Here is a 57,671-nt window from a genome sequence, read left to right as displayed (position 1 = left end):
TTTTCTCCGCGTGGGCTGTAATATCGCTGAGTTTTTCGTTTAGCTGCTTGCTTAACCCGAGATGAAAGGATATGTCGTGCGGCTCAATACCGATGACATATCCTTTTATCCGGTCCCGCTCGTGGTAAAGGGCATTAAATAAATGTAAATTATGCGGCGAGAGGGTCAAATCCTGTTGTTCATGTAAGTCAGAGAGACAGAAAAGAGACACGTCTCCAGGTTTTTTTCCGGATATAACAGCATCTACGATTAAAACACAGGATGCTCCTTCAATTTTTTTCAGACAATAATCAATGTCTGATTCCCCAATGACATATTGGATAGCATCAAAATCCTGCTGGTGTTCCGCCAGTTTTTCAACCACACACATACCGATTCCGTCATCCCTCATTAAGTGATTGCCAATCCCTAAGATCACTGTTTTTTCCATTAAAACACCTTGATGGTTTTGACTTGTTTACCCTTGCTGAATACATGCGTAGCACAAGACATGCACGGATCAAATGACCTGAGGATTCTTCCGATTTCCGCCGGGTTATCAGGATCGTCAACAGGGGCACCTATTAACGCCTGTTCCGCCACCCCTCTGAAACCTTTATCGTCCCGGGGTGAAAAATCCCATGTTGAAGGGGTAATAATCTGATAGAATGACAGCTTCCTATCCTTAATTCTGAGCCAGTGACCTAGCGCTCCTCTTGTTGTATCAACCAGCCCTCTTCCGGACGCCCTCTCCGGACGCTCATATTTTTTCTGCATATCCACTCCGGGGACGACTTCCTTGAGTAAGGTTTTCATAATGTCTGCAATCTTTTTTGCTTCAAGAGCTCTTGCAATCGTCCGGTCCATAGCTGAGATGCCATTTACATAGGAACCGCTTAATATTAACCTGGCTAAAGGCCCGACTTCCATTGGCATTCCGTTGTACCTCGGGGATTTCACCCAGGAGTAAGCTTTCTGCTTATCCCTGTCCGGTTCAGGGGTTATTTCATCCGGCAAATACGTATTCTGCTTTGATTTAAACCAGGAATAATCTATTTTTTCCGTTATCTTATTTTCATCAAACGGTTCAGGCTGTTCCGATTCCGGAGTAGAGACGAGTGGGTCAACATACAACGTTCCCAATTCTTTATAGTTATTAAAAGATCCATAGGTTAACAGATTCCCGTATCCTCCCCCCATACGGAAATACTCCGGATAATACCTGGCTATATCGTAGACATCCGGGATCATTTTTTCTTCAATAAACGCTGTAATAGTCTGTAAAATTTCATCGAGCTGAACAATTTTTTCAGACGTGGCCTGAGTGGTTATACCGCCGATAAACACCCCGTGGTTATGCGGAGCTTTCCCTCCTAACACAGCGAGCATTTGATGAGCAGACCGGCTGATCGGAAGAGACTCAAAATAATGGCGTGAAAGGCGGTCGTTCACATTCTTAGGGAGCCTGAAATCATTATGGTCTGCTTGAAAAAGAACATTCTCGCCGATGAATACATAATCAGGAGCGGTGTACTGGTAGAAATGACGGATGTGATTCTGCAGAAATTCACAGCAATGAATAATATCTCTTAAATATCTCCCTTGCTCCAAAGGTTCAATAGCCATTGCATCTTCTAATGCTAAAGAAGAAGCCATAGAATGTGCCGCAGAGCAGATTCCGCAGATCCGCTGGGTAAAATACACCGCGTCAAACGGGCTTCTCCCAACAAGCATCTGTTCAAACCCCCGGAATAAATTGCCTGTCGTTTTAGCATCCACTATTTCGTTCCTTTCAACTGTCACTTCTATTTCCATAAAACCGCTGATCCGTGTTAAAGGATTAATGACAATTCGCTTACTCATCCTTCACCACCCTTGTCGTGTCAAAACTGATGAACGGGGCCATTGCATCAGGAAAGCCGAATTGGGAACAGCCGATGCAAGGAGTATCATCACCGATTGGCCAGTTTACATGGCCATTCCACTGCCTTGTAGGGCAGTCCGTACGAGTCACCGGTCCCCTGCAGCCTAATTTAAATAAGCACGTTTTATCCCCAAGTTTCTCCGCAAAAATGCCCCTGTCGAAAAAAGGCCTTCTAGGACAGCGGTCATGAATAAGTGTGCTGTAGAACATGAGCGGCCGGCCTAAGTTATCTGTTTCCGGCTCACCATACAGCAGCAAGTGGGCTAACGTTCCTAAAAACCAGTCGGGGTTAACGGGACACCCCGGCAATTTAATTATCTCCCGGTCAGTAAGAACTTGTTGCAGGCTGACCGATTCTGACGGATTCGGTTTAGCAGCCGAAACCCCGCCATGGGTGGCACACGCCCCAACGGCTAAAATATGTGACGCGCGTTCTCCAAGGGTGGTGGCGGCTTGAAGGCCGGTAAGCGGCTGACCATCCAGGCTGCCGATGACATTGTATAATCCGTTATTTTTTAAAGCGACAGCGCCTTCTACTGCCAAAATAAAATCTTCATCTAAGACAGCCATTAATTTCTCTGAAGCCTGCTCTCCTTCTGCAGCCATTAAACTGTTGCTGTAGCGGAGGTCAACCAGTGAATTCAGCGTATACTCAAACGAAGGATTCTGTCCGTTCAACAACGAAATAATATTGCCCGAACAACCGTTTAACTCCAGGTACACTAAATTTCTTTTGTTAATAAGCCCTTTCTTCAGGTTTTCATCTGCAGCATTTGTCAGCCTTGCTGCAATTGCTTCATTTGTCAGAGAGTCCGGAGGTAATACAGCCTTTTTCATTACGCCAGCCTCCCCACGATTGGCAATGTGGCCAGAATGGCCTCCTGCCCGGCATGGCACGAGGCAAATTCGGCCGTATAGTCTTTTCCCGCAACCAGTCCAAAATGGGTGGCCGCCGCCCACGCACGGTTATTTGTTACGTCATACACCACCCCGCCAACCGCTACATAGGCAGGTCTCCCATTTTTTCCATCATAATTTTCTAGTTCCTGGAGCGTCAGGGTAAGGTCCCCCGGAGGAGGCAAGGTCTGATTCGGTAAAGGGGTAACTGGAGGAACCCCGGGTTGAGCCGCTGTCCCAGGTTGTGCGGGCAAGGCCGGTGCCGGAACCGTTGAAAAATAATAACCGGCCATCATAGCTTGGTTTGCCAGCATCTCACTAAGGAAATGCATACTTGAAACGGTATCCCATAATCGCTGAAGGGTTTGAGAGTTATCAGAAGAGTCATCCATAACCGAAAGTGAATGGATATCCTGCCGGGCCTGAGTGACAAGATGGTTCATTTGGAGCCTGATCAAGGCAATGTTTTGCATAAATACCTCCCCTTAAAAAAGGTCTACATCATCCTATGCAAATTGGGCCAAAACATTAACAAATTCTCGGCAGCAACATTCCGGAAAGACGGGTAAGGCGTCTCGTTGTGTTAACAGGCGTTTTTAATTTCAGCTTGCCTGCTTTTTCAGATATGGAAGCCACAAGGCCAATAAGTGTGGCATTCTTACCGAATTCATGGGAGTGAAGTAATTGAAGCACTTTATCCGCTTCCTTTGAATCGACAATAATAACGGCTTTTCCTTCGTTCGCCAAATAGAGAGGGTCAAACCCTAAAATTTCACACGCTCCTTCTACCTCCTCGTGTACAGGTATAGAAGTCTCGTTTAACTCGATAGAAATGCTGAAATCTTCGCAGAGTTCCACCAGTCCTGTCGCGAGACCTCCCCGCGTCAAGTCACGCATCACCCGAATCCCTTCTGTTTGTTGGATTAGCTGGTTAAGGAGAGTGTTTAACGAGGCACAATCGCTTTTTATATCGGTTAATAAGCCTAGCTGCTGACGGGCACTCAAGATAGCAATTCCGTGATCTCCTATCGTTCCAGTGATAATGACGGCGTCTCCTTTTTTCACCGCAGCAGGATTAAGATCCTTTTCCCCGATGGCGCCTATACCGGTTGTATTAATAAATATTCCGTCAACACTCCCCCTTTCCACGACTTTCGTATCTCCGGCTATGATTGAAACTCCCGCAGTTTCAGCTTCAGCTGCCATACTTTTAACAATCTTCTTTAAGTCACTGACGGGAAACCCTTCCTCAATCATAAATCCTGCCGTTAGAACCTTTGGCACAGCTCCTGTTACCGCCAGGTCATTAACTGTTCCTGTTACCGCCAGCTTGCCTATATTTCCTCCAGGAAAAAAGAGCGGATCCACCACATAGCTGTCCGTCGTCACAGCCATTTTTCCAGAAAAACAGGGAATAACTGCGGCATCTAAGCGCGCCTGCTCACCGTGGCCAAATGATTGAATAAAAACCTCCTGTATAAGCTGGTGGGTTAATTCTCCTCCTTCACCATGAGCTAAACTGATCCGTCCAGCCATAATTACTCCTCCCTCATGAAGTGGTAGTGGGCTGCACAGGTCCCTTCCGATGAGACCATACACGGTCCAACCGGCTTAGAAGGCGTGCAGGCTTTATTAAACAGGATACATTCTTCCGGGGTAATAACGCCCCTGATAATGTCGCCGCAGCGGCATTTCGTTTTCCTTGGTTCTGCCGGTAAAACATTAAATTTCTTTTTTGCATCAAACCGGGCGTATTTCTCTTTTAAGACAAGCCCGCTTCCCCGGATCTCTCCTATTCCACGCCACTCTTCATCTGCACGGGTTAAATATGTGTCCATGTAGTGTTGTGCTGTAAAATTGCCTGCCTCTTTAACGACATAGGTGTAATCATTAATAATACCCGTTCTTCCTTCGTGGAGCTGGTTCAGTAATTTTAAGAGGCCGCTGAGAAGCTGTACAGGTTCAAACCCCGTGATCACTCCGGGTATCTGGTATTTGTCATTTAAAAAACGGTAGCTTTGTTTTCCTGTCACGATGGACACATGGCCCGGCAGCAAAAATCCGTCCAGCTTGACCTCTCCGGATTGAAGCAAGGCTCTTAACACGGGTGCCACTAACTTTGTCGTCATCCAAATAGAAAAATTAGTCAAATCTTTCTTTTCTGCCTCACGAACGGCGGCGACTAAAGCGGGAATGGTCGTTTCAAAACCAATCCCTAAAAAAATAACTTCTTTATCCGGATGGTCTTTGGCAATCTGTATGCTGTCAGAAGGTGAGTAAATAATTCTGATATCACTGCCGTTTGTTTTTGCTTGCAGCAAAGAAGAATCAGACCCCGGAACGCGCATCATATCGCCGAACGTACAAAGAATGACATTGTTTTTTTTAGATAAACAGATCATGGCATCTATCGCCTTTTGATCTGTTACACAGACCGGACATCCGGGCCCTGCTATTAACCTCACATAGTCTCTTAATCTCGTTTTTATGCCTGATTTAGCAAAGGCCATCGTGTGGGATCCGCAAACTTCCATCACTGACGGCATTCTTCCTTCTCTTTTAATAAAGGTCTCAGCTGAATTTGCGACTGCGTCTGCCAGCCGCCGGGTTAATTCAGGATGTGAAAAAATCTTTGTCTCTAGCATCCAGCAGCTCCCTCCACTCTTTTATACTGGCATTGGCATACTCTTCTTCAATAATAACCATCGCCTGTCCGGCGTGGATGAGAACATAATTATTTAAAGTGACCTCAGGAACGAACAGAATTCCTATGGTCATTTTTGCGCCCATGACATCGACTAACGCTTTTTCACCTTCGATTTTAATTACCTTTGCAGGCACTCCTACACACACCGTTTTTCACCTCTTTTTCTATGACTCAGTGACTTTAAAACATGAGCGGCAATGGTGAGCTGACCGAGAGATAATCCGCCGTCATGGATCGGGATTTGTTGATGTGTATACACGGTAAAGCCTTTTTTCCTAAGCTGCCTTTTTACTTCTTTTCTCAAGTAATTATTTTGGAAAGATCCTCCCGATAACACGACTGTCCTGTTCAACTCCGGCCTTTCAGCCATGACCGATAAAATTGTCTGGACACAGGAGGACACGATCGTCTCATGAAATCTGCAAATGATTTTCCGGGCAGCCACCCCCTGCCTTTTTTCCTGGATAATCTCATAAATCATTGGAGAAAAATCGAGCAGATGACCGTGATCTTGAGTAGCAATGACCCGAAACGGGTACGGTTCTTTTTCATGGGCAGTGAGAGCTGTGCCTTCTATGACATCTGCTAACTTAATCGCCGCTTCACCTTCATACGTCGCGATAGTACAAATCCCCAGTATGGCGCTCACCGCATCAAACAGTCTGCCGCAAGTACCTGCGAAAGGCGAGTTGATTCCGTTTGTGACCATCCGGCTGATCACGTCGAGATTGACTGTTTCCTCCGGAAACAGGTCAGCGGCCAGTTTTCTGCCTTCTTCCGGCCAGTAGTGAAGCAGCATACCGGCGGCCGTTCTCCACGGTTCCCTCACTGCTTTGTCACCGCCGGGGAGCGGGGTGTATGATAAGTGACCGAGACGTTCGACAGATTCAGCATTGCCGTACAGGAATTCGAATCCCCAGATATGGCCGTCTTCCCCATAGCCGGTGCCATCGAGTATAATTCCGAGACAAGGTTCCATCAGGCTGTTATCTTCCATGCAGGACACGTGATGGGCATGGTGATGCTGGACAGGGACTTTAATCCCCGGCAGTTTTTTCGCTAAAGCTGACGTTTCATAGAGTGGATGCTTATCGAAGGCGATACATTCCGGCTCACCTTTAAGCCAGTTCTTGTAATGGCAGAGAGTGTCTTCCAATGAATGAATCATTTCTTCATTTTCCACTTCTCCTATATGCGGACTCAAAAAAATATAATGCTCCTTTCCAATCGCAAACGTATTTTTCTGATCGCCTCCTAAAGCCAGAATGTTATTCACGTTGAGCTTGGATGTAAGCGGGTCCGGCACATAGCCTCTGGCCCTCCGGAGATATATTATCTCCTCTCCATCCCATTGAACGACTGAATCGTCTACAGGTCTCTCAATCGGCCGGTTGTGAGTCAATAGATAATCACACAAGTTATTCAGATCACTCTGACAGTCGTCTCTGTAAAAGATAGGCAGCCCCGATGTGTTGGCGCTCGTCATTACCAGACAAGGTAATTCTCCGGACAGGAGAAGGTGATGGAGCGGGGTATAAGGAAGCATGACGCCGAGGGTAGATAACCCCGGGGAAAGAATGTCTGGTAAAGAGCACCCTTCCTTTCTGCGCAGAATGACTATCGGCGTTTCAGGCCTTGAAAGCAGCTGTTCTTCATTTTTGGTTAAACTGCAAAATTCTCGTGCCGCATCCACGGATTTCACCATGACGGCCAATGGACGCTGCGGCCTCCTTTTTAGTTGCCTGAGCCGGTCAACAGCAGAAGCTTGAAAGGGATCGCAGGCGAGATGGTAGCCCCCTACCCCTTTTATTGCTGCTATCTTTCCTTTTTTTAAAAAATCGATAGTCTGTCTTATCGCATTTGAATTTTCACTAAGACGGTGCCCCGTGTAATTTAGAAGAGTAAGTTTTGGCCCGCACGCCGGGCAGCAGACGGGCTGGGCATGATGTCGGCGGTTCCCGGGATCTTCATACTCTTCCTTGCAGCTGAGGCACATTGGAAAACCTTTCATCGCTGTAAGCGGTCTGTCATACGGCAAGCCTTGAATAATCGTATAGCGGGGTCCGCACTGGGTGCAGTTAATAAACGGAAAGTTGTAACGTCTGTCCGCCGGGTCGTTCATTTCTGCTGTACACAGATCACATACCGCAGCATCCGCAGGCAGCCACGGGACAGCCTCCCCTTTGTTTTCGCTCGGGACAATCATAAATTCATCATGCCCTGAAGGAGCGGCTTCCTGAATGGTTATATTATCTACCTTTGCCAGTCGGGGCGGCGAGTGTCTAACCTCATCTGCCAAGTCTTTTAAACTGTTTTTATCTCCTTCAACATGAATCAGCAAGCCGTCCAGGTTATTTTGAACCGTCCCTTTGAGATTATATTTGTGTGCAAGACTATATATAAACGGCCGAAAGCCTACCCCTTGGACTCTTCCGGTAACCGTGATTTTTAACGCGCAAGGCATGTGTGATATACCTCTCTGATCCACCCGGTCCACTCTCCCATCCTGTCTCCAGTCAAAGCTGAAACGGGTTTAAACAACGCCTCAGGGTTAATAGATTTCAGATCCTCTGCTGCTTCCACCAGATTAAATGGAACATAAGGAAGCAGATCAATTTTATTAATAAGGGTCATATCCGTGCGCCGGAACATAATCGGGTATTTTGGAATTTTATCATTCCCTTCAGGCACACTTAAGACGACAACCTTAAAGTGCTGCCCTAAATCATAGCCTGACGGACACACTAAATTACCGATGTTTTCTATAAAAAGAATATCTGTCTTCTCCAAGTCAAATTCAGGCAGCTTTTTGGCAATCATCCTGGCATCCAGGTGGCAGCCTCCTACTGTATTTATCTGAACCGTGTCAACACCGAGGGCACGTAACCGGTCAGCATCCCGCTCCGTTGCCAGATCCCCTTCAATTACGCCAATCTTATATTCTCGGGCCAATGCTTTAACTGTTGCTTCCAGCAATGTTGTTTTTCCCGCACCAGGTGAGCTCATTATATTAATGACAAGCGTGCGGCTGTCCTGAAAAAGTTTTCTGTTAAAAGCGGCTGCTTTATTTTGATCCTTCAGCACCTCTTCTTTTAAATTAATTTCCATCCTCGTCACATCCTTCGTATGATTCAACTCTGAATGTTTCACCCGATAGAAGCTCGCTGGTCGGAAGCCGGCAGACAGGGCAGAAAGCAATCCGGTAATCAGGAACGAACTCTGTTCTGCATGAGCGGCACGCTGCTCTCGCTTCCTCCCGGATAACATGCAGTTCAGTCTGTTCATCAAAAAGGGCCTCAACCCGGGGCCGTAAATAAATAAACGCTTCCTCGAGCGCTTCAGGCAATACGTTAGATAAATCACCGACAATTACATCAATTTTACTCACCTTAATGATGCCTCTATCATGGGCATCTTCAGAAACAAGCTTAATCAACTCGGCCATCAGCGAAAGTTCATGCATTTCCAACACCTCAGTATTGGTTTATGTCTTCAGAAAAGACAATAGACCAGTTGTGGCGATTTTAAATAATGGGCTGTTTCTTAAGTGGGGTCAGCCCCCCCAGAAACTGGGGGGGCTGACCCCACTTCACACTTTCTTTTCACTTATTTAAGAAAATACTCATATTTGCTTCCTCTGAAGCACATTTAAAAAATGTACAATGAAAGTGCAATTTTTTTCATGTAAGTAAGTTTAGTTTGTAAGGGGGAGACAGAATGCCAGATCACATGAAACAAAGAGATTTACTTCTTTTTTACGCAGAGCTTTATAAGCCGCCGGGGGACGCGGTCTATGAAGTCATCAGCCATCCGGATTTCCGCTCTGAACTTGAACAAGCATCAGGAGCGGCTTTAAACGACGGCGGTGAACTTCCCTGCTTGACCAGCTTGAAAGAAGAATTCCGCTCGTTATTTTCCCGTTCTTCTCAAAACGGAATTTCTCTCATTGAATCATTTTACAAACCGTGGACAACTGATCAGACAGCCGCTCTTCCATTTGCTCAATCTAAAGGTATGATGATGGGCGACCCGGCGTGGCACATGCGATATTTACTTGAAGAAACAGGCCTTAACTCATCATATGACCCGATGTTTTACCCTGATCATGTCAGCGTGATTTTGGAATTAGCCGCTTTTTTACTCGAAGAACAGGAAACAGACAAATTCACACTATTAGTCAGCCAGCATTTGAATTGGCTTGACGATCTCGTCGAAGCTATCAGAAAACAAAACAAGGACTCATTTTACCTTAAATTGACAGAATTATTAAACAAGTTTGTGAATACATTCACAAATCATGACCAGTCTTTTGACCGGATTAAGGAGGGTTCTGTATGTTAAAACCTGTCTCACGCCGCTCATTTATTAAAGCTTCAGCAGCCACTGCTGCTGCAGTCTCCCTTACTTCATTTGATATGCAAAGCTGGATGACCTCAGCCTCTGCTGAAGAAAAAGCGGCCATCTCTACCATTCCTACTACATGTAACGGCTGTTCCAGCCAGTGCGGGATGATTGCCTACACAAAAAACGGACGTCTCTGGAAGCTGGAAGGGCATCCTGACCATCCGCGAAGCAGGGGCACCCTTTGTGCAAGAGGCCACGGCTACGCCACTCTCGTATATTCAAAAGACCGTCTTGAACAGCCTATGAAACGCATGGAAAACGGAGAGTATGAACCCATTTCCTGGGAACAGGCCTACAAAGAAATCGGCGCTAAACTTCAAAGCATTATTAAAGAACATGGACCTGAATCGGTCGCTCTCGTACAAGATCCGCGCCCTACAGGAAAGGTTTATGCCACCCGGTTTATTAAAGCTTTAGGGTCGCCAAACTACTACACCCACCATGTGGCTTGCAATAATTCACGTGATACAGGGTTCAATCACACAATCGGGGGCGTACCAAGTGCAGATATTGCCAACTCCTCTTATATTATGTTTATTGGCCGGAGCTATGGGGACGGGATCAGGCCTTCCTCTATGAGCGCACTCGCACAGGCGAAAGAAAACGGAGCAAAAGTGGTTATTGTCGACCCCCGTAAAAACAATACGGCGCCATTTGCAGACCAATGGCTGCCGATCAGGCCCGGAACCGATTTGGCGCTCGTATTAGCCATGTCCCATGTATTAATAGAAAAAGACTTATATGATGAAGGCTTTATTGAAGACCATGCAACTGGATTTGAAGAATTTAAAAAGGAAGTGGAACAGTATACCCCTGAATGGGCAGAAGAAGTGACCGGGATTGACGCCCAAACGATTGAAACGATTGCAACTGACATGGGTGAAGCAAAACCGAAAGCGGTCATTGAACAATCCTGGCGGGGCGCTTTCGGATGCAACTATAAAAACAGTACAGAAACAGGCAGGGCCGTCGCATTATTCAATGCCATGCTCGGCAATATCCAGCAGGAAGGCGGCTATATTTTTGGCGCAAGTGCCGGTCTCGGAGACTTGGATCCTAATCAGTTTCCAGCACCTCCGGAACCCGATGCCGTAAAAGACGGCGAAGAGGATTTCCCGTTGGCGCCACGCGGGCGGGGCGTCGCCAACATCGTTCCTCTGCGTGCAAAAGAAGGAAAGATGAAAGCCGCCTTTTACCATCATTCAAACGCGGCGCTCGGCTACGGAAATCCGGAATATTATAAAGAAGCTTTAAATGAGATGGATCTCATCGTGACAATTGACGTTCAAATGTCCGAAACAGCCTTGCTCTCCCATTATGTCCTCCCGGAACCGAGTTACATGGAAAGAGATGACGCAGTCGACGGCGTTGGAGGCGGAACAGCTACCGTGGTTCTCAGACAGAAAGCTGTAGACCGTGTCCATCCGAACACGAAACCTGCGGATGAGATTTTTACTGAGCTGGCAAAGGCCTCCGGGGTTGGGGAGTACTTTACTTTTACTCTTGAGGATTATAATAAGGCGGCAGTCGAACCGTTAGGCATTACGATGGACGAACTGAGAGAAAAAGGTTCCATTCCTCTCGAAGATAAAAAAGCTGACATTGGAACTGTGCCTGAATTCAATACCCCTTCCGGGAAGGTGGAATTCGCAAGTCAAACTTTCGAAGATGCCGGCTTTAATGCGGTGCCGACGTGGATCCCCCCTCTCGTTGAACCGAAAAACGGAAGCTATCGTTTAACGACAGGAAAGCAGGCGATTCACAGCCATACACAGACAGCTAATATACCGATGCTGATGCAGATTACGAAAGATTATGATCTTGAGCGACTGTGGATGAACCGCCAGGAAGCAAAAAAGAAAGGCATTCAGGACGGCGATCTTGTAGAGGTCTCGTCTGAGAGCGCGTCCAGCACGGTTAAAGTGAAACTGACTGACCGCCTCCACCCTGAAACTGTCTATATTCCGTCTCATTATGGTATTACTTCCAAGTACTTAACGACCGCCAAAGGAGTCGGCTTTAGCTATATGGAACATGTACCTTTCCATTTTCAGCCAATGAGCGGATGCAGTATGATTCACGAAGTGATTGTAGATGTCAGAAAGGTGGATGCTTAAATGGGACAATATCGAATGCTTGTGGACGTGACGAAGTGTATCGGCTGTTACAGCTGCCGGGTCGCTTGCCAGATGGAAAATGACCTGCCTTCCGACCAGTCTTATATTTCTTTTTGCGAAGTGGAAAAAGGAGAATACCCCAATGTGGAATGGGTGATGCACCGGTTCTCCTGTCTTCACTGTGAAGACGCGGTTTGCGAAAAAGTATGTCCGCAGAACGCGATCAGCTATTCTCAAACTGGCGCAGTGGTGGTGGATCAGGAGCAATGTATCGGGTGTGAATACTGTGAGAAAAACTGTCCGTTTGGCCGGGCGAAAGTTGAGCTCTGCCAGGATAAGGAGGGTAACAGTGTTTCCAGGGCTAATAAATGCACTCTATGTAATGGCAAGGTCCTTGAAGGTGTGACACCGGCATGTGCCTCCACCTGTTACACTAAAGCCATTGTTTTCGGTGAAAGCGACGAGATCCTTCAAAAGGCTGAACAGCGGCTGGCTGAGGTGAAAGACCGTTATCCGGATGCGAACATCTATAACCCGGAAGGTGTCGGGGGCACTCATACGATTTATCTTCTCGCGCATAAGCCTGAAGAGTATGATCTTGAATCGGATGCTGCCACGCCGGCTTCTGCGATTATCTGGAAAGATTACGCTCAGCCTCTCGGTAAATTGCTGCTTGGGGCGACCACTATGGCTGTAATCGGCGGAGCCATTTCCAACCGTCTCTTTAATAAAGGCGAACACCATGAAGGGGGAGAATAAAATGAGCAGCCAACAAAACCGGCGAATGGTTAAGCGCTTTTCAAAGACGGCCATCTTTGTTCACTGGCTGAATGCACTTGCTTTTTTCATGCTTTATTTGACAGGTCTGCCCCTGTATACGGAGTATTTCCATTGGCTCTATATCATTTTAGGCAGCGCTGAAAACGCCATGATTCTCCATCGAATCTTTGCTGTTGTATTTATGACTCCGCTTATCATTGCGCTTATTTTCGACCGTCAAAGCCTTGTTCACTGGTTAAAACAGATATTCACCTGGAAGAAGCATGATTTCAAATTCTTCATGCCGTTCGCTAAAGAGTTTTTCGGCCTTCATTCAGAGGTGCCAAAACAGGATTTTTACAACGCCGGGGAAAAATTGAATTCACTGCTGCAGCTTTCTATGGGATTTATTCTTGTCATCTCCGGAGTCATTCTCTGGTTTGACCAGTTCTTTTCTGCTTCAGCCGTGCAATGGGCGTTTGTTTTTCATAATATCGGGTTCGCCCTGGCTATAGCGGTCGTCGTAGGACATGTTTATTTAAGCGTAGGCCACCCGAATTCCCGTGTCTCTATGAAAGGAATAACAAAGGGGGACGTGCCGGTTGACTATGCCCGCGACCATCACGGCCGCTGGTACGATGAACTGAAAGAAAAGGAAAAACAAAAAAACAAAGGAGCTTAACAGAGATTAAAGATTAAGCCCCAAAAAAGCCCCCGGAGAGCATCTCTCCGGGGGCGAACTTACTTAAGTTAATTCTGGCCAGTAGGCTTTATTAGCTTCAATAAGGTCATCCAGAAGGTCTTTGGCGACTTGGGCGCTTGGAACAATTCTAGACAACGTAAGTGCCTGCCACAGTTTCTGATAGGACTTTTCGTTCCAGGCCTCTACAACGAGTTTTTCAACAGCCACCTGCTGCTCCATCAGCCCTTTCTGGAATCGTGGAATCTCGCCCTGGACGAGCGGTTCAGGTCCCTGGCTGCCGACGAGGCAAGGAACTTCGACCATGGCGGTTGGATCAAAATTGCTGATCGCGCCGTTGTTTTCTACTATGAGAAGCATGCGTTCTTTTGTATTAAAGGCAATCGCCCGGGCCAGATCTACTATATAAGACGCATGTTCATCTATATGGAGCTCTGTCCCTTCGGAGGTGCCGTTATCAATTATCTTTTGGCACTCTCCAAAGACGAATTTTTCACGGCCGTCCATGACTTCGTTCGCACGAGTATAATTCGGGTCGGATTTGGCGACTTCATGATCAGGGTAAAAATAATATTTTAAATACGTATTCGGCACGGTAGCCGGATCAAGAGCCTGAACATCTTTTGCTTTAGCGAATGTGCTGTTCCAGCTGGCGTCCGCGTGCTGGATTGATTCATCCACTGTTACATAACCATACTTCGATACGTGTTCGCGAATTTGCGGCAGCAGGTCGTTGCCTTCTTTGTCACGGATATCTGTCCACCAGCCGAAGTGATTGAGGCCGTAATACTTTACTTCCATTTCTTTTCGGGATGAAAGTCCGATCGCCGAAGCCATTAATTCTTCAATACCGATTGGCATATCGCAAATGTTCAAAATGTTTGAGTCCGGGCGAAGCTTACGCGTTGCCTCGGCAACGATCGCAGCCGGGTTGGAATAGTTGAGGAACCAGGCGTCAGGGGAGTACTGGTCCTTGAAATCAATCAGTTCCAATACGTCGCCAATCGACCGCATTCCGTATGCAATGCCGCCTGGACCACATGTTTCCTGGCCGACTACACCGTGTTTCAAAGGAATTTTTTCATCTTTTTCACGCATGGCGTATTTTCCGGTGCGGATGTGCGCCATGACGAAATCAATGTTGGAAAACGCCGTTTCCGGATCGGTTGTAGCCGTAAAAGTGATTTCCGGTGCTTTTTCTTTTAAAATAATGTCAGTGGCACCGGCAATAACGGCCTGCCGCTCTTCATCATTGTCGTAAAACTTGATTTCATTGATTGGCAATTTGTCCAGGTTATCAAGCAGCATGAGTACAATCCCCGGCGTGAAAGTACTCCCTCCGCCGGCAATTGTGATTGAAAATTTTTTCATAACTATCATCCTCCTAATTATAATTTACTGTTTCTTTTGTTCATCAATAAACGATTCGATCGAATCACGGACTTGAGGAACAGAGAGACCGACAATAACTTGTATGCTTTCATTATTTTTCACCAGACCGTGAGCTTGGCCATGTTCTTTAAAGTACTTATCATCTTCTACCTTCTCAGGATCAGCAACCGTTACACGAAGACGTGTCGCACAGTTTGTCACATCAACGATATTTTCTGCACCGCCGAGCCCTTTGAGGAAGGCAGCTGCCCGCTGGTCGTATTCACTGTCAAACTGCTGTTGCTGCTGAGTGCAGTCGTCTTCTTTCATTGCTTTATAATCTTTTTTCGTATAAAGCTTCGTTTCAGCGTTTTCTTCTTTTTCACGTCCTGGAAGAGCAAAGTCAAACTTCAGGATCAGGAAACGGAACAGGAAGTAATAAATGACCGTGAAGATGACCCCGATAACGACTTGGGCGAGATAGACGTCCCAATGGTTGCCCATGAGCGGAATCCAGTTGGTCGTAGCGATCTCAATTAAACCGCCGCCCTGGTTTCCAACAAGGCCGAACGCGCTCTGAATAGTCACCATTGTTGCACCCAGTACCGCATGCAAAGCGAACAGGAACGGTGCGATGAACAGGAAGGTAAATTCAAGCGGTTCTGTAATACCTGCTACTACAGCTGTTAATGTGGCTGCCAGCAAGAGAGCCCCGACTTGCTTTTTCTTCTCTGCTTTCGCTGTGCTGTAAATAGCAAGAGCAATACCGACTGAACCGAACATTTTAATATTCCCTTGCAGAAGGAAAGCTCCTCCGTCCCATTGTTCCCGGAGCGGTTCAGCTGAAGCTGAGAGCTCAGAAAGCTTAGAAACCCATGCTGCTGTAATACCACCGTCCACAACTGCCGGTCCAAACTGGAACGGCGTGTAAATGAAATGATGCAGGCCGGTTGGAATAAGAATACGCTCAAGGAAGTGGAACAGCCAGACGCCCACATACCCGGAAGCGATCATAAACCCTTGCAATGAAGCAATTCCTTCCTGAACAACAGGCCAGACCCATGCCGTTAAAAATGCCAGAGGGATCATTGCAAAGAATGAGATCATGACGATGAACGGTCCGCCCTGGAAAATACCGAGTGCATCCGGTAATTTCTTATCGTAATACCGGTTATGCAGCCAAATAGTAATTCCTGATATAACAATTGCACCAAGAATATTAGTATCGAGCGTCTCGATTCCTGCGATTTCGGTTAACCCGACTGCCTCGTCAATATTCTGAGTCATATCAACACCGAACGCCGGCCCCCAAATCCCAAGGATAGAATTAAGAAACGTGTTGAACATTAAGTAAGCCATAACAGCTGAAAGTGTCGCCCGTCCCGCTGCCTTTTTAGCCAGGGAGATCGGGAGACCGATCACGAAGACCAGTTCCATATGATTGAAAACTGTCCAACCCGTGTTTTCAATAAAGGTCCATAATTGATACCAAAGACTGTCGGGGTCCGCAAGCCCGCCCATAATCTGCTCATTTTTAAAGAGTGTTGCCAGCCCGACTACTATCCCGAAGAACGGGAAGAGCAGGACGGGAACAATCATCGCACTGCCAAATCTGCGTATTGAATTCATTTGGTACTCCACCACCTTGAAAAGATTAAAATAATGTCTGCGATCTATGATAACGATTTCATTTTAAAATGACAGAGCCCGGACAGCAATAGATGAGAGCAATCGAGGGAGGGGTTTGAGGAAAATGAATTTTGTTTCACAATGCGGGAAATTTCCCGCAATGCTCGGGAAAGGATTTCTTTAGAACTATTAAACAGTGATATAATTGTGCCGAGCATCTTTAATCGCTGGGAGGTGATTAGAAATGAGTCTGGAAGAATTGATTAATGAATTTTATGAGAAGTTGAACGACAATGATCTGCACGTTCTGAAATACATATTAAACAATAAAAAGACATGCTCTCAAATGGGAATTAATGATTTGGCTGAAGCTTGCCACTCATCGCGGTCCTCCATCCACAGAATGACAAAAAAGCTCAACTTCAGCGGCTACAGTGAATTCCGGGTTTTTTTAAAATGGGAGGAGCAGCCTGAACTTATGCGCGGCACTCACGTGGAAATTCTTGAAAACGACGTGACGACTACTTTTAAAAATTTAGCAGCTGTAGATTTTGATCCGATAAGTGAAAAACTGTACTCAGCTAACAGGATTTTCATATACGGCACAGGCACGGCACAATTAAGCTGTGTAATGGAAGCTCAGCGGCTGTTCGCCCTTATGAGTACGTTTATAACAGTGATTCATGATGAGACAGAGTTTGAAACCATGCTGAAAGCTATGCAGGAGGACGATGTCGTCATTATCTTATCTTTATCCGGCAGCACGCCTGCCCTGATGCCGATCGTCAAACAGCTGAACGCCCGTGGCATCGACTTTATTTCAATAACCAATTTGAAAAACAACAAACTTGCTCAAATGTCCCCATACAGCATTTATGCGGCAACTTCCGAAACATTTGCCGGTGACGGGACAGAAGTCGTTTCATTTATTCCGTTTTATATCGCTGTTGAAACGATGTTCCGTAAATATGCTGATTATGTGGAGAAGCAGTAAGTGAGGAAAAAGGAGTAGTTAGCAGATATTATGTAAGTATTGATACAGAAATGGTTTGATTTCCGCGGACGAACCGGCAAGGCCTTTAGAGATCACACCACCATACAGGAAATTCGAAAGTGTTCCCCAGGAGTTCCGCGTGTTTCTGTTATATCAGCAGCTGTTTTTTTTAACGGTGAACTTTAACAGATTGGTTTTAAAAAAGACAGTGGCGAACCACTGTCTTTTACGCCCAGCCTATAAACTCTTCTTTTTTTGCATCAGCTGTGCGTATTTCTTTTCAAGCTCTTTTTTCTCCTCTTCATTGGCAGGAACAGCCAGCTTCCCAAGTATTTCCGTTAACTTCAGGTCAAGAGTAAGAGAACTTACTTCATCTGCCGCCTGCTCTCCCGAATTAAAAGGTTTATTGATAGAGTCCCGGCCTTTCAGTTCAGCTTTACCGCCTTTAATTTCAATCACCTCATCGGCTAAATGCTTTATAAAATAACGGTCATGGGTGACAAACAAAATAGTGCCGGGATACTGGCTCAGTATTTCCTGGAGTGCCTCTTTAGCCTGGAGGTCTAAAAAATTTGTAGGTTCATCTAACAGAAGGACATTATAATCCCCCAGAAAAACCTTTGCGAGAGCAGCTTTCACCCGCTCACCACCACTTAATTTCCAGACAGGTTTAAATACTTCTTCTCTTTTAAACTGGAGCCTGGCCAAAACCGTACGTATAAACGTCTCAGAATACCGGCTTGACTCAAGAATATTTTCTAAAATCGTCTTTTCTTCTTCAAGGTTTTCTAGCTGCTGGTAGAAAAAGCCGAGCTTGACAGGTTTGGCAGCGCGGATGCCTTCAGTACCTCCCGCTATCAATTTAAGCAATGTGGATTTTCCGCTGCCGTTCCGCCCTGTAATGGCCACTTTGGAACCTGGTTTTACGGAAGCAGTAAAGCCGCTGAACAACACTCTGTGTCCTGCTTTGACCTCTAAGTTCTCAAAAGCCAGGACAGTTCGGCTGTGGATCGGCGGGAACTCAGCAATATCAAAAGTAACCGCCGATTCTTCCGAAGGCTTTTCTTTTTTCTCCAGCTGGTCAATCCGGGACTGAATCGCCTTCACCCCTTTATCAAGCTTCGTCTTCTTTTGGCCGACACTCCTTTTATGCAGCCTGGCCTCAGAATTGCCCATCCGTTTAGGCGCTTTCTTTAATGATTTAGAGTGCTCTGATTTTTCTTGTTTTGCAGCTAATAACCGTGCTTCTTCCTTTTTGTACTGTTTGTACTCAAACCAGTCACGGTCTATTTCAAGCTTTTTCTGATTTAAATAATCTGTATAGTTTCCTTCATACTCATTTACATTTCCATGCTCTACTTCCCATATAGACGTACACATGTTATCAAGAAGCGTACGGTCATGAGAGATAAGCACGAAAGCACCGGTAAAAACGTTCATTTCTTCTTCAAGCTGACTGACACCTTCCACATCCAAATGGCTCGTAGGTTCATCAGCAAAAATAATTCCGGCATTTGAAGCAAAGGCCGCTGCAATCTTTTTTCTCGTCTGCTCCCCGCCACTTAACCCCTCTTTATAATCCGGCACTCCCCATCGACTGGAACTTCCCATGCTCCTTTTTCCCTCTGTCACAACCTCAAGCTGGGGAATATATGCTGGTCGACTAAACTGGCGGATCTTCCCTTTATCAGCTTCAATTTCTCCGGCGAGTAGTTTTAATAACGTAGACTTTCCCGCTCCATTTTTTCCAACCACTCCTATACAGTTCCCTTTATAAACCTGAAGCTGTTTAACCTTTATAATTAACCGCTCACCATACTGTTTTTCTATATCAGCTGCTTCTAATAAAAGCATAAAAAAACCTCCCTTTAGAGCTAGAGAGGATAGGTGCATATACAGGTACGGACAAATAAACTTATCCCTAAAAAAGGAGAAGCCGCCTTTATTATTCCGTTAATGAAAGCTACCTGAAAAATGAACACACTAATCCTGTCTAGACGAATTAATTAACGTGAAATTAATGTCTGGGTAACAGAATTATTGCTTCATTGTATAAGGTACCTTCCTTCCATTAGAATTAGTTATATCATATGCGGGAGGCTCAGCTTTGTCAATATACAATGTTCCCTGCCGGAATGGCACCTCATATTAAAAAAAGAGGCTAAGACAAAACTAAAGACAAGTTTGTAAAGGACGAACAATAATTTTATAAGACATCTTATAAGGTAGGTTACTTTTAGTTTTACAATTATTAAATAGCCTCTGCTTTTTGATTGAAGAACAGAAGGCGGCGACGCCACTGGGGTATGCGCAGTCTGAAGATCCAATTCAACGAATCTCCAGGCTGAGTTGAATTTAGCTGAAGACAAGCCCCTGGGCAAGCGTCCGCCTGGCGGACTGAAATCACTCCAATTACTATTTATCAGAGTTAATTTTTTAATAAGTACAAAAGCGAAAAACCGAACAAAAATCATAAGATTTGTTCGGTTTTCTTTATGATTACTATTCTTTTGTCCCAGCCTCCTGTTCAATGTGCTCCAATCATACTTACTCAGAAACCGTTCCTTTTTCTTCAAATGACTTAAAGCTGATAATCTCTTCAGTTTGATTTCCTGATTTAGCCTTTACATTGACATGGCCAACATTAAGAACTCGTTTTTCTTCGTCTCTCCCACCATACTGTTCCTCTTTCTCCTCAATCTCTATTGAAACGGTAAAATCTTCCCCTGCCATCGTTACATTTTCGAGCTCAATTTCTTCGAGCGGCAGCAGATAAGAAGACTCTCCGAACTGGACATCGATTCCCGCCTGCGGCTGTGTTTCCTTAAGTTCTTTTACAGCGTCAGCAGGAATGCTGAGTTCAAGCGCTTCGTCACCTGATTGACGGTCGGAAGCAATCGTGAACGTCTCAACCTGTCTGCCGGATCTCCCTTGTTTTATTAACTCATTTTTATCCACGGTCGCGTTAACTTTATTTCGACCTTGTTCATCAGTCGTTCTTTCGACTCTGACTTTATGATTGTCGACAATCACCTCAGTGCTGTCTTTTCGCCCTGCTTTCGGCTTACGTTTAGACTCAGCCTCCGCAGTTACTGAACTGAAGATACTGTTTGCCAGCATGCGGTAGCTATGCTGAGTATGGGCTCTGAAAGCCAGTTCATTTGCAAATAATGTAAATGAAGCGTCCTCAGTTTCCTTAGTAATAGCCATGGTCTCTCCATTGGCCGCCTCGTATCCAGGCCACCACCCTGCAGAATAGAAATCGTCTGACTCCGCAAAAGTTACCAATACGTTGGCTCCTTCAGGAACCCCTGAGATCCATGAACCTGTTGCCACATACAGAAGCTGGTTTTCATCATAACCCGCAGTTACCTGATGGTCATTCACATCCGTTTTTACAAGCCCTTCGTGATTTGCCCGGGTGTAATCGAACGTGAACCCAGGAAGCATGCCGCTGTTTCTTACCGCGTTTAACGCATACACCCCGATCCCTACGTAGGATTTACCGGAAACTTGTTCGCTGTTAAATGAACTTCCATCACTGACAATGACGTCGGCCTCACTCTGATCCACAAGGTCATACCCGAGTTCCCTTAATGAAAATCTTAACTGGGCAGAACCCGTCGCCGCTACTTTAGGCTTAGAAAGCCGGCTCGTTTTAATAGCTGACGCGTTTCCAATCGCTTCTGTTTCAAAATAAAAATCATTCTCGTAAGATTTCAAATCTTTTGTTTCAACGATGAAATCACCTTTTGAAGCCCGTGCTTTATTTTCCTTAACGAGTTCTACATTTTTTCCTTCTTTAAGCAGGGCATTCACAAGCTTTATAGAATCATTCGTAGAGTTTCTTAAAATTTGTTTAGGAGACTTTCCGACCGTCCTTCCTGTCGGCACAGCCACTTCGTGTATGTCAGATGTAAGGCCTTCAAAGACATCTATATCCCGGACATCCACGGCATTAAAGCCTCTCAAAGCAGGGAAATTTACGACAATCGGATCATACATGGCGGGCCAGTCAGACACGTTATCGCCTTTATAAAGAACGGCATTGGCCAATCCCCGTTTTGCCTGATCCATTGGCACAACAAACGTTCCAGCCGGGTATGTCACACCTCCGGTCGTCACCGGTGCTGTCGTTTCTTCCACTTTAACGCCATTACGCAGCAAATACTCTATCATTTTATGTGCTTCAAGAATATTTTCCTGGTTACTTTCATCTGCAGGGATTACATAATAGTCCGGAAAGAAGCTGTCTTCTCCACCGCGGACCCGGCCGATCGATTCACCTGCCGCATTAACGAAATACTCATCTACTGCCCGGTTATCTTCGCCATTTACTCCCCGTTTAAAAATTTCAAGCTGTCCTTTGTATAAGTCATCCTTATTTTCAGTCACAAACAAGGCTGCTCCTAAGCCGGTGCCTTCCATGGCATACAAAGACTCCTGGCCTAACGTCGGAACTTCTATTGTATGACCAAGTGCCCCATGCAGCATCGTATACATCGGTGTATAGGCAGGTGTCATATCATCCCAGCCGCTTTCCCATGCGAGTCTTGCAATAAAATAAGATGTTAAAGGAGAATTCCCTATCCCGGCCCGTCCTAAAGAATGAGCCTGTCCAAGCATATTTCCTATAAGCAGGTCATACTCAAAGTTAGGGTTGTGCGGCGGGGTAGCCGGCTCGATTAAAAACCCGTTAACATAGCCATGCATATCAAGAAATGAAAGCGGAGTCCATTCAGCAATCAGCTTAGTGACAAGCTGGGTTTCGACTTGAGTCTGATTGGTATTGTCCCGATTCAAATCGAAGCCGTTTGCATTGGACCGGGTATTTGCTACTCTCCCGTCCGGGTTATTAGTAAACATGTACAGGAAAATCACATCATCAAGCACCTCATCAACGTTTAAGGTTACAGGTGCTTCTTCATTATTTTCATCCGCATTAATAAATGTGATTTCTTCCTGAAGAGCAAACTTTTTCAGCAGCTCTACCTGAGCGTCCACTCCTTCTACTTCATCCGGATGGATATTATTAAACCATATAGGAACCTGATATTCTCCCATCGTTCCATTCTCCAGCTTTTCCAGTAAACTTTCAGGGTCTTCCAGAGCCGCCGGCAACGTATCATTTAAGTATTTATCCACAGCTTCTTCATCTTTTGCCAAAATAACGAAATGCATATCGCGCCCTTCTACAGACTGTCCAATATTCTGATATTCCAAATAACGAGTGTTGTTTTCATCAGCCTCTGCCTCAGAAAAAACCTCGTCGATTGCCGGTTTCAGTTCCTCATAAAATAAAAACTCATCGTACACATTCAGCTTTACTTCGGTCGCTGCCTTTAACCCCGATGCGGAATCTATTAAGGCCAATTCATAGTCCCCTATAAACTGCTGATATTGCACCCGAATCGTTCTGTTTGCGAGATTCGTTGTATTATAAGGCAATCCAAACTCTAATTTTGCCGTTACTTTTGTTGTACCATCAACAAACGAAGGTTCTTCAATGACATTAATAAAAGGCTCTCCGTCATAAGTCGTTCCACCACTCCATTTTTTCCATTCCGAAAGACTCTTTCCGCCAAATTGAAATTCCAGTTGATCTAAATCTACCTCTCTCCCGAAATCAGCGTGTATTTCCACTGTCCGGGTTTCTGTCATGGAAAAAATCGATTGACTGACTTCCAAATCAATGACTTCTTCAGCGTGCACGGTGCCAGGGGCTGAAGCAGCCAGTGATGAAGGTAAAACAAATGCCAATAACATGACGACAGCTAACCATCCTGCAGAAAGTCTTTTCATAGACTCACCCACCCTCTCAAGTTATAATATTTTATCCTACCTCTCAAATATAGCAACCTTTCCCAATAAATCCACCATATTATGTAAACGTTTTTGAAGATGGTTCTTTTAAATATATAATTGAGAGATTAGTAGTCTAATAGACCTACTGTTAAAGTAAATACATTGTTGATGATTTTACTGACAGGAGGAGCAAAATCGCTGATTGAATTGTTTTTTCGCTGATAGAATTCGATTTTCGCTGATTGACCACTCTTTTTCGCCGATAGAATTCGATTTCCGCTGATTGACCACTCTTTTTCGCCGATAGAACCCGATTTTCGCTGATAGAACCACCCCTGACATAAAAATATAAAAAAGATGCCAGATCAGTTCTGGCATCTTCCATATCATTCATCTCTCCGGCCTACTCTGCACTGCCGGTTTTTACCCCGTAACTGCTTTTAAGAGGGAGAACCAGCTCCTCCCATATCCGCTGATCACGGCTGGAGTTCTTATGCGGACGTTTCAGCATTTTTTCCAAATAAGTTTCCTGGTCCCCAGTAAGATCGAATTGAGAGAGGTGCGCCAAAGCAAATTGGGCAAAATCCCCTACCATAAAGGTAAACATATAATCCGTTAAATCATCATTGACCTTATGGAGTCTTGCATTTTCCAGGACTAGCTGAGCGTAAACCGCCATTGTAAACAGCTCCCCTAAATGAAGCATGAAGTTATGGTCTTTTTGCTGCTGTTCAGTCGGCGGCGCTTTATAAAGCATTTCCCTGAATAAATCAGTCTGTTCCAGAAAAATAAGGACGTTAGGGAGACTGACGCCTTCATAACTCTTCCGGTAATACGGAAACGTCACGCTGGCAAGCTTCCCTGTTGTCTGATTAAACAGATTGGAATCATCCTTTGCCTCCCGGCGAACAGGGATGTCTTCAAACTCTTCTTCGTTGAAAAAGTAGTTTTCCATAAATTTTATCACGAGAGCCATGTTCACATGGGACGTCCCTTCAAGCCGCGGGATCATCCCAATATCCCTGATAGCCATTTCCATATACGTATCCTGTTCGAACCCTTTCGCAGCCACCACGTCAAGCAGCATGTCGATGACTTCCATTCCCTGTTTCGTCACTTTCATTTTCTGAATCGGATTAAACAAAAGGTAACGCCGGTCTTTTTCAGAAGAGGAACGGAAATAATCAACAGCGCGCAAGGCATAAAGTTTCATAGCGGTGATCCTGGCGTATGACTCCGTAAATAAATGTTTTACGTGGCTGAAATCAGTCACCTTCTGCCCGTACAATACCCTGTTGTCTGCATGATTCAGAGCCTCGTAGAAAGCATGCTGGCAAATGCCCGCTGACGCAAATCCAAGCTGGAATTTTCCGATATTGACCGTGGATAACGAGGCATCCCATGCATCCCGTCCTTTAGATAAAATATCATCTTCAGTAACCGGATAATCTTTGAGTGAGAACTCACCGACAAACGCAGGCCTTACTCCGGACGTATGAATTTTCTTCTGTAGCTTATAATGCTCATCTTCAGGATCGGCTGTGAAAAAAACAAAGCCATCTGTATCAGCCATCCGGCCAAAAACAGATACTAATGCTGCTTTATTGGCGTTTCCAATATAATATTTCGAGCCGGATGCTCTATAGCTGCCATTTTCCGCCGGGTACAGCTTCATCTGATTTGAATAAAGGTCTGCCCCATGCTTTTTTTCCGACATTCCGAAGGCAAATATCCCGCCCTCTTTTAACAGCCGGGCTGTCTTATTTTTTAACGTGTCATTCCCAGACATCCATATCGGACTGAGCCCAAGAAGGCTCACCTGGAAACAGTACTGATAAGAAAGGCCGTAAAACGCCGTCAGTTCACTGAAATCGCACATACGCGACAGATCAAACCTTGTATCTTCGTCCCCGTAGCCTGCAGGGGTCAACAGTGTAGCTAACACGTTTTCTTCGGCTAAAAAATGGATAAAATCCTCATACCATTCCGACGCCTGATCATCTTCTTTAATACCTTCGAGTCCTTTTTTCTCAAAAAATTGAACCGTCTTTTTCATTAAGTCCTGTGTTTTCTGGTCCGGTGCCTGTGTGCCTGCCTTTTCAGGATTTAAAAAAAGCAAAAAATCCCCTCCTGCCTAGTTTATGAATGAATAATCACTCATTATATATTCGCTGCCAGGCCGCTTAAATTCCTGCTTTTCTCTCAAATATCCTCTTACATGTCTTAACTCGCAGCAGGGACACGTTTCAGCCCGTACACGAATATAATGAACCAAACTAAGCCCATTTCCGGAAAGGAGGAAAAGGTCTTGCCTAAATACAAAAGGAAGCCTGTCGTTGTCGAAGCTGTTAAAATTACCAGGCCCATCTCAATAGAAACAGAAGGGAATACAGTGAAAGGACACACGGGAGACTATCTTATTACAGAATCAGATGGCCAGCAGTACCCTTACAATGCCCAGTTATTTGAGGAGGAATTCGAGCCCCTAAAAGACAGATTTAACTTTAAGGAGACGGTCTATAAATCTTTACGAATGGTAAAGAGGAAATCAAGAAAAATATTATTTGATAAATAGGCGGAGTGCGGGACAATCCCTCTGAAGCAAGGGGTCATTCCGGCGGATGATTGGTGTGGAGCCGGAATCCTGATGGCTGGTAGCTGGTGGGTCTCTATATTGCTGTTGCTTTAAAACGACGGTCCAGGAGACGAGTCTTTTTTCCGTCGGGGAGGTCGACTCGCACGAAGGTCGGCTAGTTCTGGACCAACTTTTAGGTTGATTCAGGGAAATGCTTTATCTTCTTTTCATTTCCGAGAGAAAAGACGATCATAATAATTCCCAAAATGACAAGAGCCACTTCAAAATAAATGGCTTCAGGCCCATCAGTCAGACGGTGCAAATTAAAAAGCCAATGGACAACGAAAATATCAAAACTTGCAAAGAAACCGGCAGCAAAAATGACCCCGTTGAAAAACGAGCAGGTGAAAAAACGGTAAGCCAAGTAGAAGATTAACAGAGTGACAGCCCCTGTAAACAATAACGCACCTATACGCTCAGCCATCGTCTCAGCCTCAAACCCGAAAGCCTGAACGTTACCTGTATGAAACCAGTAATCTATCAGAAAGATTCCGATAAGAAAACTTAAAACTCTGGAAAACATTCTGTGGGTCTCCCTCCTTTACATTATTTTTAGTCATGAAGAACAACCCTTTTATCCTGCATTATTACCTGCTACGAGGCTAAACAAACAAAAAGTGTAACTGCACAGGCGTGGAGTTACACTTTTTTTAATAGTTAATAGGGTAAAGAGATACTTTGGTGGGTGTTACTTGACTGTTACACTTGTAGCACCTACGTAGCGCCTACGTTCCTGTTACTCATGTAGCACCTACGTATCACCTACCTTCCTGTTACTCTTTTCTAACTCTCTTAAACTTTCGTTTCCTCTTGATTTCTTCCTGATACGTTTGTTGGTGCTACACCTGTAGCACCTACCTTCCTGTTACTCTTTTCTAAATCACTCATGCTCTCGTTTCCTCTTGATTTCTTCCTGATACGTTTGTTGGTGCTATACCCGTAGCACCTACCTTCCTGTTACTCTTTTCTAACTCTCTTATACTTTCGTTTCCTCTCGATTTCTTCCTGATACGTTTGTTGGTGCTACATCCGTTGCACCTACCTGACTGTTACTCTTTTCTAACTCTCTTATACTTTCGTTTCCTCTTGATTTCTTCCTGATACGTTTGTTGGTGCTACACCCGTAGCACCTACCTGACTGTTACTCTTTTCTATATCACTCATGCTCTCGTTTCCTCTTGATTTCTTCCTGATACGTTTGTTGGTGCTACACCCGTTGCACCTACCTGACTGTTACTCTTTTCTAAATCACTCATGCTCTCGTTTCCTCTTGATTTCTTCCTGATACGTTTGTTGGTGCTACACCCGTTGCACCTACCTGACTGTTACTCTTTTCTAAATCACTCATGCTCTCGTTTCCTCTTGATTTCTTCCTGATACGTTTGTTGGTGCTACACCCGTTGCACCTACCTGACTGTTACTCTTTTCTAAATCACTCATGCTCTCGTTTCCTCTTGATTTCTTCCTGATACGTTTGTTGGTGCTACACCCGTTGCACCTACCTGACTGTTACTCTTTTCTAAATCACTCATGCTCTCGTTTCCTCTCGATTTCTTCCTGATACGTTTGTTGGTGCTACACCCGTAGCACCCACTCAGCACCCACCTCCCTGTAACTCCTGTGACACCCGCCTTCTAATACTGCCCGAGCAGACCTTTTTGCATGGCGATTTTTTCGCAGCGGTGGAAGACGATCAGGCCCAGCACGAGGTAAATGGCTGAGTTAGCTGCTAAAATGCCGTAATCAGTCCAGGGGAGCTGGGTTAAAGTGAGATTTTCCATCATGACTGTCCGTACCATGTTGACGCCTTTGACGAACGGGGCAAAAACCAGAAATGGTGCTATAGATAAAGGAACGAAGACGAGTCCCATTAGGACAAATTGGAAAATCTGTAAGAAAGCCTGGATTTGTTTAACGATAATCGCCAGCCCCGCAATCATAAAACTGACGCCGACCATGCTTACCATCGTGACGAGTATAATAGGAATCGTAGTTACAGGGTTGAGGCTGAGCCACTGTCCGGATGTAAGCATAGCAGCAAACAGGAGAATGACCATAAGGACGGACTGTAAGGCAAACTGGCCGACAATGCGGGTGAGCATAATTTTCCACACGCCCATCGGAGACATGTACAGCTGTTCAAGCGTACCTCTCATCGCTTCAGTAATAACGGAAAAGCCGATAAAGTTCATCGTCATCATCGTTAAGCTCCAAAACACGACGCTGATAATTGAATATTGGACGTTCGCTTCAAAACTGGAGGGATCGCCAATGAAGACAATTCCGAAAAACGCACCGAGAAAAATAATGTAGAAAGTCAGTAATAAGGCGAGTGTATTAGGGAGGTACCGTTTCATTTCTATATACTCTTTGCGGAAATTTGATGTGAGTAAATTAAGCCATTGCATAATTGTTCTCTCCCTTCACGATTTCCATGAATACCTGTTCGAAATCGATCGACGTACGGTCGATGCTTTCAACAACCGTTCCTTCAGCTTTAAAAATATCGAACAAATCGTAAATGTCTTCGCTCCGCTCCAGATTCACTTCAACAACAGGCTGTCTGAAAGATCCTTTATACGTACTAAGCGGAAAGGATACGTCCAGCTTTTTTTGCTGTGAAGGGCTTAATTCTGAGCATAGTTTGATAGAATACGCTCTCGTTTCAAAGAGCTTAAGGAGATTTTCCACTTTTTCATCCACAACGACAGTCCCCTTATTAATGATGATCGTCCGGTCACACAGCTCCTGAACGACGGGCATGTCGTGCGAGCTGATAATGATCGTCCGCTGTTCTTCTTTAGCGACCGTTTTTATAATTTCACGGAGTTCGTAGCTGATCTCTACATCCAGTCCCAGCGTCGGTTCATCGAGCAAGATGGCTTGTGTCTCTGCCAGCAGTGCCACGGCAATGGCCAGTTTCTGCTGCATTCCCCTCGATAAGCCGTTAACAAGTTCATTTTCCTTCTCTTTAAGACGAAACTGGCCGATTAACTGGTCAACCCGGGCAGCAATTTCCTTACGGGACAGCCCGCGATTGCCTGCGAAATATTCCAGGTTTTCCCGAACGGTTAAGCGCCAGTAAAGGTTCCGGTTCCCCTCAAGGACAGCACTGATATGACGGAGCGCTTTTAGCCTCTTTTTCCGGATGTCCAGCCCATTAATATAGATCGCCCCTGAATTTGGCTGCAGCAGCCCGCAGATCATTTTAATTGTTGACGTTTTTCCAGCGCCGTTTGGCCCCAGGAGGCCAAGAACCTCCCCGCGGTGTACATCGAAGGAAATGTCTTTCACTGCGGTAACCGTTTCTTTCGTTTTTCTTTTTAAAAACGTTTTGTTAATGCCTTGAACTTCAATTATTTTATCCATACTCAGTCACCCGCTTAATCAATTATTTTCTTCTGTGCTCATTATAACCGGTGGTAAATCCTTCTCCCACTTCCTTCAGGTGGAATTCATCTCAGCCTGAAGGTGGAGATTTCCGCCATTTTGGGAAATACATTTGGACTGCCGCCTACTCACAAAATAAATACGCGGCATATACTAGGATTGAGGTCACCTCTTAAAGCACCTTTGAAGGGAGGATACAGAATGTCTTACTATAAGCCATATAACGATTTTGTGTTAATTGTTGTTCTGTTCATTCTTTTAGTTATTGTAGGGACAGCGTATATTAAATGGTAATCGTCCCCTCACGATGCCTCATTAAATAACCAGGAGCCAGCAGGCTCCTTTGTAAATGCCAGGCAAAAGCAGTCTCTGCTTTTGTCTTTTTATTTATACAATCATTCTATAAGGCGGTTTATTCACATAGGCTCCTGTAATGAATATCATATGGCAGATAAATGAATTCATTTCAGGAGGCAAACATCCATGAGAATCCCTGAAAAAACAGCTGCGAGGAAATTTTTAGAGGATACATTCCCTAAATGTACGGTTGCCTTACTGGGCGGGAGCGCTGCCAGAGGCGAACTGAATGATGGTTCGGACTTGGACATTCTTGTACTTGACCCTTCGAAGTCTGCGTCATTCAGGAAATGTTTCAATATGTCTGACTGGAAAATTGAAGCGTTTGTTTTTCACCCTGATTCATTCTTTTTTGCCTTAGAAGTAAGCCGGATGGAAGCGATCCCGACAATTCCGCGGATTGCTGCTGAATCGGTTATCCTTAAGGACGACGGCTCGGCTAAAGATATTCAGCAGTCAGCGGATGACTGTTTAAAAACTGGTCCTTATGAATGGGCTGAAGACAAGAAGGCATTTTTAAGGTTTATGATAAGTGATTTATTAGAGGATCTTGAAAAAGGCAAGGAAGACAGTGAAAAAATTTACACGGCATGTAAGCTTTTTGATACTGTCCCAGAATTTTTGCTGAGAACCGAAGGGCGGTGGCTCGGTTATGGCAAATGGGTGCACCGCTCACTTGTTGACTTTGATAATAATTTTGCAGCCAAATTTAAGGAGGCGTTTCAAAAATTTATAAAAACAGGAGACAACGTGCCTTTTATCACCTTAATCGATCGCATACTGGAGCCGCATGGCGGCAGACTCTTCGAAGGTTATACTGACAGGTTATAACTGTGTAAGGCACCATACTATAATCCCCTGATAAAACAGTTCAGTCTTTAATGGCAGGACTGTCTTTTATTATGTAAGCGCTTTAATTTAATATTCTGATAATTTGGAAAAGTATTGAAAATTTTAAATTTATTAGGCATTATTAAATATAGTTGTTTAAAAATTTAAAAAATAATGCAGGGGGTTTGCAGATGAAATTAATTGGAAAATTAGTCATTGGGATTATTGCCGGTATTTTAATTGGTCTGATGAATATTGGGGTGGTGACCCAATTTTTTGTCACGGTAAAAAATATTTTCGGCCAGTTCATCGGTTTCGTTATTCCATTTATTATCTTATTTTTTATTACCGCCGGAGTGTCAAAGTTAGGCAGCAAATCAGGTAAGATCGTCGGCGCCACTGTAGGCACAGCGTACCTTTCCACCCTTTTGGCCGGGATATTCGCATTTTTCATAGCTGTAACTGTGATTCCCTTTTTAAATGCGACAGAAAGCCCTGTTTCTGAAGGCTCAGGGGTCGAAGGGTTTTTCGCTTTAGAAATTGATCCGCTGATGGGCGTCATTACTGCTTTAGTTATGGCGTTTCTTTTCGGTATAGGCATTGCCAAAACGAACAGTAAAACGCTCATGAACATTTTTGAAGAAGGCAAAAATATTATTGATTTAGTGATTGCGAAAGTCATCATTCCATTTCTGCCAGTCTATATTGCGGGTATTTTTGTGGAACTCGCATCTGAAGGCGCTGTATTTGATACACTTCAAGTCTTTGGAACTGTGCTCCTCGTCGCGGTAATCGCCCACTGGCTATGGATAACCCTCCAATATGTAACCGCTGGAGTCATTACTAAAAGGAACCCTTTTGTGCTTATAAAAAATATGCTCCCGGCTTATTTCACAGGGTTGGGAACTATGAGCAGCGCAGCAACTATTCCGGTCACACTTAAACAGACGAAGAAAAATAATGTCAGAGAAGAAGTAGCCAATTTCGGCGTGCCTTTATGCGCGACGATCCACCTGTCAGGAAGTGTGATTACAATCGTCGCTTGTGCGGTCGCAGTGATGTCCGTATTAGGTGATTACACGGTTCCTTCATTCGGCCAGATGCTTCCTGTCATTGCAATGCTGGGCGTCATTATGATTGCAGCGCCAGGCGTGCCAGGCGGAGCCATCATGGCAGCGCTCGGTGTGTTAACGACGATGCTTGGTTTCAGTGAAGCAGCAATCGGATTGATGATTGCGTTATATATGGCCCAGGACAGCTTCGGGACTGCTGCAAATGTAACTGGGGACGGCGCAATCAACTTAATTATCAACCGTTTTGCCAAAAAAGACGGCGATTCTTCTGTCAGCTCTTCAGATGTTGCTTAAATTGCACACATGAAGGAAGATCCGCAACCGGCTAAGCCCGCTCCCCTGCTGTCTAAAAAATATCAGCCGCACCTCTGTATGCTGTATGTTACAAAAAACAAAGGACATACTAACAGCAGCAGGAAGGGAGTGGATAACCATGAATTTAGATATTGAATCGGTATATAATGAGATGCCTAACTTTCAAAGCCATGATGAAGCAAGACAATGGTTCAAAAACCATTTCCACGACAGAATTGCTTTAAGAGGCAGTGACATCGTCGATGGCAAAATGATTTATTTTTACCATCTCATTAAAAGTCCTCAGGGGTACCAGCAATATATGGAAAGTTTTTCACGGCCGGATGACCATGACATTACAAACGCCGAAACGTTTGAAAGCTACTCGACTATAGAAATCAGTGAAGACGGCGCCGTCAACTTCCTGCCTTAACAGCAGGAAGCGCGGCCGACTACTACATTCTAATTGGCCTAAAATTGTCGACACCCCCTCCTTGAATAAGGCAGGGGGTGTCTTTCTGTAAAATTCTAACTTGTCTGTTTTAACAACAATCAAAGAAGCGAAAGACGGTCTACTCCAGCGGGGAAAGCAAGAGCTGAAGATCCCCGGGGCAGCGTTTTTTGCTTTCAAGGAAGCTGAAGCCTTGGCCGCGGAAAGAGGCCGTCTGCAGCGGATCGGCATTAAAAGCTTTTTTCAAGTTCATCAACTAATGAGCCTACATAAGCGACCGCCTGCTGAATCGGTTCAGGCGTGGACATATTCACACCGGCTTGCTGCATTAACTGAAGCGGCTTCATCGTTCCTCCTGCTTTTAGAGCCGACAGCCAACGGTCAACGGCTGGCTGGCCTTCTTCCTGAATCATCTGGGCGGCGGCAGTGGACGCCGTCAGACCCGCCGAGTACGTATATGGATAGAGGCCCATATAATAGTGAGGCTGACGCATCCATGTCAGGCTCGCCCCTTCATCTATTTCTACAGAGTCGCCCCAGAAATCCGACAGCAGGTCTGATTTTTGCTCACATAAAATCTGCGCGGTGACAGGCGTGCCATTGTCCGCTAACTCGTAAATACGTCGCTGAAGTTCGCCTTCAAGAATATGAGTCACAAAATTATGGTAATACGTACCGAGCGACTGAAGAATGACCCACCTGCGCATCCGGTCGTCATTAGGCTGATCAAGGATATGACGGCTAAGCAGCATCTCGTTCATGGTGGACGGAGCCTCTATAAAGTACCTGGACGGCCGGGTATTCGAGATTTTCTGATAACGCCCGGCAAGTGCGAAATGCCCGGCATGGCCAAGTTCATGCGCCAAAGTAAAAGCATCTCTCATAGAATCATGCCATGTCAATAAAATATACGGGTGAACGCCGTAAGGACTCGAACAGAAAGCGCCCGATCTTTTGCCGACATTGTCAGCCCTGTCAACCCAGCGGTTGCGTACCCCCTGCTCCATAATTTCCATATATTCTGGCCCCATAATCTGAAGGGAATCAAGGATTAGGCTGCATGCTTCATCATATGTCATCGGCGGATCAAATTCAGGATCCAACGGAGCTTTTAAATCACAGAAACGCATCGTTTCGAGTCCGAGCATACGCTGCTTCAATTTTGCGAACCGGCGCATGTGCGGCGCTAATTCAGACTGAATGGTATCTAACTGGTTGTGATACATTTTTTGGGATACTTCCTGCTCGTGCAGAAGCATGTCTGTGACGGACTCATAGTTTCGAAGCCGGGCTTCTGTGACCTGCTTTTTTACTTCAGTTGCATACGTCGCAGCATACGTATGTTTGTATTGCTCAAGAGTTTCCGTAAATGACTCATAAGCTTTTCGCCGGACCTCTGTATCGGGCGACCCTTCATAAGCAGGGAAGGAGTTAAAAGTCAGCGGACACTCCATTCCACCCTTTACAGTAAATGAAGAGAAACGCATGTCAGAAGTTTTGCTTCTTTCATAAATCATAAAAGGGGCCTGATGGATTTCGCTGAACGCTGCGAGGACTTCTTCCGCTTCTGGAGAAAGCTTATGCGGTTTAGTTTCCAGCACATCCATCAGGTTTTTGCGGAACTCTTCCAACTCCGGCTTCTCCTGTATGTATTTGTCCACTGTTTCCTTATCCAATTCAAGAATTTCCGATTTTATAATTGACGTCTGGGCGCTAATTTCAGACAGCAGACCTCCTACCCGGGCAGAGTTAGACTGATTAACCGGGTCTGATCCATCTTCTGACTGGCGCAGATGGGCAAACGCAGTGACACGCATGACACGCTCGTTCAAAGCATCCTGCGCAAGCAGACAGTCGAGTAATGTTCCGGGACTTTCAGCGAGGCGCCCTTTATACCGGGTCACCGTTTCTATTTCCTTTCGCAGCCCCTCCATTTCCGTTTTCCAAGCATCCTCTGTTTCAAAAAGATCTTTCAGATTCCACGTCTGTTCGACTGGAATCTTCCCACGGCTTAATGTTTTCTTAGCACTCATCAAATTCCCCTTTCTAAAGTCAGTTTAAAATTTCAACGCGTGAATCCTAATTATATTTCGTAAAGCGAAACTATTTTTATATTCAGTATATAGGAAAAAACTGTTTATTTGAATATTTAAATAGTAATCCTTTTGTGATTTTTGAAGCCGGGCTAATCAGTGTTTTTCTTATCCTTGTTTAGTTCAGCTTTCGTTCAGGGAAAAGAGTCTGTACACATTTATTTCAACTGGAGGTTAGAACTATGCGCTATTCCCCTTTCAAATCGTCTCTAGCAGATAAAATACAAGATGCGAGACTCCACACGCTGGAAGCTACTCCAGAAACTGTGCACTGGGGTTATTTCGATAACTCTTTAGAACCTGCTCTTACAGTCAATTCCGGAGATTTTGTTTATGTAGAAACTGTCACACACCACGCCGGCGATGCGCCGGATTTACTAATGGACGAAGGAATTAAAAAGATTTACGAGGAGATTCCTGAAGAGACACGTAAACCCGGCCCCCACCTGATGACAGGGCCAATTAAAGTCGAAGGCGCCGAACCGGGAGATATGCTCGAAGTGCAGATTCTTGATTTGGAGCCAAGACTTCCATACGGGTCCAATCTGTCAGCTCCATGGGGCTTTTTATTTGATGAAGAAAAATATAATGGAAATGAACAAGTGACCATTTATGAGATAGACCAGAAAGGCAAATGGCTGACACCTAAATTTGCTTACACGTACCCTGGGCCTTATAACGTCAACGGCAAAATACTGGAGCCTGAGGAAACAGACAGAAAGCAGACGCTGCCAAACATGCAGATTCCGGCAAGGCTTCATATCGGAACGATAGCAGTGGCCCCAGCAGAGTCCGGGCCAGTCAGCACGATCCCCCCTTCGCATTTCGGAGGTAATATTGATAACTGGAGAATAGGCGCTGACACGACGATGTACTACCCTGTCCAAAATAAAGGTGCTCTCTTATCTCTCGGTGACTCCCACCTCGCTCAGGGTGACAGTGAGCTGAACGGAACAGGTGTGGAAGCCTCATTAAACTGTCTGATCAGGGTCAAAGTCAGAAAAGATTTCTCATTCTCTCTTCCGCTCCTTGAAACGAATAACCACTGGATGGTTCACGCGTTTAACCCTGACCTGAATGAAGCAGCAAAAATCGGCTCTCTCAGTACAATCGGGTTTTTACAGGATTTTTATAACCTCTCTGCAAGCGACGCGTATTCCTTTTTAGCTGTAGCAGCTGACTTTCACATTACCCAGGTTGTCAACGAAAATAAAGGCATCCACGTGTCTATTCCTAAAGATGCCTTCAGGCCGGAAGAATCATAAGGCGAAGGGATAGAAGTAAAGAGACACCTGCTTAAAATGGCAGGTGTCTCTTTTTTAATGTTATTGGTAATAGATTCATTTGGGAAGAAGAGGTAAGTTTAATTATACTGGCAGGAGGGGGTGCGTTTCGCTGATTGATTCCTTTTTTCGCTGATAGAACTCTTTTTTCGCTGATTGATTCCATTTTTCGCCGATTGACCCCCATCTTTCGCCGATAGAAACCCTTTTCCACGGATCGACTAAAGTTTTCAGCGTCCTTTCTAATAGCCTTTTTACTTTTTAATCTGAATCACAATTTTTCCCCGGGCATGGGTCGACTCACTCAAGGCATGCGCCTCCTGAAGAGACTTTTCATTAAAATCAAATGTCGTGCCTACTACAGGCTTCACTTTCTCTTGTTCATAAAGATCGGCGAGTTTTTGCAGCTGACCGCCATCAGGTTCAAGCCAGTGGAAATGAGCGTGGACATTGTGAGTGCCAGCTTCCTCTTCAGACGGCGGCTCCACAATGGAAACAAGCGTGCCGTCTTGTTTTAATACACGATAACTTTTTGACTGGACCTCTCCTCCAACGGCGTCAAGAACGAAATCAACATTAGAAAGAGTTTCACTGAAATCTTCATTCTTATAATCAATGACGTTATCAGCCCCAAGAGAATATAAGAAATCAGCGTTTTTCCCGCTTGCTGTTGTGGTCACATAGGCTCCCATGTTCTTGGCTATCTGTATCGCAAAATTCCCTACTCCGCCGGCCCCGGCATGAATAAGGACATGGCCGCCTTCTTTAATGCTCTTAAATTCAGTCAAACACTGCCATGCCGTTAATCCGGCAAGAGGAATGGCAGCCGCTTCCTCAAAACTCATTTCTTCAGGCATATGCGCAAGGAGATGAGAGTCTACAGCGGCATACTCTGCATAAGTCCCCTCCCGTGTCGTATCCGGCCGCGAAAAAACCCGGTCGCCAACCTTAAAATTTGTTACTCTGCTGCCTGTTTCTGTTACTACTCCTGCTGCGTCCCACCCCAATATAATTGGAAAATCAAACGGGAGCATTTCTTTTAAATACCCTTCTCTTACTTTCCAGTCGATCGGGTTAATGGATGTGGCATAAAGTTCAACCAGCACCTGGCTTTCATTTATTGAGGGTGTATCTATTTCCTTTTCCTTCAATTCCTGTCTGCTTCCATAATTGTCAATCATAATAGCTTTCATATGGATTCCTCCTTATTTTTCGATGAAGTGTTCAATTCTTTATCGTTTCACTGAGACGATTCCCTTAGAGACGGGTGGTTCAAACAAAAGGTGCTCAGCCATTCGTGTGTTCCTGACCATTAGAAAAGCTGACCACCTGTTTAAGTGATCAGCCGCATACATTCCATTAAGTTAGTCCACAGGTTTCATTTTTGCTGTAAAATGCCGCAGCACTTCCGGTTCGTAAGTAAAGGTCAATCCTTTTAGCGTGTGTGCACGGTCTTTAATGGCTATTAACCCTTTAGCAATGACGTCCATATGATTATACGTATACACGCGTCTTGGAATCGTCAGGCGAAGCAGTTCAAGCGGGCTGTCCAGCTGTTCTCCTGTTTCAGCGTCCCGTCCCATTAATAAGGAACCTATCTCAACACCGCGGACTCCTGCTTCCAAATAAAGCTCATTGGCCAGCACCTGTCCGGGAAACTGGCTGGAAGGAATATGGGGGAGAATTTTCTTAGCGTCTACAAAAATCGCATGCCCGCCTGGCGGTGTTTGAATTGGAATGCCTCCTTCTGAAAGCTTATGTCCGAGATATTCAACCTGATGGATCCGGTAGGCAAGATAATCTTCATCTGTCCCTTCTTCCAGCCCCCGGGCCAGTGCTTCCATATCCCGTCCTGCTAAACCGCCGTATGTAGGGAATCCTTCGAGAGGCACCACCATTGCCCTCGCCTTTTCAAACAGTTCTTTTCTGTCACTCCTGAAAGCTAAGAGGCCACCAATATTAACGAGCCCGTCTTTCTTTGCGCTCATTGTCAGTGCTTCTGTATATGAGAACATTTCTTTAATAATGTCGGTGATGGAATGGTTCTCGTACCCCGGCTCCCGTTTTTTAATGAAGTAAGCGTTTTCAGAAAAGCGCGCAGCATCCATAATTGTGGTGATCCCATACCTTTTTGCCATCCGGGAGACGTCTTTAATATTTTGCATCGATACAGGCTGTCCCCCCGCACTGTTGTTTGTAATGGTGATAATGATCATGCCGATATTTTCAGGTTTCTTCTCCTGAATCAGCTGTTCGAGTTTAACAAGGTCAAAGTCTCCTTTAAAATCATGAGGGGTTGTTGTGTCAAAAGCTTTTTCAGTGACCGCATCAATCGCTCTCCCGCCGGATAAATCCACATGGGCCCGGGTCGTGTCGAAATGCCAGTTACTTAACACATACTGGTCTTTTTTAATGATAAGGGGAAAAAGGACCTGTTCTGCTCCGCGCCCCTGGTGAGTTGGAATCACATAAGGGTAGCCGATGATATCTTCAACCGTTTCCTTTAGATGATAATAATTGCGGCTCCCGGCGTAGGATTCATCTCCTGACATCATTCCTGCCCACTGGTTATCACTCATCGCCCCGGTTCCGCTGTCCGTTAACAAATCAATATACACATCGTCCGATTTTAAAGAAAACGGGTTATATCCAGCTTCTTTTAATGCCGCTTCTCTTTCTTCCCTTGAAATCATTTTAATGGGTTCTACCATTTTAATTTTAAAAGGTTCTGCCTTCCGTTCCACAGCACGTTCACTCCAATCTGTTTTTAAGCAATTAGAGGCGGTATGTAAGTCAGCCTCTCTAAGAACCTTTCCACAAAAAAGGGAAAAATCCTTTACCGTAAACTTTAATTTTGGTTTTTTGTAACATATACATTTGGAATGCCCGCAACAAAAAGCACATCCCTTCTTGGAATGTGCTGTTAAGTGAGCTATTATTTTTTAACGCTGAATGGACATTTCCCTTCAATCGGTTCTGCATCGTCACCAATGAAAAATTGTTTCCATTCGTTGTGTTCCGGGTCCCCGTAATGGCTGATATCAGGATGTGTGGGCAGCTTGTCCCACTCTTCCACACGCTTTCTGACCTTTTCTCTGGACATGGCCCCGCCAGGCTCAGTTCCTTCAAGTCCTTTAAATATCCGCCGAGGCTGAAAACCAAGAATTAAACTGTTTCCAAGATCCCGAGTCTTTCTTTGTTTATATGCAGGCGCATTGCCAAAAACAAATATGGGCTCCTGCTGAAAATGATAATCCCATAGATAATGTTCCGGATCGTCCGGCTGATCATCAGGCCATGAAGAAGGATCTTTATGATGAAGGTACTGAAGAATCTCCCAAAAATAAGCCCGGTAATACTCAATGCTTTTTTCTTCCTTTTCCGGCTCCACGAATACAAATAGCCCATGCCGAGTCAGCTTAGGTTTATTGAATAACGTTAAAAAATCACTTAATGTGTCCGGGAGGGTGGACCAGTCATTATGAGAGATGTAGGAATAGCGGAGTTCTCCCTTATTTTCGGCTTTTTGGCCGAAGTAACAGGGAAAGTCTTTTTTCGTTACGATCTGGCTAAAAATAGAATATTCTTTCTTAAACCAGTCCGGGTGGCTGCCGGGTGAATGAATATCATTTTGCGTTAATAAAAGCGATTGCTTCGAAACCATTTGAAACCTCCTGTAAACTAAACACGTACTTGTAACCTCTTGTAATTTTCCCTTCAATTATTTTTATTAAACACCGCTCATAGGCTGACAGCAGAACATGTCGTATCTGCAGGACAAGGTCAGCTGTGATATGTAAGAAGCTTACTCTCACCATAAAGGAGTTTTTATCATGATAGGACAAGGTTTTCATACTCTCCATTCTAACTTAAAAGTGGCACTGTATCCTATACTTATTGATTTGACCAGCATAATTGCTGCGGTCCTTCTCGGCGGGTACCATGCAGTCAGCCAATTATCCCTGCAGCTGAGCGTGGCACCGGGCCTCCCGTCACTGGACAATGCATTTAGTGAGCAAATCAGCCTGTTTACGTTTCAGATTGACGGACAACTGCCGGCATTTTTTACTCCCGGATTGATGCTGATTGTTTTTCTGCTGTTATTCGTTATAGGTATTGCTGTTGAGGCAGGTTTTATCGGCTTACTCCATCGTGGGGTTACAAATAAAGAGACCTCGTTTAAATCTTTCCTTCAGTTTGGGAAGAAATTCTGGTTCCGCTATTTAGGGCTTATTTTGTTAATCTTATTGGCCAGCCTGCCGGTATGGGCGTTATCTATTGGACTGGGGCTGCCTGGTATCATCCTCAGTTTTATAGCCCTTGTCCTGCTTCGGGTGATGTTTATTTACTGGGAATTCACTTTAATTGTTGATGATCTGACGGTGATTGACGCTTTATCCAAGTCCTATAAATATTTTAAACGAGGCATCTCAGACACCTTGGCTGTCCTTTTTATTATGGGACTGACAAATACCATTTTCGGTCTTATACTCAGCCAGGTGCCTGTTTTGCCAGCATTAATAGTTGGAATCATCCTCTACGGCTACATCATGACTGCTCTCCTGTTTTCGTTGATGCACACCCTCCATCGTATCAAACGCCACAACCCTGAATTTTCCCAGTAAATGGGGGGGTCAGTCCCCCCATTTACTGGGAATTATCAACTGTTTTTCTGAAGTCGCCGGTGAATGGGACGTGTTTCGATAATATTGTCAATTCTTTTTCTGTTATTTTCCATGTGTGACTCTCCACATCTGCCCGCCTGATCACGGCAAAAGAATGTTTACTGATAGAATAAATTTTATATCCTTTCTGTTTACACCTTTTTAAAAAATCTGTATCCGTACCTGTTTCTCGGTCAGTAAACGGGACGTCTTGCACGACTTCTTTTCTCGCAATAATTGTTGCGCCTGCCACATGGTTGACGAACTTATGCTGATAATTAGCTCCTAACAGCCGCAGATGATTGCTTCCTTCAAAATAAATATAATAAGCCCGTTTCCCTGCAATAGAGATCTTCTCACTCTCGAATACTTTCACAGCTTCACTTAAATAGTCAGGTCCGTAGTAATCATCGTCATCCATCTTAGCCACAACATTGTAGACGGCTTTTTCTGCGCCGAAGTTTAAACAGGCTCCCAATGAGAAGCTTTCATCGAGCTGATAAACAGACACATTCCTGAAGCTCTCAGCATACTTTTTCCAATCTTCTATCTTCATTGTGTTTTTATTTAATATGATAATCAGCTCTTTTTCAGCGGCTTTCTGGTTCTGATAGTTTTTAAAGACATTTTCCATACACTCTCCCCTCATCGTGCACGTAATGGCAGAAATCATCCCGCACCCCCCTGAACAGTAATAACCTTTCTTTTAAAAAGTATGTTCTGCAGCCTGAAAATACGCCTTTCTCATTTTTTACATGGAATGAACAGACGCGGAATTCCGGCGTATAGTAACTATAAGGAATTTCTCCCAACAGGCGGGTGAAAGAAGGTCATAACTATGGAAGAGAACGACTGCTTTATTCAGCTTAAAAAGAAGATAACTGAGAGAACGGCTAAAGTGGGGGTTATTGGTTTGGGATACGCCGGCCTGCCTTTAGCAATGGAACTGATGAAAAAGGGGTACACCGTGACAGGGATTGATATTAACAGAGATAAATTGGAATCCTATCGCCATGGGAAGCCGACGATGTCAGGTGTGCCAAGTGAGGAAATGCTTGAGGCGGTTAAAAATGGAAAACTTATTTTTTCGGAGCATTTTGAGATTGTTAATCAGCTGGACAGTCTGGTCATCTGTGTGCCTACCCCTTTAACAGACTCCCAGGAGCCTGATGTCAGTATGATTAAGGAGACAGTAAAACATATAAGGAAGCATGACTGCAGAGGAAAGCTTCTTATTTTAGAAAGTACCTCTTACCCGGGAACGACAGAAGAATTGATAGAGCAAAAGCTCTCAGAAGATGGGCTCAGTGCCGGAAAGGATTACTTTCTATGTTTTTCACCGGAAAGGATTGATCCGGCAAACTCCCGGCATATCATAAAAAATACCCCGAAAATTATCGGGGGAATAACTGACAGGTGCACGGAATTAGCTATGTGCTTATACAAAGATGCAATAGACACTCTCGTTCCGGTCTCTTCACCCAAAATTGCCGAGATGGCTAAACTGCTGGAAAATACGTTCCGCAGCATTAATATCGGCTTTGTGAATGAGATGGCGCTGCTGGCTGAAAATTTGGAAGTGGATATTTGGGAAGCGATTGAAGCGGCAAGCACGAAACCGTTCGGATTTATGCCTTTTATGCCAGGCCCTGGACCTGGCGGGCATTGCATCCCTGTAGACCCTGTGTACTTATCGTGGAAAGGGAAAAGCGTGAACTTCCACAGCCGGTATATCGATTTAGCACAGGATATTAACAGGTCGATGCCTGCCCGGATTGTCAATAAAACGGAAGATGTGTTGAAGAAACACGCTACAGATCTTAATGGGGCCAATATTCTTATACTCGGAATGGCATACAAACCTGATACAAATGATTACAGGGAATCTCCAAGTCTTAAAATATATGAGTCACTGGAAAAGATGGGGGCCGCGGTATCCTTTAATGACCCTCATATTCCTCAGTTGAGTGATCTTAAAGGGCGCCTCCTCGTTTCGGAGGAACTTAACAGCCGGATGCTCAGTGACTTTAACTGCGTGCTGCTTTTGACAAATCATTCAGCGTACGATTACAAGTGGCTCGCTGAGCACGCCAAACTGATTATCGACACAAGAAACGCCTTTAAAGAAGCGGCCGCAGACAACATCATCACCGTATGGGGCAAACCATTTCACAAAGGGGTCTGACCCCTTTGTGAAAAATGAGCAATGGGGTCAGACCCCCCAGTTTTTTCCTAGACGCCTCTTTTATTTCCCCAGAGGAGGGTGTGCAGCTGCGGGAGGACTCTGACGTTGTTTAAGTCCTTATCAGCTGCGGTTTTGTCTGTCAGCCACTCATACTTATCAAGCAGCTTCTTTGTCAGGTTTTCATTATTTTCGGTGGCTGTATCGTCGTTGCCCACTTGCAAATAGAAAGGAACAGCGGGATACCTTAAATGCACATCTTTTGCGTAATTAAAATCTTTATCATCAAATATAACCACCTTCAAACTCATATTCGCGAGTCTGCCTGCGTCCATAAGCCGGGTGATGATGTCGTCCAGTACCTCAAAATTTGTTTTCATAAGTGAACTTGGCGGTTTTGGGGAAAGCGTCAGATCCTGAATACGGAGAAACCAGTCCTGCCAAACGCTCCCTTGTGTTTCCAGTGCCGCAGCAACGCCATTTGCCTCAAAAATATCAAGAAGCCCGTCTAAATTTTTCAAAAGAGCCGGGTTGCCTCCTGAAACAGTCACATGTGAAAAGTTTCCGGGAGCCAGGCAGTTCAGTCTTTCCCAAACCTCTTCCGGCGTCATTTGTATAATCTCATCTTTTGCGCTTCCATCCCATGTGAAAGCGGAGTCGCACCAGGAACAGGAATAATCACAGCCGGCAGTGCGGACAAACATCGTTTTCTGACCGACCACCATCCCCTCTCCTTGAATAGTCGGACCAAAAACCTCAAGCACAGGAAGTTTACTCACTTTCCATCCACTCCCGTCTCGCTTCTGCATAACTGGTCGGTGTTTCAAACAGGCGGACAAACTCAACCCGGGCCCCCTGATCTCTGCTCAACTCGTCGTTTGCCTGGATAGCTTCTGCCATTTTTTCATAAATCCAGACAACCATATTTTCAGCAGTGGTATTCATATTCGGCAAGGTTTCGTTCAAATAACGGTGATCCAAGTGAATTTCTATGTCATTTTTCCAAATCTCTTTAATCTCCCCGAAATCGATCATTAAACCGGTGCCGTTCACATACCCGCTGATGCCAAAGATTACTTTGTAAGTGTGTCCGTGAAGGTTCTTGCATTTCCCTTCATAGCAATGGAGGTGGTGAGCCGCGTCAAAAGTGAATTCTTTACTTACCATGACGCGTTTCGTATGGTATTTCAGCTCTTCTTTTTGAATGTCTTCATCTATTCTTTCAAGTTTATCAACTATTCTAAACCCGTACATGTCAGCGGGCCTCCTTTCTTTGAAGGTACTCTTCAAGGCCTTTCTTCCGCAGCAGACAAGCAGGGCACTCTCCGCATCCGTCAGAAAGAATTCCGTTATAGCACGTTAACGTTTTATTTCTGACAAACTCAAATGCTCCGAGGTCATCAGCCAGTTTCCATGTGTCAGCTTTATCAAGCCACATGAGCGGCGTGTGAATCACAAATGAATGATCCATTGAGAGGTTCAGGGTCACATTCAGGGATTTAATAAACACATCCCGGCAGTCCGGATAACCACTGAAATCCGTTTCGCATACGCCGGTCACAATATGGTCGGCCCCTGATTGCTTTCCTGCGATCGCCGCGAATGTTAAAAACAATAAGTTCCGACCTTCCACAAACGTGGACGGGAGCTCGCCTTCCTTCTCTTCAATGGAAATATCGTCTCTAGTCAGTGCATTGGGAGCCAGCTGGTTAAGCAGCCCCATATCAAGAACCCTGTGTTTCACCCCGAGTTCCTTCGCGATCCCCTCAGCTACCTCTATTTCCGTACGGTGTCTCTGATTATAATTAAATGTTACGGTCTCTACTTCTTTAAAATTGTCGAGAGCCCAGAACAAACACGTCGTACTGTCCTGCCCTCCGCTGAATACAACAATTGCTTTTTCATTTTTCATCGTTCACGTCTCCTTAATCCTGAAATTAAGGTTTCTGCTCAAACATATAAAAGAAAAAGCCATACCCCTCCTAAGGATATGGCAAAAAAGTCAGTTCCTTAGTTTTTTATAGAGGGTTGAGCTAGAACCTCTTCCGGATGACATCCGGTATTCAATTGTACATTCTCACCATGTACCCGAGCATTATAACATATTTCTCTCAGCGCTCCTACCGCTTATATGTGATAAATTCACGTAGGGGTCAGACCCCTACGTGAAATTTCACATTTTCCCGGGAAATATTTTATTACGATACTCATGCAAACGTTACACTGCCTGCCATGTAAGTATTTAATATTGTGAACAAATCTGATTAATTAATGAATTCTGAAAATACCTGTTGTCTTTTACCCTTTAAATAGTTAAACTATTCCCTATCGTCCAATAATATAGCAATTTAGAGGTGAGTGTGAGTGATTACTTTTTTTATAGCAGTAGCATTGCTGATCGTCGGATATATCGTTTATTCGAAGGTAGTTGAACGGATTTTTAACATTGAAGATGATAAGCCGACGCCGGCTTATTCAAATTCAGACGGAATGGATTATGTTCCGATGAGCTGGTGGAAAGGCAGTTTAATCCAACTCTTAAATATAGCAGGGCTTGGTCCTATTTTTGGTGCCATTATGGGTGCTCTTTATGGACCTGTCGCTTTCATATGGATCGTCATCGGCTGTATTTTCGCCGGGGCGGTTCATGACTATTTTTCCGGCATGCTTTCCCTCAGGCATAACGGGGCCCAATACCCGTCACTCGTCGGCAAGTATTTAGGGAAAACGATGCAGACAGGGATCAATATCGTTTCAATTCTGCTTATGATTCTCGTCGCAGCAGCTTTCACAGCCGGGCCGGCCCAGCTGATTGCTGAAATTACCCCGATCGGGTTTCTAACAGCAGTTATTATTATTTTCGGGTATTTCCTGCTGGCTGCCCTTCTCCCTGTTAATAAAATTATCGGGAGAATTTATCCTGTTTTCGGTGCTATTCTTATATTTATGGCAGTATCTGTAGGTGTAGCTTTACTTGTAAGCAGTCATCAAGTACCAAATTTAACTTTTTCCAATCTGCACCCTGGGGAGCTGCCTGTCTGGCCGTTACTAATGGTTACCATTTCATGCGGCGCGATTTCCGGTTTCCATTCCACGCAAAGCCCGATTATTGCCAGAACTTTAAAGAAAGAGTCTGACGGAAGAAAAGTATTCTATGGTGCAATGGTCGCCGAAGGTATTATTACATTAATCTGGGCAGCTGCTGCTATGACATTTTTCGGCGGAACAGGCGCATTGGCTGAAGCCCAGGCGGCTGGCGGACCTGCGGGTGTCGTAAATGAAATTTCAACAAGCCTGCTTGGCACGTTAGGAGGCATCCTTGCCATCTTAGGGGTAATCATCCTGCCGATCACAACAGGAGATACGGCTCTCCGCTCATCGAGGATGATGGTAACCACCCTTCTGGAGAAAGGCTTTAAGCCAGCTAAAGGAAAAGCGATGATTCTTATTGGCACACTTGTTGTCACTGTGCCTGCTTTCTTGCTTTCCACTATTGATTACACCTTTTTATGGCGCTATGTTGGCTGGACTAATCAGCTTGTCGCCACTGTCATGCTTTGGACAGGCGCTGTCTATCTGTTAAAAAATAATAAATTTCACTGGATATGCAGTATACCTGCGATGTTTATGACAGCGGTCGTATGCACGTATATTTTCTATGCACCAGAGGGGCTAAATATGGATTACGGCATTTCCATGATCAGCGGATCTGCACTGACGCTTGTAATTATCGGATGGTTCATCAGAAAAATCTTTACCCACCGGAAGCAGGATAAGCGTTTTACGAAAGCAGCTTAAGCAAAACAGCTTTTATTTAAAAGATGGCAAAGCAAGCTTGGGAGCAATTCCCAAGCTTGTTTTCTTATAGTTATGCAGGGGTTAACACCTTTTTCTTCTTAAGGACTTCCTCATATCCCCCCATTAGACCTGAAAAAATATCATCCCAGGACTGAGTCAGTGCAAACTCCCGTGCTTTATATCCCATTTGTTTTCTATACTCTTCATTCCTTAATATTGTTTCCGTATGCTTAACAAATGACTGCGTATGTTTTGGAGGACATAAAAACCCTGTACTGCCATGGTCAATTAAATGGGGCACTGCCCCCTTATCAGCTCCTATCACCGGCAATCCCGACGATAAAGCTTCCAGAACCACGTTTCCGAATGTCTCCGTAGACGAAGGAAAGATAAAGACGTCGCTGGAAGCATATACCTCCGCCAGTCTTTCTCCTTTTAAGAATCCTGTAAAAGTTGTTTTTTCAGGCTCTGCAGCCTGCAGCTGGCTCAATAGCGGGCCGTCTCCCGCTACGATGAGATGGGTATCATCATACAAAGACGGAGGAAGTGATTTAAAAGTATTAAGGACCGTCTGCACATCCTTTTCAACCGATACTCTTCCAACATACAGTAAAATATACTTCTCCTTAATCCCATATCTCTTTTTCATTTCGGCTGACCGATTGGCCGGAGAGAAAAACTGGTGGTTAACCCCTCTTCCCCAAATGCCGATATTGGAGTGGATATTTTTCTTATACAGTTTATCTCTTGTACTGACAGAGGGGACATACACTTTTTCAAACGGACGGTGAAACCATTCCATATACCGCCAAAACCAGTGTTTTAACAAGGAAAGATGGTAGTAGTCGAGGTAATCATCAAAATGGGTGTGATAGGAAGCCACCATTGGAATCCGGTGCTTTTTTCCGAAGTAATGGCCATACAGACCAACATTAAAAGGAGTGGCGATATGAATAAGATCCGGGGAAAAATCATTAAGCGATTGATTCAATGATGAGAAATTCGGTAAAGCCATCCTGCACTCCGGGTATAGAAGAAACGGAAAGCTGGTTAACCGTTCAACCCCCGAATACTCAATTGTCTGCCCCCTGTTTTCAGGTACATAAATTTTGTGAGTAATCTGTTTCTCTTGTAAATAACCACTTAGCTTCTGCAGTGTTCTGGCTACTCCATTCACTTCAGGTGCATAGGTGTCGGAAAAAATAGCTATTTTCATGAAAATTACCTCCCCGCGTAGTTTCACCTCTATTTCTCCGTTTAATTTACCAGATGATTATGAAACGCATGTTGAGCCACTTTAAAGTTTTCATCTAAAAAATAAACATAAAACTAACATTCTATTTACATTCATCCGTTACAATTAAATCAGCCTTTTATTTACAGGAGGGATAAACATGGCGCATCGCTTGACAGAAAGGATCACTGAATACGATATAAACATCTTTCAGTATGTAAATGGACAGCTAAGGTGCAAGGTTCTCGATTTAACTCTTCCAAAGCTGACACATTTAGGCGGGGCATCTTTTACTTTATCTATTTTGGCCTTATTGCTTTTTATATCAAACTTTTCCAACAGCCACGCTGCTCTTACTGCTCTTGCTTCACTTACCGTAAGCCATGTGATCGCGCACTTTTTAAAGAAAAAATACTGCAGGGAAAGGCCGTATAATTCAGTTGCCGGCTGTAACCTGGTTTCTGCGCCATTAAAGGACTATTCATTTCCATCAGGGCACTCCACAGCGGCCTTTTCATTGGCAGTGACGTTTTCCTTACATGCTCCTATGCTCTCGCTTATTCTTCTTCCGCTGGCGGGCTGTATCGCCATGTCCAGAATGTATCTGGGCCTTCATTACCCGTCTGACTGTATTATTGGAGCTTTACTCGGTTCAATTTCTGCACTGCTTATGGTGACTCTGTTCAATCTAATGTAATCGCCTAATTTAAAAGAGCGTAAGTGAAAAATAATTCCAAGCGATATCTCCAGGCGATACGCTAATGTTTATAAAGGCAGCCTCTGATAATGAGGGAACAGCATAGCAATATGCTTTTCTTCTGTTATCGCCACATAAGCGATACACCCTGAAGCACGTTCAAAGCGATACGCTCATCCGATATTCAAGCAAAGTCTACGTGATATCGCCTGGCGATATATATCCTTCTTAAAGAATCTATTACTGCGACGAGACTATGTGGTTCCCCAATAGTATGCATATCGCTTAGCGAGATTTAGTGCGTATCGCCCAGCGATATGCTTTCCTTTTTTTCGCAGCTGCCTTGCCATACTTATAACTCACTGTATCGCGTATCGCTCAGTTTTATAAACAAACGATCAGCTTGCCCTTCTCTTTTCAATTTTTTAAAGGGAAATGTGAAAGGCAGCTCGTATTAGTAAATAACACTATTTACAGGAGGAGGCTCTCTCATGAATAAAAACGGCTCGACAATAATTTTTGCCCACCGCGGCTCTGCGGGCACGCATCCTGAAAATACGATGCCTGCTTTTGAAGCGGGACTGGAAGCCGGGGCTGAGGGATTGGAATGTGATATCCAGTTAACAAAAGACCTTGTGCCCGTGGTGATCCACGATGAAACCGTTAACCGGACAACGAACGGCCAAGCGTGGATTAAAGACCTTACATACGAAGAAATTAAACGGCTCGATGCCGGCTCCTGGTTTTCTCCTAAGTTTGGCGGTGTCTCTATTCCCACACTTGAGCAATTGTTTGAATGGGCAGCAGGAACTTCCTTAACTTTAAACGTGGAACTTAAAAACGGCATCGTCCGCTACCCAGGGATTGAAAAGATCGTATTAGACCTTGTTTACGCATATAGTTTAGAAAACAGAACAATTATTTCCTCTTTTAACCACTACAGTTTAGTTGAGGTCCGCAGGCAGGATCCTGATATTGAAACGGCTGTTTTATTTATGGAAGGCCTTTATGAACCGTGGAATTATGCGGGAAACATAAAGGCAGATGGACTTCACTGCTTTTTTCCTGTGGCAGTGCCTGAACTTCTTGTGGGCGCCCGCAAGGCAAACATGCCTGTGAGGCCTTTTACAGTAAACGAAGAGGAAACAATGCAGAACCTGATTAAAGGGGGCTGCGCGGGAATAATCACTGACTGGCCTGAAAAAGCAGTGCATGTACGTAACAGTAGCGGAAACTAAACTGAGCTCCACTGGGGGAGTGTAAATGAAGAAACAGAAGGACGTCTCTTACGTAAAAATAGCTGCGATCGGGAGCGGTTTCTTTGCTCTGATGCTCGTATGGACCTTTTATAACGCGTATATGCCTCTCATTTTGGGCGACTATATCGAAAGCAGGGCTGTCCGGGGAGCTATTATGGGGCTGGATAACCTCCTGGCTGTCATTCTGATCCCCGTTATAGGTACATGGTCTGACAGGATAGATACACGAATAGGAAACCGTCTTCCGTTCATAGTTGCCGGAATGCCGGTCGCAGCTATCTTTTTTATTCTGATTCCTTATGGGGCCGCAGTGACATTATGGGTGCTTCTCATAATAGATGTTATTTTTCTGCTGGCTATGACAGTTTACCGGGCCCCGGTAATTGCTCTTATGCCGGACCATACGCCTTCAGAAAAAAGATCAACAGCGAACGGAGTAATCAACCTGATGGGTGGGATCGGTGCACTGGCTGCTCTGTTCGGGCTGTCTGCCGTTTACGGAATTGACCGTGCCTACCCTTTTATTATCGCCGGTCTTCTTCTCCTGTTAGCTTTTCTGATTCTTTATTTTACTGTGGACAGAAACCCGCCGTATGCCGATACGTCTAACGAGGAATTTTCAGAAACTCAGCCGCCGTCGACTTTTTTTAAAGGTATAAAGTCGCTTAAAAAGCCGGAGTTTCGCGGGCAGCTGTTTATTCTGATTGCAATTTTCCTGTATTTTATTGGTTATTCAGGGATTGAAGCCCAATTTACGGTATATGGGGTGGAATATCTCAATATGGATGAAAGCAGTGCTGGTTTTACTCTTGGTTTTTTCAGCCTGGCATTTGTTATATTCGCCGTTCCAGCGGGATTGTTGGGAAGCAAACTAGGTAAAGCGCCTTTAATGCTGACTGGTCTGATTCTTTTACCGTTAATATTTACTGCTGTTCCTTCCCTTCCTGGACTTCAGACCTTCTTTCCGAACCTGAACGAGGTATACGTTCTTCAAGGAGTGCTGTTTACCGGCGGAATTGCCTGGGCGTTTGTCAACGTGCAGGCCTACCCTTTAGTAGCAGACCTCGGAGGAAAAAGGAAGATTGGTTTTTTCACAGGGTTATATTATTTATTTTCAATGGCTTCCTCCATTATTGCCCCGGGGCTTTTAGGTTTGTTAATGGACATTTTCTCTCCCCCCTTTTTGTTTTACGGGGCGGCGGTTACATTCCTTGTTGCGTTCTACTTTTTAAGAAAGGGAGCGCTGATTGTCAAAAATATAAGCACCTGATAAAAGTTTAAATTGGCTTATATATCGCAAAAACCTTCCATTTCAGCTTTGAAGCTGTGTCGGAAGGTTTTTTATATAAGGCTGAATATATGTTATGACTAGCTCGGTTGATTATCATTTGTATTATTTTTTTATAGAGCATAAGAACTTACTAAGTAGTGCTCTATAAAATCTGCAAGCCCTTCCTGTTCATGATGACTGGTGACGAGGTCTGCAGAGGCTTTAACTGCCGGGGCGGCATTTCCCATGGCTACACCTATTCCTGCATGACTCAGCATTTGGATATCATTTGGGCCATCACCAATCGTGACTGTTTCTTCAGGAGCTATTCCGTACTTCTCTAAAACGGACTGAATGGCTGACCACTTGGAAACTCCCCGTGCCACGATTTCAAAACCATCATCCCAATCAATCACATCTGCTTCGTCTTCAAAAAGCATTGAGACAGAAGATCCGGGCGCTCCCGTTCGAATACTGTATTTGAGGGCATCTTTATAACCTGCTTTACTTAAGTCACCGACATAACGCGGCGGTACACGGCCTTCTCTGGTCCATTCTTCAATCTCAGCATTGACCCTTTTACAATAAAGGCCATCCGGGGCATGGACAAGGACGTTACATGGGTCGTCTCCAGTTAAATGATGAAGGCGCTCCCTGTCAAGTTTAACTGGTTTGGTCTGCACCGCATACCCGGTTACTCCGTCATGAACAGAGGCGCCATTTAAGCAGACCATAGGTGTATTTAACCCCAGAATCCTATGATAAGGCTGGGTAATTTCAAATTGACGGCCAGTAGCAAGAAAAACGTTAATATTGCGTTCCATCAGAGCAGAAACCGCTTTGGCATTTCTTCTCGTTATCTTATTTGCCCCCGTTAACAGAGTGCCATCCATATCAATAAACATCGCTTTTATATTCATCGGTCTCTTGCCTCCCTTATTCTCTCTTTCACTTACTAATATTAGCAGCCGAATGTAAAGAGGCATTTAACTGTTTGTATGGATTACATGAAGAAATTAAAGTTTATATAAAATTGGAAACTCCTGGGGGGTCTGACCCCCAGCGCGCTGAAGTGTTACTACGGTACAGCTCACTCTTTTTATAGTTCTAATTTACTTATGTCACCAAAGGTATTTATACCTAAACATAAAGGAATATCCTAGGTCTTTCTATCTATTATTTTCTTTACATTTCCTTCACATTCAATTATTATAAAGTTTAGAAAACTTTTCCTACTAATCAATTCAGCCGGTTTTCCTACTACTATTTCAGGGGGATGAAATATGAATGCAATACAGGATTTAAAACTAAAGGATTTAAAAAAGAAAAATGTGTTAACATTGGTGGCCTTCTCTATTTCAATATTTCTGGCACTCCTTTTAAGCTTAGCTTTATCAAACCCTTTTCATGCCATTTTATATGGGACGCAGCTGATTGTTTTAATCGGTTTTTTCTTCACGTTAAAATTCTTGTTTAAAAATGAGTCGTTATTTCCTTATTTCCTGATTATTACCGCTTATTCATTCTGCTTAAGCTCCATCTACCTTTTTGGCGGAGGGATGGAAACGACTCTTATCTTCTTTTTCTTATTAATACTGTCAACTGTCCATATGTACCGGAATGTCTTCTGGATCGGCTTCGTTTCAGGGGGAGCAGGTATATATTTAAACACCTATTTTTCCACCGTGGACTCCGGGATATTGCAGGAAAATTTTCCTGCCACGGTTGTTCTTTATTTACTGACAGGGCTTCTTTCTAATGTACTTATCTATCTTAACACCCAGCAGACGAATCAAATCGAGCAGATGCTCCAGGAAAATGAAAAAGAGTCCGAACTGAAGGATAATCAGAGGCAGACGCTTCAAACGAACGTTACTGATATGAGTGCCCGGTTCACAGCAGTAAGCCAGCGCGTCCAGGAAAACATTTATTCCCAGCAGGAAATTTCTACGGCTATTTCTGAAGTCGCTACTGGAAGCACCGTGCAAAGTGAAAGAATTTCAGGGATTTCCGAGCGTTCCCACGACACTCTTAATCAGATGAAAGATATGCTGAACCACACACACACTTTAATAAAAGACTTTGAAAAAGCATCGGAAATCTCTCTGTCCGGCAACAATCTCTCTCAAAGCCTTTCAGAAACCATGAAAGAATTTAAGGAGCACGCCAATGATTTAAGCGAAACTTTCCTGGCTCTGACAGATAAAATTAACGAGACAAATACTTTCTCACAGGATATTATCAGTGTGAGTGAACAAACGAATTTGCTCGCTTTAAATGCCTCAATAGAAGCTGCCAGGGCAGGTGAGGCCGGGCGCGGGTTTGCGGTAGTAGCGGATGAAATTCGTAAATTAGCCGAGATGACCAATCAGACGGCAGAAAAAATTACTACCAACCTCCGTGAAGTAAACAATACAAATAAATCGGCTCTGGAAAAAATGAATGAAAACAGCAAACTGGCAGAAGAAAACTTAAACAGCACTGATCAGGTCAATGATTCTTTTTCCCAGCTGACCGGCTATATGAAAAATCTTCATGAAAGATTCAGCAGTTTTGAAAAACAGGCGGAAGCTGTTAAAGACCATACGACTGAAGTGGAAGCCTCCACAAGTGAATTAGCTGCAATTATCGAACAGGCATCAGCCAGCCTTGAAGAAGTCAGCGCCTCTGTTGAAAACCTGAATAAACAGAACCAGCAAATCGGTGATAACGTGAAAGAAACTGAGGCTCTGGCAAAAAATTTAATTTCCTAGCCGCCCCCCCCTCTTATTAAGTGATCTGCAAATAAGGGGGGGCTTTATGTTGCCAGGCACGCGGCCTGGCAGTCTTTTATTATAAAAAGCCCTCTTTTACTCCCATAAACTATTACAACAACCATGCTCTTCCTTAAATAACATTAAAGTTTATAAGAGACTTGTAAGGGTATCCATAATATAGATAAGTATGTCTTATTTTCCATTACATTATTTTAGAAAATTAATCCATTAAACTATTAATTTGCTAACCTTTCCACAAGTTGTTACTTTATTTGGCTTCATGTATCATTAATAGTGTTTAGATTATTCTGCAATTTTAATAGACTATACATAACTGGAGGGATCCCAAATTAGTACTTTTACATGTAAAGGAGAACTTAAAGAGCCCTTTGCTGAATGGATGTTCGAAGGCATCCGCAGAACATTTTCCGAACAAGGGTATGAGTATTACTCCGAGCCAAAAGACGATATAAAACTCGCATTCAACTTTCTAGACAAGGAATCCCCCCGCCCCTACCGGCGGAAAGCCCAAGGGACATTTGTTGTGTCGATCGTTGAGTCGCACGGCAGACCGGAAGAAGTCCGGCAAGAGGCTTACAGATATTTAATCAGAAGTCTGTCAAACCACTTGATTTATGTATGCCACGAAGAGGAAGACACCAAGCTGTATTTTTTAACCCCTGAACAAGGCAAGTACAGTATCACAGTGGATTCAAACAAAACAGATGAAAACGTGTTCAGGGAAATCTATGATCGCCTGGAGCCGCTCGCTTCTTCACAGCTCGTGATCGATAACGATTTTTCTGAAGATCTGCCTGAGTCTCTCTGGAACGGTGACGGTGTCACTAAATCGTTAAGCATTGCCGGAAAAAAGTTAGACGATATGGATTTGCTCCCTACCCCTTTTCCGTTAAAAGAGGTTCTGCCGGAACGGGACATCCGCCACATAAAAAAGCTATATGGAATCGGCGGACTGAGCTACGGAAACTTAAGCGCCCGTAAAGATGAAGGCAGCTTTTGGATGAGCGCCAGCGGTATTGACAAATCCAAGATGACCGAAGTCGGCAAAGACTTTCTTTATATTTACGGCTATGATACTGAGAAAAAAGCAATGAAAGTAAGCATTCCACCAGGTATAGAGCCTAAACGGGCATCGGTTGACGCAATTGAGCACTGGAAGATCTACCGGGCACATCCAACAGTCGGGGCAATCGTTCATATTCATGCGTGGATGGACGGCATTGAAGCGACTGAAGTCAATTATCCGTGCGGCACCGTTGAACTGGCCAAATCAGTTGCTGAATTAGTGAATCAGTCACCCGATCCTTCGAGGGCAGTCATTGGTTTGAAAAACCATGGCATGACGATCACTGGGCGAAGCCTTGAAGATATTTTTGAAAGAATTGAGGGAAAGATCATTCCGCAAGTTCCTATGAAATAAAAAAAGCTTTCATAGACATACTATTAAGAAAAACAGGTGGTTACACATGAAAGCAGTACAGTTTGAACTTAATCTTCCAAAGTACGCCTTTACTAAAGCAGCCGGTAAACTGAAACCATCCTTTTACACCCACAGGTCATTATCATGCCTTCAGATGAAAGACGTGGAAAAGCCCCGTCTCCCGGATGACGACTGGGTGGAAGTGAAAGTAACATATGGAGGAATATGCGGGAGTGACCTTAATCTAATTTCGCTAAAAGACAGCCCGGCCACTTCACCGTTTATTTCATTTCCGTTTACACTGGGCCATGAAATCACGGGCACTATTTCCAAAACCGGTGATAAAGCGACAGAACTGGCAGAAGGAGATCGGGTCGTCATTGACCCGATTTTAGCATGTGAGGTCAGAGGGATTTCCCCTAAATGTTCCGAGTGTGAAAAAGGGAATTACAACTTATGCGAACACATGAATAAAGGTTCAATTTCTCCGGGACTTTTAACTGGAACATGCAAGGATACCGGGGGAAGCTGGAGCCAGTATGTCGTGGCTCATAAAAGCCAGATTATCCCTATCCCCGACAATGTGAGCGATGAAAACGGGGTGCTCGTTGAACCGTTCAGCTGTGCCTTACATACGGTCATGCAGAACAGGCCGAAACCTTCGGATCATGTTTTTATTATAGGTGCAGGAGTAATTGGTATTTGCGCGGTGGCAGCGATCCGCGCTCTGGATATTCCGTGCAAAATTACGGTGCTCGCCAAATACCAGTTTCAGAAAGAGTTAGCGTCTTCTTTCGGAGCTGATGAAGTCGTTTTACATTCACGTAAAAAAGACTATGTGTCGGAGCTCGCCAAATCGTTTAACGCCCAAGTGCTTAATCCTGTATTCGGGCAGCCTATTGTAAATGGCGGAGCAGATATTGTGTTTGAGTGTGTCGGGAACAAGCACAGCCTGCATGATGCGATCCGATTTACTAAAAAAGGAGGCACACTCGCCTTGCTGGGACTGGCCAGTGTGGTAGAAAACCTCGATATGACAATGATCTGGCTGAATGAATTAAAGATCCATGGAAGTTTTTGCTACGGAACAGAAGAGTATGAGGGCAAGCCTAAAAGAACACTGCAAATCGCTGTGGAGCTTTTGGCTCAAAAAAAGGTGGACCTTACCCCATTAATTACCCACCGCTTCCCGCTCGATAACTACCAGGAAGCCTTGGACGTCTCATCTAACAAATCAAAAAATCACTCAATGAAAGTCTTATTGGAACCATAACCAATCAAAGGGGGCAGCCGTATAGGGGCTGCCCCCTTTCGCATTAACGCGTCACCCCGCTGGGGGTCTGTCCCCTCGCGCGTTGTCCCCTCGCGCGTTAAACCACTAAAGAATATTAATGCAGAAACAATATAAATGCTAAAGGAGCTGCCCTAAATCAAACTTAAGGAAGCTACTTTAACGTACATACGAGCGATAAGATAGCCCACTCATATCACGTCGGGCAGCAATGTGAAATAATCGCCTCACACACTTCCTTCGGGCGTTCTTCTGTCAGCAGGTGTCCTGTCTGGTTAAATGTGATCATCTCGGCATGTGGTAAATCTTCCGCTAATTTGTTGCCAATGTGTACTGGGACCACTTTGTCTTCTTTTCCCCAGAGCAGGAGCGCTTTCACTTTAATATCTTTCAGCTGGCTCGAAGTTAAATCCCCTTCACGGTACCTCAGCAGTCTGCATAATACTTTATAAAACTCCTTCTCTGCCAAAGGTCTTCCAAACTCTTCGACATGCTCGTCCGTGATAAGAGACGGGTCATGAAGCACATTTTTTAAACCGTTTATCACGCCCCTTCTATGAATATAAGCAGAAATTAACCTGTCAAAGAAAGGAAGATAAGAACTGTAAATCCAGACCCTCCTGGACTTTTGTAAATACCCTGAACTTCCGAGCAGGACCACTGCTTCTATGCGTTCAGGCATAACTCTCACAGCATTTAAAGCAATCTGTCCGCCCATAGAGTGCCCGGCGATCGAAAGCTTGTCCAATTCAAAATAATCAGCACAGGATTTTATGAAACGCCCGTAATTATAGTAGGAATAAATAAAAGACTGGCACTTCTCGCTTTTTCCAAAACCAGGCAGGTCTATTGCAAGCACCGAAAAGTTCCGTTGAAGAATAGGTATTACCCGTTTGAAAGTGTAAGTTGAGGATAAGAAACCGTGCAGCAGAAGAATAGGGGGCCGTCCGTTAAAATCATGTTCACAATAAATTTCCATCCCGTCAATCGTATGCATTTCTTTTTGTAGTTTTTGTTCTCCCATTGGAGTCACCGCCTGATTAAATTATGAAAATTAAGCTTTAAATCAATATTCCCCCTTACCAAAAAAACATTCCTAAATCTTGATATATTCCTTTGCACGTTAACGCGTCGCCCCGCTGGGGGTCTGTCCCCACAATTCTTGTCCCCACGATTGTGTACCCTCACTCGTTAACCTGTTAAACTCCAAGACCCTCACAGCCTTGCTGTCAGGGTCTTGGACTTACTTTTTATTTTTAAGTGTTTCCAATGGATAGAAGGTTCCGCGCCATGTGATCCCGCCTCTGACCGTGGTCAGGGTAACAGCCCTGATAATCGTATACATAAACAGGACAGTGGTCACCGGAAAAACAGCAAAATGTTTTA

General features: G+C 44.5%; 52 protein-coding genes and 1 riboswitch (2 of these 53 only partly in view). Of the genes, 20 read left to right on the top strand and 32 right to left on the bottom strand.

From position 1 onward, the window contains the following. The 10 genes in view from BMW59_RS06095 to BMW59_RS06050 are tightly spaced (at most 55 nt apart) and all read right to left on the bottom strand, a layout consistent with a single transcriptional unit that may run on beyond the window. On the bottom strand, positions 1-430 hold the 5' portion of the coding sequence (locus tag BMW59_RS06095; RefSeq protein ID WP_093048840.1) for a hydrogenase maturation protease. It extends 38 nt beyond the left edge of the window; the window shows 430 of its 468 coding nt (coding positions 1-430); the start codon lies at positions 428-430; its stop codon lies beyond the left edge, outside the window. Next, positions 430-1,842, bottom strand: a complete 1,413-nt coding sequence (locus BMW59_RS06090) for a nickel-dependent hydrogenase large subunit (protein WP_093048837.1) — start codon at positions 1,840-1,842, stop codon at positions 430-432. Before BMW59_RS06090 ends, BMW59_RS06095 begins: the two co-directional genes overlap by 1 nt. Beyond that, positions 1,835-2,740: a hydrogenase small subunit gene (locus BMW59_RS06085; protein WP_093048834.1), complete on the bottom strand. Its 906-nt coding sequence runs from the start codon at positions 2,738-2,740 to the stop codon at positions 1,835-1,837. The genes BMW59_RS06090 and BMW59_RS06085 overlap by 8 nt, the downstream gene beginning before the upstream one ends. Beyond that, complete coding sequence (locus tag BMW59_RS06080; RefSeq protein ID WP_093048831.1) at positions 2,740-3,273, bottom strand: cytochrome b5 domain-containing protein; 534 nt, start codon at positions 3,271-3,273, stop codon at positions 2,740-2,742. The genes BMW59_RS06085 and BMW59_RS06080 overlap by 1 nt, the downstream gene beginning before the upstream one ends. 55 nt (positions 3,274-3,328) lie before the next feature. Beyond that, entirely contained in the window at positions 3,329-4,336 is a 1,008-nt protein-coding gene (hypE, locus tag BMW59_RS06075) for a hydrogenase expression/formation protein HypE (protein WP_093048828.1), read from the bottom strand. Between the two features lie 2 nt (positions 4,337-4,338). After that, positions 4,339-5,445, bottom strand: a complete 1,107-nt coding sequence (hypD, locus tag BMW59_RS06070) for a hydrogenase formation protein HypD (RefSeq protein WP_093048825.1) — start codon at positions 5,443-5,445, stop codon at positions 4,339-4,341. Then, on the bottom strand, positions 5,414-5,641 hold the full coding sequence (locus BMW59_RS06065; RefSeq protein WP_425441256.1) for a HypC/HybG/HupF family hydrogenase formation chaperone: 228 nt from the start codon (positions 5,639-5,641) through the stop codon (positions 5,414-5,416). The genes hypD and BMW59_RS06065 overlap by 32 nt, the downstream gene beginning before the upstream one ends. Before the next feature lie 2 nt (positions 5,642-5,643). Further along, positions 5,644-7,995, bottom strand: a complete 2,352-nt coding sequence (gene hypF, locus BMW59_RS06060) for a carbamoyltransferase HypF (RefSeq protein WP_342739720.1) — start codon at positions 7,993-7,995, stop codon at positions 5,644-5,646. After that, entirely contained in the window at positions 7,956-8,615 is a 660-nt protein-coding gene (hypB, locus tag BMW59_RS06055) for a hydrogenase nickel incorporation protein HypB (protein ID WP_093048816.1), read from the bottom strand. Before hypB ends, hypF begins: the two co-directional genes overlap by 40 nt. Beyond that, complete coding sequence (locus tag BMW59_RS06050) at positions 8,605-8,970, bottom strand: hydrogenase maturation nickel metallochaperone HypA/HybF (protein ID WP_093048813.1); 366 nt, start codon at positions 8,968-8,970, stop codon at positions 8,605-8,607. Before BMW59_RS06050 ends, hypB begins: the two co-directional genes overlap by 11 nt. A gap of 254 nt (positions 8,971-9,224) precedes the next feature. Here BMW59_RS06050 and BMW59_RS06045 point away from each other — a divergent pair, with 254 nt between their 5' ends. The 4 genes from BMW59_RS06045 to BMW59_RS06030 are packed head-to-tail and all read left to right on the top strand — an operon-like array spanning position 9,225 to position 13,469. Beyond that, complete coding sequence (locus tag BMW59_RS06045; protein WP_093048811.1) at positions 9,225-9,848, top strand: TorD/DmsD family molecular chaperone; 624 nt, start codon at positions 9,225-9,227, stop codon at positions 9,846-9,848. After that, positions 9,842-12,028 (top strand): molybdopterin-containing oxidoreductase family protein, encoded by a 2,187-nt coding sequence (locus BMW59_RS06040; RefSeq protein WP_093048808.1) that lies wholly within the window; start codon positions 9,842-9,844, stop codon positions 12,026-12,028. The genes BMW59_RS06045 and BMW59_RS06040 overlap by 7 nt, the downstream gene beginning before the upstream one ends. Beyond that, the gene (locus BMW59_RS06035; RefSeq protein ID WP_093048805.1) at positions 12,029-12,787 is read left to right on the top strand and encodes a 4Fe-4S dicluster domain-containing protein; all 759 of its coding nucleotides are present in this window, start codon (positions 12,029-12,031) and stop codon (positions 12,785-12,787) included. 1 nt (position 12,788) lies between these two features. Beyond that, a complete protein-coding gene (locus tag BMW59_RS06030; RefSeq protein WP_093048802.1) occupies positions 12,789-13,469 on the top strand; it encodes a formate dehydrogenase subunit gamma in 681 nt (226 codons plus the stop codon). Between the two features lie 63 nt (positions 13,470-13,532). Here the strand turns inward: BMW59_RS06030 and BMW59_RS06025 are convergent, their stop codons facing one another. Both BMW59_RS06025 and BMW59_RS06020 read right to left on the bottom strand, forming a co-directional pair. Beyond that, positions 13,533-14,858 carry a 6-phospho-alpha-glucosidase gene (locus BMW59_RS06025; protein ID WP_093048798.1) on the bottom strand — a complete coding sequence of 442 codons (1,326 nt, stop codon included), beginning with the start codon at positions 14,856-14,858 and terminating at the stop codon, positions 13,533-13,535. A 24-nt stretch (positions 14,859-14,882) separates the two neighbouring features. Continuing rightward, the gene (locus tag BMW59_RS06020) at positions 14,883-16,487 is read right to left on the bottom strand and encodes an alpha-glucoside-specific PTS transporter subunit IIBC (RefSeq protein ID WP_093048795.1); all 1,605 of its coding nucleotides are present in this window, start codon (positions 16,485-16,487) and stop codon (positions 14,883-14,885) included. 244 nt (positions 16,488-16,731) lie between these two features. On the opposite strand from BMW59_RS06020, the gene BMW59_RS06015 reads away from it, so the two are divergent. Next, complete coding sequence (locus tag BMW59_RS06015; protein ID WP_093048792.1) at positions 16,732-17,481, top strand: MurR/RpiR family transcriptional regulator; 750 nt, start codon at positions 16,732-16,734, stop codon at positions 17,479-17,481. A gap of 237 nt (positions 17,482-17,718) precedes the next feature. Here the strand turns inward: BMW59_RS06015 and abc-f are convergent, their stop codons facing one another. The 4 genes from abc-f to BMW59_RS06000 all read right to left on the bottom strand — a co-directional run bounded on the left by abc-f (position 17,719) and on the right by BMW59_RS06000 (position 25,405). Next, positions 17,719-19,335 carry a ribosomal protection-like ABC-F family protein gene (gene abc-f, locus BMW59_RS06010; protein ID WP_093048789.1) on the bottom strand — a complete coding sequence of 539 codons (1,617 nt, stop codon included), beginning with the start codon at positions 19,333-19,335 and terminating at the stop codon, positions 17,719-17,721. A 693-nt stretch (positions 19,336-20,028) separates the two neighbouring features. Further along, a complete protein-coding gene (locus tag BMW59_RS06005; RefSeq protein ID WP_093048786.1) occupies positions 20,029-23,283 on the bottom strand; it encodes a M14 family metallopeptidase in 3,255 nt (1,084 codons plus the stop codon). Between the two features lie 151 nt (positions 23,284-23,434). Further along, on the bottom strand, positions 23,435-23,680 hold the full coding sequence (locus tag BMW59_RS21330; protein WP_143051201.1) for a hypothetical protein: 246 nt from the start codon (positions 23,678-23,680) through the stop codon (positions 23,435-23,437). 9 nt (positions 23,681-23,689) lie between these two features. Further along, a complete protein-coding gene (locus tag BMW59_RS06000; RefSeq protein WP_218141977.1) occupies positions 23,690-25,405 on the bottom strand; it encodes an acyl-CoA dehydrogenase family protein in 1,716 nt (571 codons plus the stop codon). 189 nt (positions 25,406-25,594) lie between these two features. Here BMW59_RS06000 and BMW59_RS05995 point away from each other — a divergent pair, with 189 nt between their 5' ends. Next, positions 25,595-25,861: a hypothetical protein gene (locus BMW59_RS05995; protein WP_093048783.1), complete on the top strand. Its 267-nt coding sequence runs from the start codon at positions 25,595-25,597 to the stop codon at positions 25,859-25,861. Positions 25,862-26,054: 193 nt separating this feature from the next. Here BMW59_RS05995 and BMW59_RS05990 read toward each other — a convergent pair whose 3' ends face one another. From BMW59_RS05990 to BMW59_RS05980, 3 genes are all read right to left on the bottom strand, one after another. Further along, positions 26,055-26,444 (bottom strand): DUF2243 domain-containing protein, encoded by a 390-nt coding sequence (locus BMW59_RS05990; RefSeq protein WP_093048780.1) that lies wholly within the window; start codon positions 26,442-26,444, stop codon positions 26,055-26,057. 1,111 nt (positions 26,445-27,555) lie between these two features. Beyond that, on the bottom strand, positions 27,556-28,329 hold the full coding sequence (locus BMW59_RS05985; protein WP_093048777.1) for an ABC transporter permease: 774 nt from the start codon (positions 28,327-28,329) through the stop codon (positions 27,556-27,558). Further along, positions 28,316-29,290, bottom strand: coding sequence for an ABC transporter ATP-binding protein (locus BMW59_RS05980; protein ID WP_093048774.1), 975 nt, complete (start codon positions 29,288-29,290; stop codon positions 28,316-28,318). The genes BMW59_RS05985 and BMW59_RS05980 overlap by 14 nt, the downstream gene beginning before the upstream one ends. Before the next feature lie 222 nt (positions 29,291-29,512). Between BMW59_RS05980 and BMW59_RS05975 the strand changes: the two genes are divergently transcribed. The 4 genes from BMW59_RS05975 (at position 29,513) to BMW59_RS05960 (ending at position 32,299) form a co-directional block, all read left to right on the top strand. Continuing rightward, positions 29,513-29,605, top strand: coding sequence for a YjcZ family sporulation protein (locus BMW59_RS05975; RefSeq protein WP_093048771.1), 93 nt, complete (start codon positions 29,513-29,515; stop codon positions 29,603-29,605). A gap of 189 nt (positions 29,606-29,794) precedes the next feature. Next, positions 29,795-30,499, top strand: coding sequence for a nucleotidyltransferase domain-containing protein (locus BMW59_RS05970; RefSeq protein ID WP_093048768.1), 705 nt, complete (start codon positions 29,795-29,797; stop codon positions 30,497-30,499). A 191-nt stretch (positions 30,500-30,690) separates the two neighbouring features. Next, positions 30,691-31,866, top strand: coding sequence for a dicarboxylate/amino acid:cation symporter (locus BMW59_RS05965; protein WP_093048765.1), 1,176 nt, complete (start codon positions 30,691-30,693; stop codon positions 31,864-31,866). A 139-nt stretch (positions 31,867-32,005) separates the two neighbouring features. Further along, complete coding sequence (locus BMW59_RS05960; protein ID WP_093048762.1) at positions 32,006-32,299, top strand: hypothetical protein; 294 nt, start codon at positions 32,006-32,008, stop codon at positions 32,297-32,299. A gap of 139 nt (positions 32,300-32,438) precedes the next feature. Here the strand turns inward: BMW59_RS05960 and BMW59_RS22205 are convergent, their stop codons facing one another. Beyond that, a complete protein-coding gene (locus BMW59_RS22205) occupies positions 32,439-32,570 on the bottom strand; it encodes a hypothetical protein (protein ID WP_281244221.1) in 132 nt (43 codons plus the stop codon). Then, positions 32,548-34,350: an oligoendopeptidase F gene (pepF, locus tag BMW59_RS05955; RefSeq protein WP_093048759.1), complete on the bottom strand. Its 1,803-nt coding sequence runs from the start codon at positions 34,348-34,350 to the stop codon at positions 32,548-32,550. Before pepF ends, BMW59_RS22205 begins: the two co-directional genes overlap by 23 nt. Positions 34,351-34,592: 242 nt before the next feature. Between pepF and BMW59_RS05950 the strand changes: the two genes are divergently transcribed. Continuing rightward, positions 34,593-35,675 (top strand): acetamidase/formamidase family protein, encoded by a 1,083-nt coding sequence (locus BMW59_RS05950; protein WP_093048755.1) that lies wholly within the window; start codon positions 34,593-34,595, stop codon positions 35,673-35,675. Positions 35,676-35,947: 272 nt separating this feature from the next. Here BMW59_RS05950 and BMW59_RS05945 read toward each other — a convergent pair whose 3' ends face one another. The 3 genes from BMW59_RS05945 to BMW59_RS05935 all read right to left on the bottom strand — a co-directional run bounded on the left by BMW59_RS05945 (position 35,948) and on the right by BMW59_RS05935 (position 39,357). After that, positions 35,948-36,886, bottom strand: coding sequence for an NADP-dependent oxidoreductase (locus BMW59_RS05945; RefSeq protein ID WP_093048752.1), 939 nt, complete (start codon positions 36,884-36,886; stop codon positions 35,948-35,950). Between the two features lie 171 nt (positions 36,887-37,057). Further along, the gene (locus tag BMW59_RS05940; RefSeq protein ID WP_093048749.1) at positions 37,058-38,437 is read right to left on the bottom strand and encodes a tryptophanase; all 1,380 of its coding nucleotides are present in this window, start codon (positions 38,435-38,437) and stop codon (positions 37,058-37,060) included. 191 nt (positions 38,438-38,628) lie between these two features. Then, positions 38,629-39,357, bottom strand: a complete 729-nt coding sequence (locus BMW59_RS05935; protein ID WP_093048746.1) for a YqcI/YcgG family protein — start codon at positions 39,355-39,357, stop codon at positions 38,629-38,631. A gap of 169 nt (positions 39,358-39,526) precedes the next feature. Here BMW59_RS05935 and BMW59_RS05930 point away from each other — a divergent pair, with 169 nt between their 5' ends. Next, positions 39,527-40,318 carry a hypothetical protein gene (locus BMW59_RS05930; protein ID WP_093048743.1) on the top strand — a complete coding sequence of 264 codons (792 nt, stop codon included), beginning with the start codon at positions 39,527-39,529 and terminating at the stop codon, positions 40,316-40,318. 22 nt (positions 40,319-40,340) lie between these two features. Here BMW59_RS05930 and BMW59_RS05925 read toward each other — a convergent pair whose 3' ends face one another. After that, the gene (locus BMW59_RS05925) at positions 40,341-41,030 is read right to left on the bottom strand and encodes a glycosyltransferase (protein WP_093048740.1); all 690 of its coding nucleotides are present in this window, start codon (positions 41,028-41,030) and stop codon (positions 40,341-40,343) included. A gap of 165 nt (positions 41,031-41,195) precedes the next feature. Here BMW59_RS05925 and BMW59_RS05920 point away from each other — a divergent pair, with 165 nt between their 5' ends. After that, positions 41,196-42,542 carry a nucleotide sugar dehydrogenase gene (locus tag BMW59_RS05920; protein ID WP_093048737.1) on the top strand — a complete coding sequence of 449 codons (1,347 nt, stop codon included), beginning with the start codon at positions 41,196-41,198 and terminating at the stop codon, positions 42,540-42,542. A gap of 47 nt (positions 42,543-42,589) precedes the next feature. Here the strand turns inward: BMW59_RS05920 and queE are convergent, their stop codons facing one another. From queE to queC, 3 genes are read right to left on the bottom strand one after another with little or no spacing between them, the layout of a single operon-like run. Next, positions 42,590-43,318 carry a 7-carboxy-7-deazaguanine synthase QueE gene (queE, locus tag BMW59_RS05915; RefSeq protein WP_143051200.1) on the bottom strand — a complete coding sequence of 243 codons (729 nt, stop codon included), beginning with the start codon at positions 43,316-43,318 and terminating at the stop codon, positions 42,590-42,592. Continuing rightward, on the bottom strand, positions 43,311-43,793 hold the full coding sequence (queD, locus tag BMW59_RS05910) for a 6-carboxytetrahydropterin synthase QueD (RefSeq protein WP_093048732.1): 483 nt from the start codon (positions 43,791-43,793) through the stop codon (positions 43,311-43,313). The genes queE and queD overlap by 8 nt, the downstream gene beginning before the upstream one ends. Position 43,794: 1 nt before the next feature. Next, on the bottom strand, positions 43,795-44,451 hold the full coding sequence (gene queC, locus BMW59_RS05905) for a 7-cyano-7-deazaguanine synthase QueC (protein ID WP_093048729.1): 657 nt from the start codon (positions 44,449-44,451) through the stop codon (positions 43,795-43,797). 92 nt (positions 44,452-44,543) lie between these two features. Further along, a riboswitch (PreQ1 riboswitch) is annotated at positions 44,544-44,588 on the bottom strand. A gap of 315 nt (positions 44,589-44,903) precedes the next feature. Between queC and BMW59_RS05900 the strand changes: the two genes are divergently transcribed. Then, on the top strand, positions 44,904-46,337 hold the full coding sequence (locus BMW59_RS05900; protein ID WP_093048726.1) for a carbon starvation CstA family protein: 1,434 nt from the start codon (positions 44,904-44,906) through the stop codon (positions 46,335-46,337). Positions 46,338-46,407: 70 nt separating this feature from the next. Here BMW59_RS05900 and BMW59_RS05895 read toward each other — a convergent pair whose 3' ends face one another. Continuing rightward, positions 46,408-47,553: a glycosyltransferase family 4 protein gene (locus tag BMW59_RS05895; RefSeq protein WP_093048723.1), complete on the bottom strand. Its 1,146-nt coding sequence runs from the start codon at positions 47,551-47,553 to the stop codon at positions 46,408-46,410. A 178-nt stretch (positions 47,554-47,731) separates the two neighbouring features. Here BMW59_RS05895 and BMW59_RS05890 point away from each other — a divergent pair, with 178 nt between their 5' ends. From BMW59_RS05890 to BMW59_RS05880, 3 genes are all read left to right on the top strand, one after another. Next, positions 47,732-48,268 carry a phosphatase PAP2 family protein gene (locus BMW59_RS05890; RefSeq protein ID WP_093048720.1) on the top strand — a complete coding sequence of 179 codons (537 nt, stop codon included), beginning with the start codon at positions 47,732-47,734 and terminating at the stop codon, positions 48,266-48,268. Positions 48,269-48,759: 491 nt separating this feature from the next. Continuing rightward, positions 48,760-49,506 (top strand): glycerophosphodiester phosphodiesterase, encoded by a 747-nt coding sequence (locus BMW59_RS05885; RefSeq protein WP_093048717.1) that lies wholly within the window; start codon positions 48,760-48,762, stop codon positions 49,504-49,506. 25 nt (positions 49,507-49,531) lie between these two features. Further along, positions 49,532-50,797, top strand: a complete 1,266-nt coding sequence (locus BMW59_RS05880) for an MFS transporter (protein WP_093048714.1) — start codon at positions 49,532-49,534, stop codon at positions 50,795-50,797. Between the two features lie 131 nt (positions 50,798-50,928). Here BMW59_RS05880 and BMW59_RS05875 read toward each other — a convergent pair whose 3' ends face one another. Next, entirely contained in the window at positions 50,929-51,717 is a 789-nt protein-coding gene (locus BMW59_RS05875) for an HAD family hydrolase (protein ID WP_093048711.1), read from the bottom strand. A 363-nt stretch (positions 51,718-52,080) separates the two neighbouring features. Between BMW59_RS05875 and BMW59_RS05870 the strand changes: the two genes are divergently transcribed. The 3 genes from BMW59_RS05870 to BMW59_RS05860 all read left to right on the top strand — a co-directional run bounded on the left by BMW59_RS05870 (position 52,081) and on the right by BMW59_RS05860 (position 56,267). Then, positions 52,081-53,550 (top strand): methyl-accepting chemotaxis protein, encoded by a 1,470-nt coding sequence (locus tag BMW59_RS05870; RefSeq protein WP_093048708.1) that lies wholly within the window; start codon positions 52,081-52,083, stop codon positions 53,548-53,550. 352 nt (positions 53,551-53,902) lie between these two features. Then, the gene (locus tag BMW59_RS05865; protein ID WP_425441258.1) at positions 53,903-54,994 is read left to right on the top strand and encodes a class II aldolase/adducin family protein; all 1,092 of its coding nucleotides are present in this window, start codon (positions 53,903-53,905) and stop codon (positions 54,992-54,994) included. A gap of 46 nt (positions 54,995-55,040) precedes the next feature. Continuing rightward, a complete protein-coding gene (locus tag BMW59_RS05860) occupies positions 55,041-56,267 on the top strand; it encodes a zinc-dependent alcohol dehydrogenase (RefSeq protein ID WP_093048702.1) in 1,227 nt (408 codons plus the stop codon). Between the two features lie 214 nt (positions 56,268-56,481). Here the strand turns inward: BMW59_RS05860 and BMW59_RS05855 are convergent, their stop codons facing one another. Further along, entirely contained in the window at positions 56,482-57,309 is an 828-nt protein-coding gene (locus tag BMW59_RS05855) for an alpha/beta fold hydrolase (protein WP_093048699.1), read from the bottom strand. 219 nt (positions 57,310-57,528) lie between these two features. Beyond that, positions 57,529-57,671, bottom strand: the final stretch of a protein-coding gene (locus BMW59_RS05850; protein WP_093048696.1) for a glycosyltransferase family 2 protein. It continues 1,006 nt past the right edge of the window; 143 of the gene's 1,149 nt are visible here — the last part of the coding sequence; its start codon lies off the right edge, out of view — the gene reads right to left on this strand; the stop codon is at positions 57,529-57,531.

Origin of the sequence: Salipaludibacillus aurantiacus (genome assembly GCF_900111295.1) — a bacterium.
Classification (GTDB): domain Bacteria; phylum Bacillota; class Bacilli; order Bacillales; family Salisediminibacteriaceae; genus Salipaludibacillus; species Salipaludibacillus aurantiacus.
The sequence above is the reverse complement of the archived record's forward strand: the minus strand, read 5'-3'. Positions and strand labels throughout refer to the sequence as shown.

Excerpts from the sequence above, each read along its gene's own strand:
- BMW59_RS05895 (WP_093048723.1), bottom strand. The coding sequence starts at position 47,553 with ATGAAAATAGCTATTTTTTCCGACACCTATGCACCTGAAGTGAATGGA.
- BMW59_RS05860 (WP_093048702.1), top strand. The coding sequence starts at position 55,041 with ATGAAAGCAGTACAGTTTGAACTTAATCTTCCAAAGTACGCCTTTACT.
- BMW59_RS05930 (WP_093048743.1), top strand. The coding sequence starts at position 39,527 with ATGATAGGACAAGGTTTTCATACTCTCCATTCTAACTTAAAAGTGGCA.
- BMW59_RS05965 (WP_093048765.1), top strand. The coding sequence starts at position 30,691 with ATGAAATTAATTGGAAAATTAGTCATTGGGATTATTGCCGGTATTTTA.
- BMW59_RS06035 (WP_093048805.1), top strand. The coding sequence starts at position 12,029 with ATGGGACAATATCGAATGCTTGTGGACGTGACGAAGTGTATCGGCTGT.
- pepF (WP_093048759.1), bottom strand. The coding sequence starts at position 34,350 with ATGAGTGCTAAGAAAACATTAAGCCGTGGGAAGATTCCAGTCGAACAG.
- BMW59_RS06045 (WP_093048811.1), top strand. The coding sequence starts at position 9,225 with ATGCCAGATCACATGAAACAAAGAGATTTACTTCTTTTTTACGCAGAG.
- BMW59_RS05985 (WP_093048777.1), bottom strand. The coding sequence starts at position 28,329 with ATGCAATGGCTTAATTTACTCACATCAAATTTCCGCAAAGAGTATATA.
- BMW59_RS05925 (WP_093048740.1), bottom strand. The coding sequence starts at position 41,030 with ATGATTTCTGCCATTACGTGCACGATGAGGGGAGAGTGTATGGAAAAT.
- BMW59_RS06040 (WP_093048808.1), top strand. The coding sequence starts at position 9,842 with ATGTTAAAACCTGTCTCACGCCGCTCATTTATTAAAGCTTCAGCAGCC.
- BMW59_RS05935 (WP_093048746.1), bottom strand. The coding sequence starts at position 39,357 with ATGGTTTCGAAGCAATCGCTTTTATTAACGCAAAATGATATTCATTCA.
- BMW59_RS06020 (WP_093048795.1), bottom strand. The coding sequence starts at position 16,487 with ATGAATTCAATACGCAGATTTGGCAGTGCGATGATTGTTCCCGTCCTG.
- BMW59_RS22205 (WP_281244221.1), bottom strand. The coding sequence starts at position 32,570 with ATGAACTTGAAAAAAGCTTTTAATGCCGATCCGCTGCAGACGGCCTCT.
- hypD (WP_093048825.1), bottom strand. The coding sequence starts at position 5,445 with ATGCTAGAGACAAAGATTTTTTCACATCCTGAATTAACCCGGCGGCTG.
- BMW59_RS05890 (WP_093048720.1), top strand. The coding sequence starts at position 47,732 with ATGGCGCATCGCTTGACAGAAAGGATCACTGAATACGATATAAACATC.
- hypE (WP_093048828.1), bottom strand. The coding sequence starts at position 4,336 with ATGGCTGGACGGATCAGTTTAGCTCATGGTGAAGGAGGAGAATTAACC.
- BMW59_RS21330 (WP_143051201.1), bottom strand. The coding sequence starts at position 23,680 with ATGAATGATATGGAAGATGCCAGAACTGATCTGGCATCTTTTTTATAT.
- BMW59_RS05950 (WP_093048755.1), top strand. The coding sequence starts at position 34,593 with ATGCGCTATTCCCCTTTCAAATCGTCTCTAGCAGATAAAATACAAGAT.
- BMW59_RS06025 (WP_093048798.1), bottom strand. The coding sequence starts at position 14,858 with ATGAAAAAATTTTCAATCACAATTGCCGGCGGAGGGAGTACTTTCACG.
- BMW59_RS05870 (WP_093048708.1), top strand. The coding sequence starts at position 52,081 with ATGAATGCAATACAGGATTTAAAACTAAAGGATTTAAAAAAGAAAAAT.
- BMW59_RS06050 (WP_093048813.1), bottom strand. The coding sequence starts at position 8,970 with ATGCATGAACTTTCGCTGATGGCCGAGTTGATTAAGCTTGTTTCTGAA.
- abc-f (WP_093048789.1), bottom strand. The coding sequence starts at position 19,335 with ATGCTTTTATTAGAAGCAGCTGATATAGAAAAACAGTATGGTGAGCGG.
- BMW59_RS05980 (WP_093048774.1), bottom strand. The coding sequence starts at position 29,290 with ATGGATAAAATAATTGAAGTTCAAGGCATTAACAAAACGTTTTTAAAA.
- BMW59_RS05885 (WP_093048717.1), top strand. The coding sequence starts at position 48,760 with ATGAATAAAAACGGCTCGACAATAATTTTTGCCCACCGCGGCTCTGCG.
- BMW59_RS05990 (WP_093048780.1), bottom strand. The coding sequence starts at position 26,444 with ATGTTTTCCAGAGTTTTAAGTTTTCTTATCGGAATCTTTCTGATAGAT.
- BMW59_RS05880 (WP_093048714.1), top strand. The coding sequence starts at position 49,532 with ATGAAGAAACAGAAGGACGTCTCTTACGTAAAAATAGCTGCGATCGGG.
- queD (WP_093048732.1), bottom strand. The coding sequence starts at position 43,793 with ATGTACGGGTTTAGAATAGTTGATAAACTTGAAAGAATAGATGAAGAC.
- BMW59_RS06085 (WP_093048834.1), bottom strand. The coding sequence starts at position 2,740 with ATGAAAAAGGCTGTATTACCTCCGGACTCTCTGACAAATGAAGCAATT.
- BMW59_RS05960 (WP_093048762.1), top strand. The coding sequence starts at position 32,006 with ATGAATTTAGATATTGAATCGGTATATAATGAGATGCCTAACTTTCAA.
- BMW59_RS06030 (WP_093048802.1), top strand. The coding sequence starts at position 12,789 with ATGAGCAGCCAACAAAACCGGCGAATGGTTAAGCGCTTTTCAAAGACG.
- BMW59_RS06080 (WP_093048831.1), bottom strand. The coding sequence starts at position 3,273 with ATGCAAAACATTGCCTTGATCAGGCTCCAAATGAACCATCTTGTCACT.
- BMW59_RS05855 (WP_093048699.1), bottom strand. The coding sequence starts at position 57,309 with ATGGGAGAACAAAAACTACAAAAAGAAATGCATACGATTGACGGGATG.
- BMW59_RS05875 (WP_093048711.1), bottom strand. The coding sequence starts at position 51,717 with ATGAATATAAAAGCGATGTTTATTGATATGGATGGCACTCTGTTAACG.
- BMW59_RS06005 (WP_093048786.1), bottom strand. The coding sequence starts at position 23,283 with ATGAAAAGACTTTCTGCAGGATGGTTAGCTGTCGTCATGTTATTGGCA.
- BMW59_RS05975 (WP_093048771.1), top strand. The coding sequence starts at position 29,513 with ATGTCTTACTATAAGCCATATAACGATTTTGTGTTAATTGTTGTTCTG.
- BMW59_RS06015 (WP_093048792.1), top strand. The coding sequence starts at position 16,732 with ATGAGTCTGGAAGAATTGATTAATGAATTTTATGAGAAGTTGAACGAC.
- BMW59_RS06090 (WP_093048837.1), bottom strand. The coding sequence starts at position 1,842 with ATGAGTAAGCGAATTGTCATTAATCCTTTAACACGGATCAGCGGTTTT.
- hypB (WP_093048816.1), bottom strand. The coding sequence starts at position 8,615 with ATGGAAATTAATTTAAAAGAAGAGGTGCTGAAGGATCAAAATAAAGCA.
- queC (WP_093048729.1), bottom strand. The coding sequence starts at position 44,451 with ATGAAAAATGAAAAAGCAATTGTTGTATTCAGCGGAGGGCAGGACAGT.
- BMW59_RS05970 (WP_093048768.1), top strand. The coding sequence starts at position 29,795 with ATGAGAATCCCTGAAAAAACAGCTGCGAGGAAATTTTTAGAGGATACA.
- BMW59_RS05945 (WP_093048752.1), bottom strand. The coding sequence starts at position 36,886 with ATGAAAGCTATTATGATTGACAATTATGGAAGCAGACAGGAATTGAAG.
- BMW59_RS05920 (WP_093048737.1), top strand. The coding sequence starts at position 41,196 with ATGGAAGAGAACGACTGCTTTATTCAGCTTAAAAAGAAGATAACTGAG.